The sequence below is a fragment of the Glutamicibacter sp. genome (assembly GCF_032154645.1).
GTDB lineage: Bacteria > Actinomycetota > Actinomycetes > Actinomycetales > Micrococcaceae > Glutamicibacter.
This window is the reverse complement of record NZ_JALDXV010000002.1, coordinates 55,963-111,868: the sequence shown is the minus strand read 5'-3', so window position 1 is coordinate 111,868 and position 55,906 is coordinate 55,963. Positions and strand designations below refer to the sequence as shown.

Here is a 55,906-nt window from a genome sequence, read left to right as displayed (position 1 = left end):
GGCGGCCTTGCGGTCAGTGAAATCTACCAGCGCCACATCTTCCGGCAAGGCAAGAGCGACGAGTTTTCGCGCAGCAAGCTCCTGTATGGGGATTTCTTCGTCAAGCGTGAGAACACCCAAGGATTCGCAAACGGCGCCAATTCGTCCCGCTGCGACATTGAGCGTTCCGCGTGGCGCTGAGAGGTCGAATCGTCCGGCAGAACTTGCGAAAAACCATGACCCCTGTTCGCTACGTCTTCCCGAGTCATTGGTATGAAAGCGCGAGTGACAGCGGAATACTTCATGTCCCCGTGCAAGAGCGAGAATCGTCAGGTTCTCAACCTGAGTCGAAGACAGCTTGGTTGCTGAGACTCTGCGGGCACGAGAACTGTTCATTGGCTCCAGGCTTGCGCCGTGTCCTTGGCTGCGTTGAGGACTTGCTCCATTGGAATTCTGACCTCGGCTTCACCACGCAGAATGTCAATGGGGCGTTGATCCTGCAATGCTGGCTGATTGAGCGTTAGCCAGCGGGCTACCGTCCACTCCGTTGCTGCCACGGGAAGCAGCACCTGCAAGATCCCTTTCAATTCGGGGATGACTTCATGGTTCTTGAACTGAAATTCAGGAAACGCGTTGATTTTCCCGCCCTCAATTTTGACCCTCAGCAAGGTATTGCGACGGATCCTGTCAGTGAGCTGCTGCGGTGTTCGGACGTTCAACGCTTCCATGGCGCTTTGCGTACCGTAGAAAGTTCCAAAGCGTTCATCGTTCGCAAGCCTCTTCTGCGTTTTAGGCATTTGGGCATGGAATTCTTTATGGGCGAGCGATCTAATTTTCGGAAGCGCATCGCGCAGCACTTTAAGATCGAGCTCGCCGTCGGGAAGATCCAAGGCGTGAGCCAAAGTTGCGACCTGTCGTTCTTCTAATGGTTCAGCACTCATGGCGACCCCCTTCGTACGCTTATATTCTATTCCCAATTAATAAGCGTTTCTAGGGAGTATCCGTATCTAGTTGACAATTGCTCCACCGTCGCCGCGGCGAATACTCGCCAAACGCTCGCGCCACAGCTGCAGGTCATCGGCGCTCAGCCGCGTCCACTCATGTACCTCGCGAACGACGCGCAACGGTTGCGTACTGCGGTAGGAGCGGGTGGGGTTGCCAGGGAATTTCTTGTCGGTGACGTTCGGGTCATTCTCAAATTCCCCAATCGGTTCTACCTCATACACATGGGGTGTGCCGTCGAGGCCGGCGATCTCCGCCGCCAACCCGGCGCCGTCGCGCAGTGCGGTGAAGTAGATGTGGTTCATGATCACCTCGGGCCGGTAGTTCGACGCAAATCCTGCGGTCAGTAGGTCGCCTGGTTGCAGGAGCGCCTTGGTGCCGTGGAAAAATGGGCCGTCGTCGAGAACTTCACTCATGGGCCAAGGGTACAACGCTGCTGCGTTGACTGACCGCAATAAAATCATCTTTAATCTTACGAGGTTGCGCGTGCGGCACGTATATTGAGAAGCGAACCCCAATGCCGATCTCAAGGAAATTCACCTATGCCGATCCTGAATAAAGACATGACCCTGTGCATCTCACTGTCGGGGCGGCCGTCGAACATCGGGACGCGTTTCCACAACTACCTCTATGAAGAACTCGGCCTGAACTTCATCTACAAGGCCTTCTCCACCGAGGATCTGCCAGGTGCGATCGCAGGCGTGCGTGCCCTGGGCATTCGCGGCTGCTCGGTGTCCATGCCCTTTAAAGAGGAAGTCATGGACCTGGTGGACGCCATTGAAGAATCCGCCGCCGCGATCGAATCGGTAAACACGATTGTGAACGACAACGGCTTCCTGCGTGCTTCCAATACCGACTTCGAGGCCATCGCCGATCTCATCGCCGGCAATGAGCTGGATCCGGAAGCAACGGTGGCGGTGCGCGGCTCGGGCGGCATGGCTAAGGCGGTAGTGGCGGCTTTCCGCGCAGCGGGTTTTGAGCAGCTGACGGTGTTGGCTCGCAATAGGCAGACCGGCGCGGCGCTGGCTGAAAAATACGGCTACGCGTACAGCGCCAGCGAAGTGGACGCGCAGATTCTGGTCAACGTCACGCCGCTGGGCATGGATGGAGCACAGAGCGAGGTGCAGTCGTTTAGCGACGAGCAGATCGCTACGGCGCAGGTGGTGTTCGACGTCGTCGCGTTCCCGAGCGAAACGCCGCTGATCCTTGCCGCAAGGGCAGAAGGAAAGCGGGTCATCGCCGGGGCGGAGGTCATAGCACTGCAGGCCGCCGCGCAGTTCGAGAAGTACACCGGGCATGCACTCAGCGCGGACCAGGTGGCGCGGGCCTCGGAGTTCTCGCGGCAGTAAGCTCCCATGCACCGGCAAAAACGGCTAGTGCAGACAAGTCGATGATGGGCGTAGCTACTCGGTCCACCAAATGTAGACCTGCAGTTCCGCGCGTGGACCGCTAGTTGCTCATCGCATATAATTGATTAACCAACACTGGTGGGAGTAAAGATGTCAACTCTTGAAACGCGTACTAGTTGGGTTGAAGAAGCCAACCATAGCGTATATCTCGAAGGCTTAACCGTTTCGGCAGAGTATGTCGAAGAGTCGCAGAATTACGTTGCAGGCAAGATTTCTGCTGATGAATTGGTCAGAATTACGCGAGAGCGGTATGGCCTCAAATAGTAATGTGCAAGATCCATATTTAGTCAGCCCTGATGGAGTTCTACGGAACTTGGTCGGGGCTACTTCCTATGCAGAACTTGCAAAGGCCGAAGCTGATCTGGTCAGCGCCAGAACCGTGCAACTTGTCGATCGTAATGTGGTTGCCCATTCTCGAGACGATGTTGAGCTTAGAGCACTTCATCAGCACCCTTTCCAAGATATGTATGACTGGGCAGGCCAGTATCGAACGATCGATATGAAGAAGGATCTGAATGGTGAGTTTTTCGCGCCGGCCCCTCACATTCGGCTTCTCGTCAACAGCTTGATGTTGAGGCTCCAAGAAGGAGGGTCTTTCAAAGACCTTTCCAAAAGTGAATTCGTGACGGAACTTGTTCAGTTCTACGACGAGTTGAACTACATACATCCGTTTCGCGAAGGTAATGGCAGGACTCAAAGGGTTTTCTGGAGCAGAGTTTCGTTTGACGCTGGTTGGATTCTAGATTGGCGTCCAATACATGGTGACGAGCTCAATGAAGCGAGCCGAACTGCACGCGAGAATTCCGAGACAGGACAGTTGCAACGAGCATTATTGAAGTGTATACGCCCTAGATAGGTGGCTGCGCAAAAGGCCCCAGAAAAATTCCGGGGCCTTGCGCGGGTGCGATTAGCTGCGCAGCACGACGGTGACCTGTTCCATCTGCTGGCCGGCAGGGTATTGGCCGTTGAACATCTTCGAACCGGCCTCGGTGAGCACCGCGGAGAAGCGGGTCTTGACCAGGCCCATGGCGTTGGAAACGCTGGTTTCGGTCAGCTCGGCGATTCCCACGCGGTCATCACCGGCGCTGATGGTCAGCAAGATCTTGTCGTCGTTGTTTTCGATGCGCGGTTCGATGAGATCGAGCTTCATCATCCCGCCGTGCCCGGAGAAGGAGACGCGGCCGTTGAACCAGATCTCGTTTTCTGGAACCTCGGCGGCCGGGTGCACGGGGAACGCCAGCGCAGTGCCTGCCTGCCACACGCCGTTGGCGGCCTCGATGCGGCCGTCGGGCAGCGAAGAAATGTATCCGACGAATGAGGACTTCAGGCCCCATTCAAGATGCGGCTGGAACGGATCACCGGATCCCATCATGTCTGTTTCCTCCATAGATCGTGGGGCGCCGAAAAAGTACGAAGCTCCAGTATTTCACAGGCAGGGCACAGGCATGGCGCCCATTCATCTGCCAGCGATTAAATAAGTAGCTGGCAGGAAATCTCCTGCCAGCTACTTGCGCGTGGGCTAGTGAACGAAGCCGTCGGCGACGAGAAGCGCCTGCTCTAGGCGGTCCAGCGCCTCGATGAGCACCTCGTCCGCGATATTCATCGCCGGCACCACGTGCAGGCGGTTGAAGTTCGCGAATGGCAGCAGGCCTGCGGCCTTGGCCGCGGCGATCACCTGGTTCATTTCAGGCGAACTGCCGCCATAGGCTGCCAGCGGTTCGCGGGTTTCCCGGTTCTTGACCAGTTCGATGGCCCAGAACACGCCGGCTCCGCGGACCTCGCCCACCGAGGGGTGCTCGGCGGCGAACTGCGCCAGGCGCGGACCGATAATTTCATCGCCCAGGCGCTTGGCGTTTTCAACCAGCTGTTCCTCTTCCATCGCCTCGATGGTGGCCACCGCCGCCGCGCAGGCCAGCGGGTGGCCCGAGTAGGTCAGCCCGCCGGGGTAGACGCGCTCGCGGAAGGTCTCGAAGATGGCATCGCAGATCGCCACGCCGCCGAGCGGAACATAGCCTGAGTTCACCCCCTTGGCGAAGGTCAGCAGGTCCGGGGTGATGTCCCAGTGGTTCACCGCGAACCATTCGCCGCTGCGGCCAAAGCCCGCCATGACCTCGTCGGCGATGTAGACGATGCCGTACTTGGCCGTCAGCTCGCGCACGCCCGCCATGTAGCCGGCCGGCGGCAGGTAGATGCCCGCGGTGCCGGGGATCGACTCGAGGATCAGCGCGGCGATATTGTCCGGACCCTCCAGGATGATGGTGTCTTCCAGGTGCCTCAGCGCCCGTGTGGTCTCCTCCGCTTCGGTGGTGGAGCCGAAGTAGGAACGGTACGGGTAGGCGGGGAAGAAGTGCACGATCCCGTCGGACCCGGCATCCGAGGCGAAGCGCCGCGGGTCGCCGGTGATGTTCACCGCCAGATGGGTGCCGCCGTGGTAGGAGCGGTAGGCGGAGAGCACCTTGCGCCTGCCGGTATGCAGCCGAGCCATGCGCACCGCATGCTCCACCGCGTCGGCGCCGCCGTTGGTGAAGAAGATCTTGTTCAGGTCCCCGGGGGTGTGCTTGGCGATCAGCCGGGCCGCCTGCGAGCGTGCGTCGTTCACATGCTGCGGGGCGATGGTGGCGATCTTGGCCGCCTGCTCCTGGATGGCGGCGACGACCTTGGGGTGCTGGTGGCCGATGTTCGTGTTGACCAGCTGGCTGGAAAGGTCGATGAGCCTGTTGCCCTCGCCGTCCCACACATAGGAGCCCTCGGTTTTCAGCACCGTCATCGGGGTGAACGCGCCCTGGGCCTGCCAGGAGTGGAAGACGTGCTCGCGGTCCAACGCATAGGCGCGCTGGCCTTCGGCGATCAGCTCGTCGCTGATCTGCGTGATTTCTGTGGTCATGGCCCTAGTCGTTCTGTGGGAAGCCGAGGTTGATGCCGCCGTGGCTTGGGTCCAGCCAGCGCTTGGTCACAACCTTGTTGCGGGTGAAGAACTTGAAGCCCTCCGGGCCGTAGGCGTGCTGGTCGCCGAACAGCGAAGCCTTCCAGCCGCCGAAGGAGTGGTAGCCCACCGGCACGGGGATCGGCACGTTCACGCCGACCATGCCCACCTGGATCTCGTGCTCGAAGCGGCGGGCCGCGCCGCCGTCGTTGGTGAAGATCGCGGTGCCGTTGCCGTACTTGGAGGCGTTGATCAGCTCGATGCCCTCGTTGAAGGAGTTCACGCGCACCACCGAGAGGACCGGGCCGAAGATCTCGTCGGTGTAGATGGACATGTCGGTGGAGACGTGATCGAAGATGGTCGGGTGCAGGAAGAAGCCGTTGCCGTCCGCATCGGTGGTGCCGGTGCGGCCGTCCAGCGCCAGGGTGGCGCCCGCATCGATGCCCGCCTCGATGTAGCCTGCCACCTTGTCGCGGTGCTCGCCGGTGATCAGCGGGCCCATGTCGCAGCCGCGGGTGCCGTCGCCCACGCGCAGCGTGTTGGAGCGTTCGGCGATCTTGGCCACCAGTTCATCGGCGATCGGTTCCAGCGCGACGACCACGGAGATGGCCATGCAGCGCTCACCGGCCGCGCCGAAGCCGGCGTTGACCGCCATGTCAGCCGCCAGATCCAGGTCTGCGTCCGGCAGCACCAGCATGTGGTTCTTGGCTCCGCCGAAGGCCTGCACGCGCTTGCTGTTCGCGGTGCCGGTGGAGTAGACGTACTGGGCGATCGGGGTGGAGCCCACGAAGGACAGCGATGCGACGCGGTCGTCATGCAGCAGGGTGTCCACCGACTCCTTGTCGCCGTGCACCACGTTCAGCACGCCCTCGGGCAGGCCCGCCTCGGCGAAGAGCTCGGCCATCCAGTTGGCGGCCGACGGGTCCTTCTCCGATGGCTTGAGCACCACGGTGTTGCCCGAGGCGATGGCTACCGGGAAGAACCACAGTGGCACCATGGCCGGGAAGTTGAAGGGGGAGATGATCGCGGCCACGCCCACCGGCTGGCGCATCGACTTCACATCCACTCCGGTGGAGGCGTTCTCCGAGAACTCGCCCTTGAGCAGGTACGGGGCGTTGCAGGCCAGTTCGACGACCTCTAGGCCGCGGGCCACCTCGCCCAATGCGTCGTCCAGCACCTTGCCGTGCTCGGCGGTGATGATCGCCGCGAGTTCGCCCTTGCGCTCGGTGAGCAGCTCGCGGAACCTGAACATGATCGCGGTGCGGCGCGCCAGCGAGGTGTCGCGCCAGCCCGGGAAGGCTGCGTGCGCTGCGGCGATGGCGGCTTCGGTAGTGGCCTTGGAGGCCAGCGCCACCTGGCGGGCTACCTCTCCGGTGGCAGGGTTGTAGATGTTGCCGGTGCGGTCGTCGCCCGAGTAGTTGGCGTTGTTGATCCAGTGCTGCAAAGTTGTCATGGCTCCATCGTTGCCCAAAAATATGAGGCAGCCCACGTGCACTGTGTCATGATTTAAGCTGAACTCTTCACAAGGTGTAAAGGTGTGCGATGCTCACGGTGCGCGATGTACTGAATCTGCCGGTAGTCCAGGAGGCAGGACCGCGGCTGCTGTCCGAGGCGGACCTTGGCGTGGAACTGCGCTGGGTGCATGTAACCGAGTCCGAATCCAACGTGGACCTGCTCTTCGGGCGCGAACTGGTGCTCACCACACTGCGCAATGTGGTGGACCTCGACGACTTCCTAGGCTCGCTGCGCGCTGCCGGGGCGGCCGCGGTGATCATCGAGCACCCCACACCGCTGGCCATGCAGGCGCTGGACATCCCGGTGATCCAGCTCGAACGCACCGTGCGCTTCGTAGCGATCACCGAGGTCATCCACCAATTGCTGGTGGGCCAGCAGCTTGAGGCGCTGCAGTTCTCCCGCTCCGTGCACGAGCTGTACACCGAGCTGTCGCTGAGCGAGGCCGACGAGCAGCAGATCGTGATGCGCACCGCGGCGCTGCTGGACGCGCCGGTGGTGTTGGAGGACGTGCGCCACCTGGTGCTCGCCCACGCGCGCGCGCCGCTGGATGACTGGGTGGCGCGCTCGCGCTTCGTCGGCTTCCTGGAGCACACCGGGCGCGCGGCGGGGGCCGAGTCCTGGCTGCAGACGCCCGTGGGGGCCGCCCGCAACCGCTGGGGGAGGCTGATCATCCCCGCCGAATTGCAGGACGACGCGAACGCGGCGCTGGTGCTTGAGCGCGCCGGCCAGGCGCTGACCATCGCCAGGCTTTCGGGGCGCGACCAGCGCGAACTGCTCTACCAGGCACGCACCTCGCTGCTGCACGAACTGCAGGGAGCCCACGGGCACAGCGAGGCGGACGTGGCGGTGCGCGCCCAATCCCTGGGGCTGGACGCCGCCCCCTACTACGTGCCGCTGGTGATCTCGCTGCCCGCCGCCAGCACGCCCACCGACATGCAGCTGGCCGAACGCGCCGCGCTGGAGATCGTCGACCAGCTGGCCGACGGACTGCACCTAGGCCTGCTGTCGGGTTCGCTGAAACCCGGCTTCCTGGCGGTGATCCTGCCGCTGCGGGCCCGCGAGCTGGCCGACGCGGCGCTGCAGGGATTCACCCGGCGGCTTGCCGAACAGATCACCGCACCGCTGGCGGTGGGGGTGGGGGACAGCGGGTCGCTCGGGGAGGCGCTGGCGGGGCTTGAACAGGCGGCGCACGTCGCGCAGATCGTCCCGCACCTGCCCACCCGCGCCCAGCCCTACTACCGCTTTGCCGACCTGCGGCTGCGCGGGGTGCTCTCCGCGATGGGCGCCGACGCGCGGCTGCGCAGCTTCGCGCACACCGAGCTGGCGGGCCTGCTGAACCCGCTCGACGAGCAGGGCCTTGAACTGCTGGGGCGCTACCTGGAACACGGTGGAAACAAATCGGCGCTGGCCAAGGCCGGCTACCTCTCCCGCCCCGCGCTCTACGCGCGGCTTGCCAAGCTGGAGGCGAAGCTGGGGGTCCGCCTTGATTCGGCCGAATCCCGCACCAGCCTGCAGGTGGCGCTGCTCTACTATCAGCTGCACGGCTAGTTGTCCCCAGCTCGCGGCGAGACCGGCGCCCTGCCGCCGTCGCGCGCGCAGGCTTGATGCATGAACAGCGCAGCGGCACTCGTCGACCTGGCCCGGGCGGAAGAACTGCTCACCGGCGCCATGGCCCAGCTCGGCGAGGACACCCCCGCCGGGCACGCCGCCTATGCTGCGCGCCTGATCGAAGAGCTGGGCAAGCAGCTGATCCGTGCGCAGATCCGCATCGCCCATACCGTGCGCGCGGTCGGTGCGCACAAATTGGATCAACCATCGCTGCAGTCCATCGCCGACGCGGGCCTGCACCCCACGCTTGACGCCGCCGCCGCTGCCGCCGGGCACACCACCACCGAGCGCACCCACTACCGCAATGCCGCCGACCTGCTCGCCGGCTGGCTGGCCCTGCCCATCTCCTCGGTGCGCGAACGCATCGCGCAGGGCGACAACCTGATCGGCCAGGTCAACGCCGCCGGTGAACCGCTCAAGCCAGCCCTGGGCGTGCTGGCCAAGGAGTTTTCAAACCGGCAGCTCGACCCGAGGCTGATCCTCGCTGCGGCCCGCAAGATCAAGGGAGCCCGCAAGGATCTGGGTACCGGTGCCTCCGCCCGCGCCGCCTGCCGCGAGCTGCAGCAGCAGGCGCTGAAGTTCATCGCCCAGCAGCCCGCCACGGCCCGCAAGCACATCAATACGCTGGTCGCGCAGGCTGTGGGGGAGAAGCACAGCCCCAAGGGGTTGTTGGATCGGGCGGGAATCTATCGGCTGGGCCAGCGCCGGGGCCTGGAGCACCTGTTGATCAAATGCCTGCCCTCCCAAGCGGAGGCCATGTTCGCGGTATTCCGCGCCATCGACAATCCCAAGACCATCGCCGGCAACCGCGAGCGGTTGGCGCAGCTGCTGTCTGGTCTCGGGGCGGATGCTGCCACCGCATGGGACGATGCCGGCACCATGCCCGAATGGGCCCGCGGCACCGGTAAGTCCAGTGCGGCACAACCCCCTGCGCCGCAGGCGAAACAGCCCATCGAGGACCTGCGCCCCGAGCTGCGCCACCTGCTGGGCCTGCTGACCGCATTGCAGTCCTCGGGCTCCGACCCGCCGGGGCTCAACACCCAGATCGGCGTGATTTTGGACTACGACAAGATGATCGCCGCAGGCAGGGACTTCGCCGTCACCGTCTCCGGCATCCCGGTTCCGGCCGGAGAGGCCAGGGCACTGCTGTGCACCGCGGGGATCTACCCGCTGGTGCTCGGCGGCGCAAGCCAGATTCTTGATTTGGGCCGAACGCAGAGGCTCTACTCCGCGGCGCAGGCCCGCGCTGTGCGCACCGCCTACCGCGGCTGCGGCTACCCTGGATGCACCATGCCCGCCGGGCGCTGCGAACTTGACCATCTGGACAAGTGGGAGCTGGGCGGACGCACCGACATCGACACGGCGGACCTGTACTGCACGGTGCACCACATCGGGCGGCACTGCGGGCTGTTCCGCGCGGTGAAGGTGCCGGGTTCGCGGCCTATGGTGCTGCTGCCGCCGGAGCTCGACAGTGAACAGAAGCTGCAGTTCAACACGTACTTCTTCGGCCCCGCCGAGGCGTTGAAGCTGCAGCGGCAGGCAGCCGACGCCACCGCGCGCTGGAAGGCCGGGACGCTGCAGGTTCAGTTCGCCCAGGCCTAGCCGGCTGCGAGCTCCCGGGCCACGGCGGCCCAGCTGATGGCGGTGAGCTGGGCCAGCTGCTCCTCGTCCACGGCGCTGCCCATGGCACGGCGTCTAAAGGCCACGAACAGCGGAGCCATGAACACCAGGGCCGTGCCCTGGGCGGAAGCCGCGTCGGCGCAGACCCGGGACTCGCACAGCGCCGCGGCCAGGGGAGCCGAGCCGGGCAGGGCCTCGGGAAGCAGCCTGCTGGCGAGCAGCGGATCATTGTCGGTGGCCTCGAAGACCGGGCGCATCAGCGTGGCCGCGCCGCTCCAATGGGACAGCGCCCGCTGGATCCATCGCCGCAGTTCGTCCACCTGCGGGTCGCCGAACAACACCGCCAGCTCGCGGAAATCGGCCGCGAAGCTCTCCTGAGCCCTGACGATCAGCTCGCTGAGCAGTTCGGTCTTGCCGCCGAAGTGCAGGTAGAAGGTGGCGCGGCTGGTTCCTGCGGCGGCGGCGACGTCGTCGATGCGCGATTTCGCGTAGCCGTTGGCGGCGAAAACCTGTGCCGCCGCGTCGATCAGCAGCTGCCTGGTGGCTGCCTTCTGGCGGCTGCGCAGGGTGGGCTGCGGTGCAAATTTCGAGTAATCGGCCATGGCCCAATGGTAGACATAAAAGCAATTTCGTCCAGTCACTGACCTGTTAGTTGGGTGGATTGACCGGGCATATGGCCGATGATTTCCTTGAGGCAACGCACATTGTGGCTCAGCTCACATTCTCGAAAGGTTGCCATGTCCTACGCCTACGACCCGCAGATCCAGCCCGTGCTCGACTACCTGCCGACAATTGCCCTGGCAGATATCGACGGCACCCGCAGCATGCTTGCCGCCGCGTCCGAGCAGTTCCCGCCCTATGCGCCGGGCGAAGGAATCATGCAGGAAACCCTGCACGCCAGCTACAACGGAACGCAGGTTCAGCTTCTGGTCATCCGCCCAGCCCAGCGCGCGCAGCAGCCAGCGCCGGCGGTGCTCTGGTTCCATGGCGGCGGATTCGTGCTGGGCGACGCCCACGAGTCGCTGCCGTTCCTGGAACAGGTGGTGCGCGCCACCGGCGCGGTGGGCATCTCCGTGCAGTACGAGCTCTCCCCGGAGGCCAGCTACCCGACCGCCGTCAACCAGGGCGTGGCCGCGGCCCACTGGGTAGCCGAACAGCATCGGGAGCTGGGCATCGACCCGCTGCGCATCGCCCTGGGTGGGCAGAGCGCGGGCGGCGCCTATGCGGCGGGGCTGGCACTGAAACTGCGCGATGAGCAGGGCCCGGCCATCTGCCAGCTGGTGCTCGACGTGCCCGTCACCGATGACGCGGTGGCCACCGAATCCGTGCGCAGCTACACCGACACGCCGATGTGGAACACCGACAACGCCCGCCGTAGCTGGCAGGCATATCTGGCAGGTGCACCGGCCGACCCCTACGCGGCCCCCGCCCGGGCTGCGGACCTGTCCGGAATGCCGCCGACGTTCATCGCGGTGAACCAGTTCGATCCGCTGCGCGACGAGGGGCTGGAATTCGCCCGCCGTCTGGCCCAGGCCAACGTGCCCACCGAGGCGCACCTCTACGCCGGGACCTTCCACGCCTCCGCGGCGCTGGCCCCGCAGGCGGACGTGTCGGTGCGCCAGCTGCAGGATCTAACCGCCGCCTTCGCACGGGGGTTCGCAGCCAACATCTTGGAGGAGGCAAAATGATCGACGTCATCGTCATCGGCGGCGGATTCGCCGGAATCTACGCGGTGCACAGCCTCAAGGCCCGCGGCCTGAGCGTGCAGGGGTTTGAGACCGGCGACGACGTCGGCGGCACCTGGTACTGGAACCGCTACCCGGGCGCCCGCTGCGACGTGGAGTCACTGGACTACCAGTACGGCTTCGACGCGCAGGTCAACGAGGGGTGGGAGTGGTCCGAACGCTATGCCACACAGCCCGAAATACTGCGCTATGCCCGGTGGGCTGCGGACAAACTCGACGTGCGCGGCAGCTTCAAGTTCAACACCACTGTGCTCAGCGCGGAGTTCGTAGAGGACCACTGGCGCATCAAAACCGACGCGGGCGAAGTCTTCACCGCCAGCTACGTGATCGCTGCCTCCGGATCGATCTCCGCTGCCTCGGTCCCGCCCTTCGAAGGGGCCGAAGATTTCCAGGGGCTCAGCCTGCATCCGGGCCGCTGGCCTGCCGGCGGGGTGGATTTGAGCGGCCAGCGCGTGGCGGTGATCGGCGTCGGCTCCTCCGGGGTGCAGCTGATCCCCGAGGTGGCGGCGCAGTGCGCGCAGCTGACCGTCTACCAGCGCACCCCCGCCTACACGCTGCCGGCGCGCAACCGCCCGCTCTATGAGGACGAGCTGATCCGGGCGCGGGCCACCGCCGCACAGCTGGTCGAGGCGCGCAAGGCATCGCAGGCGGGCATGAGTTCCGGCTACACCACGCAGAAGCTCATGGAAACCGCGGAGCCGGAGCGCACCCGGCGGCTGGATGGTGCGTGGAAGCTGGGTGGCAACCTGTTCCTGACCACCTTCATCGACGCCACCTACGACGCCGAGGCGAACGAGGAGCTGGCAAGCTATGTGCGCCAGCGCATCGCGCAGACGGTGACGGACCCCGACCTGGCCCAGAAGATGACCCCGCGCGACTACCCGATCGGCGCCAAGCGCATCGTCACCGACACGAATTTCCTGTCCACCTTCAACCGGGAGCACGTGGACCTGGTCGACGTGCGCCGGGACCCGATCGAGGCGATCACCGCGCAGGGCATCCGCACCCGGGACGGTCACCGGGAGTACGACGTGATCATCTACGCCACCGGCTACGACAACCTCACCGGGGCGCTGACCCGCGTGGACTACCGCGGGGTGGGCGGGCGCAGCCTGCGCGAGCACTGGGCCGAGGGGGCGCGCACCTATCTGGGGCTGATGGCGGCGGGATTCCCGAACCTGTTCATGATCACCGGCCCGCAGTCTCCCTCGGTGCTGGTGAACATGATCGCCGCCATCGAACAGCACGTGGACTGGGCGGTGCAGGCCATCGCCGATCTCGGAGCCGGGGCGAGCATCGAACCGCGGGCGGAACTTGAGGATGAATGGGCCGCCGAGGTGGAGACGGCGCTGTCCTACACCCTCTACTCCAAGGCCAGGTCCTGGTATCGCGGGCAGAACATCGAGGGCAAACCCACCCGCACCCTGGTCTACGCCGGGGGACTTGCGAACTACCGGCAGCGCTGCGCCGACGAAGCAGCGCAGGGCTACCCGGGATTCATCGTCCGCGTGCCGCAGCGAACAGGAGAATAAAGGATCATGAGACTTGCAGGAAAACGCGCCCTGATCACCGGGGCCGCCAAGGGGATGGGCGCCGCCCACGCCCGCGCCTTCATTCAAAACGGGGCCCAGGTGCTGCTCGCGGATGTGGACGACGACGCCGGCGCCGCACTGGCAGAAGAACTGAGCGCCAGCTACATCCACCTGGACGTCACCAGCGCCGCAGACTGGGAAGCGGCCGTCGCCCGCGCCGCCAGCGAGTTCGGCGGGCTTGACGTGCTGGTGAACAACGCGGGCATCTTCGCCCAGGCCCCGCTGGAGGACACCACCGACGAAACCTGGCAACGGGTACTGAATATCAACCTGACCAGTGCATTCCTGGGGATGCGCGCGGCGGTCGGGGAGCTGAAGAAGTCGGGGAACGCCTCGATCATCAACGTCTCCTCCACCGCCGGGCTGGAGGGCTACCCGGGCCAGCACGCCTACGCCGCCTCCAAATGGGGGCTGCGCGGGATCACCAAGACCGCGGCGCTGGAGCTGGCTCAGTTCGGGGTGCGCGTGAACTCGCTGCACCCCGGAGCCATCGCCACCCCGCTGATCACCGCCTTCCGCGAGGTCACCGAGGAAGACCTGAGCGGCAATACGCTTGAGCGCTTTGCCCGCCCGGAGGAGGTCACCGGGCTGATGCTGTTCCTTGCCAGCGACGAGTCCAGCTTCTGCACCGGGGCCGAATACGTGGTGGACGGCGGCATCACCGCCGGCACCCGCTACTAGCTTCCGTAGGGCCGGCGCACGTCTTCCCTGGGGGCATCGGACCATGGCGCAATCCATGGGCCGGTGCCCTCGGACACGTCGCGCACACCGGTCTCCAGCCAGGTGAACTCACCGTTCAGCAGCTGCTGCGCCAGGTGTTCGTGGCTGTGCTCCCACAGGTGTTCGAAGTGCTGTTCGCAGCGTGCGGTGGCCTGCTCGCAGAACGCCTGCGCCAGCTGCTGCGCCGAGTCCGCCTCCGGGGCCCGGTGGTCGATGAGTGAGGAGGTCTTCGCGATCACCGAGGACATGGCAAACAACTCCGCGCCGATGTCAACGATGTGCCCCAGAAACACCTGCTGCTTCTCCAGCCCCGCCTGCCAGCGGGCCATCCCGGCGAAGGTCTGCCGGGCCAGCTTGCGGCTGGTGCGCTCGACATAACGCAGGTGCTTGGCCAGCGGCCCGTGCTCGGAAAAGGTGGTGGGCAGCGTGCCGGCGCCCACCGCGAGCTTGGGCAGCCAGCGGGCGTAGAAGCCCGACGCGTCCAGCGCCGCCTTGGCCTTCTCCTGGCGCGTCGAATCCGCCTGGGCCAGCGCCCCGGCCGCCTGCAGGTGCGCGTCCACCGCCTCGCGGGCGATGAGCAGGTGCATGATCTCGGTGGAGCCCTCGAAGATGCGGTTGATGCGCAGGTCGCGCAGCAGCTGCTCGACGGGGACCGCGCGCTCGCCGCGGGCGGCCTGGCTGGCGGCGGTTTCATAGCCGCGCCCGCCGCGGATCTGCAGCAGCTCGTCGGCGATCTTGCAGGAGACCTCCGAAGAGTAGAGCTTGGCCAGCGCCGCCTCGATGCGCACATCCTTCATGCCGGCATCTGCCAGCAGCGCGCTGACCTCGAACACCGCTTCCAGCGCGTAGGTGCTGGCGGCGATGTAGGCCAGCTTGGCGGCCACCGCCTGGTGTTCGCCGATCGGATGCCCCCACTGCACGCGCGCCGCGGACCATTCGCGGGCGATCTTCGTCGCCCATTTACCGGCCCCGGCGCACATCGCGGGGATGGACAGCCGCCCGGTGTTCAGCGTGCTCAGCGCAATCTTCAGCCCCGCGCCCTCGGTGCCCAGCCGGTTGGCCACCGGCACGCGCACCGAGGAAAAGCGGGTGACGCCGTTTTCAATGCCGCGCAGCCCCATGAAGGAGTTGCGGTTTTCCACGGTGATGCCCTCGGTGTCCGCCTCGATGATGAAGGCGCTGATCCCGCCCCGGCCCGCCGGCTGCTCGCCGCAGGCCTCGTGGGGCCCAACCGCGGCCATGACCACCAGCAGTTCGGCGACGACGCCGTTGGTGGTCCACAGCTTCGCGCCGTCGATCTGATAGTAGCTGCCGTCCTCGCTGAGCACCGCCTTGGTGCCCAGCCGGGCGGGGTCCGAGCCCACGTCGTTCTCCGTGAGCAAAAAGGCGCTGATCGCCCCGGCGGCGCAGCGCGGCAGGTACTCGCGCTTTTGTTCTTCGCTGCCGAAGGACTTCACCGGCTCGGGCACGCCGATGGACTGGTGGGCGGAGAGCAGCGCGCCCAGCGCCGGGCACACCGAGCCCACGCGCATCAGCGCCCGACCGTAGTCCAGCAGGCTCAGCCCCACCCCGCCGTACTCGGTGGGGATCTTCATGCCGAATGCGCCGATCTCACGCAGGGCGGCGATGTATTCGTCGGGGATGCGGGCCTCGCGCTCTACACGGGCGGCATCGAAGCCGTCGAGCACCGCGTCGAGCTTCGTCAAGAATTCCGTGCCGCGTTCGGCGTGCAGTTCCTGGGGCAGCGGTTCGATGAGCGAGAAGTCGACCTCGCCCATGTAGATGCCCTTGGCGAAGCTGGGCCGCAGCCAGCTGGTTTCGCGAGATTCTTCGGCCACTTGCCGGGCCGCAGCGGCATTGATGTCCATGGCAAACCCCTTTGTTGCTGGTGTCTGCCCAGCCTAGTCCCCGCGGCGCGCTTCGGCTAGGGAGCTAGCGCACCGCGTGCAGGTGGGTGCGGGCGTTGGACCCGCCGCCGGCCAGCAGTACGAAGGCCTGCCCGAAGGTCAGCTCGTGCAGCAGCTGCGCATTCAGGCCCAGCCGGTGGGCGATGCGGGTGGTGCCCAGGTGGTTCTCCACGCGCAGCGCGGGGAAGACGATGGAGAAGACCCGGGAGGTGGCGCGCACCACGGGCCCGGGAGGCTCCAGCGCGAGTTCCTGCATGAGCCTGCAATAGCCCTGTTCGTCGATCAGCTGCGCCTCGCGGGTGCGGCCCAGGATGACTGCCGCCGGGACGCCGAACATGGTCTGCAGATCCAGCAGCTGCCCGAGCCTCAGCGAGGCCCCCACGCGCAGCTGCAGGGAGAGTTCGGGCAGCAGGAGACTGGCGGCGAAGACGTCGGCCTCGTGTTCGGCGGCGCAGCCCTCGCCCTCTTCCAACGCGGAGTGCAGCAGCAGGTGCGCCAGCTCGTGGGCCAGCCGGTAGCGGGAGCCGGCCTCGTCGCCCGGGGACAGGAAGATGAAGCCCTGGCCGTCCTCCCAGAAGCTGAGCGTGACCGGCCCGGAGAGCACCCGCACCCCGTGGGATTCAAGCACGTAGAGCAGGTCCGGGATCGGCCCGCAGCCCAGGTTCCAGTCAAGCCGCAGCCGGTCGGCCGCCTGGTGCGCGTCGAGCCCGGTGTAGTCGGGGACCTGCGTGTCGGGCAGGGTAAAGCAGCCGGTGATCAGCGAATAGAGTTCGACGCCGCAGCGGGCCAGGGCCGCGGCGGAGGACTTTTGGACGCCGCCCAGCCGGCGCGGGGTGCGGTAGAAGATGCGCCGGGCCTCGATTGCACTGGCGGGGGCGAGGCTGAAGAAGCCGGGCAGGAATCCGGTGGCGGAAGCCAGCTCGGCGGCCAGTGCCTGCGGGGCGCCGTGCAGCTCGTAGTCGGCGATGGTTTCCGGGGCGAGGGCGAGCAGGCGGGCAAGCGCGATGATGCTCAGGCCCGCATGTTCGCGGGCCAGGGTGATACGGGTCGGTTCCAGCATGACATCCTGCTTCCAGCGGCTTAGTGCTCACAGTAGTGTCACGGGGATTAAAGCACCAATCGGCGCGGGTAACACCCGCGCCGATTGACTTAGATCTTGTTGGCGGCCTCGCTCAGCACGCCGCGCAGGATCGATTCGATCTGATCGAACTCGCCCTGCCCGATGGTGATCGGCGGGGCGAGCTGGATGACCGGGTCGCCGCGGTCATCCGCCCTGCAGTACAGCCCCGCCTCCCACAGCGCGGGGGTGAGGTAGTCGCGCAGCAGCCGCTCCGATTCCTCGTCGTTGAAGGTTTCCTTGGTGGTCTTGTCCTTCACCAGCTCGATGCCGTAGAAGTAGCCGGCCCCGCGCACATCGCCGACGATGTCCAGGTCCTTGAGCTTCTCCAGCGTGGACTTGAAGGCATCGGCGTTGCGGTGCACGTTGCCGTTCAGGTCCTCGCGCTCGAAGATGTCAAGGTTTGCCATCGCCACCGCGGCGGCCACCGGATGTCCGCCGAAGGTGTAGCCGTGGTAGAAGGTGGTATCTCCCTTGGTGAACGGCTCGAAGAGCTTCTCGGAGGCGATCATCACGCCCAGCGGCACGTAGCCGCTGGTCAGTGCCTTGGCTGAGGTGATGATGTCGGGGGTATAGCCGAAGTCGTTGCAGGCGAACATGTCACCGATGCGGCCGAAGGCGCAGATGGTCTCGTCGGAGACCAGCAGCACGTCGTATTCGTCGCAGATCTCGCGCACGCGCTCGAAGTAGCCAGGGGGAGGTGGGAAGCAGCCGCCGGAATTCTGCACCGGCTCCAGGAAGACCGCGGCCACCGACTCGGCGCCCTCGAACTCGATGGCCTCGCGGATGCGTTCGGCGGCCCACAGGCCGAAGTCCTTCTCATTGTCAGCGAACATCTCCGGTGCACGGTAGAAGTTGGTGTTCGGCACGCGGAAGGTGCCGGGCACCAGGGGCTCGAAGGGAGTCTTCATCCCGGGCAGCGAGGTGATGGCCAGCGCGCCCTGTGGGGTGCCGTGGTAGGCCAGCGCGCGGGAAATGACCTTGGTCTTGCCCGGCTGGCCCTTGAGCTTGAAGTACTGCTTGGCGAGCTTGAACGCCGATTCCACCGCTTCGCCGCCGCCGGTGGTGAAGAAGACGCGGTTCAGGTCTCCCGGGGCGTAGCCTGCGAGGCGTTCGGCAAGGTCGATGGCCGGTTCGTGGGCGTAGGACCACAACGGCATGAAGGCGAGCTTTTCGGCCTGCTTGGCCATGACCTCTGCCAGTTCCGCGCGCCCGTGGCCGGCGTTGACGACAAAGAGGCCCGCCAGTCCGTCGATGTAGCCGCGGCCCGCGTCGTCGTAGATCATGTGGCCTTCACCCCGGGAGATGATCGGCACCTTGCCGCCGTTGATCAGGCCTGAATGCCGCGCCATGTGCATCCACAGGTGGTCGCGTGCTGCTTGCTGTCGGTCGGTGCCGCGTGGAGTATTCATCGTGTTCCCCAGTTGTATTCCTGTTTTTTCAACGATAGATAGGTGAAGGTTGTGGTGCTTTGCACCCCTTCGATGCCGCGAATTGCGCTGATCACCCGAAGGAGGTCTTCGTCGCTGATGCAGATCACCTCGGCCAGGATGTCTGCCTGGCCCGCGGTGACCACGCAGTAGTCGACCTCCGGTAGTTGTGCGACGCGGTCCGCGGTGGAGCTGATGTCGCTGTTGGCGACGATGCCGATCATGGCCTGCCGGGTGAATCCCAATTCCATTGGATTGGTCACCGCAACGATCTGCATCACCTGTGCGTCGCACAGCTTCTGCACCCGTTGTCGGGTCGCAGCTTCACTGAGCCCCACCGCCTTGCCGATCGCCGCATAGGAGCGGCGGCCGTCTTCCTGGAGCTGCTCGATGATCTCCTTCGAGACCTCATCGATGGCCTGTGACTGCGGAGCTGACAGGGTCATGTTCAACCTCCCTCGTGAACGTAGCTAAGACACTACAGCCACTAAATCAGTTGCGAAAGGGGTATCGAAGAAAGTTTTCCAGCGTTACTGCAAAGTATTTGCGAGGAATCTTTTGTCTAGACCTTGTCATGGAGAAGTTGGGCTGAAATGATATACCGCATTGATGTGTCAGCCGTCACACAGAAGGCGGCCTGGATAAGGATGTACCCATGTCGAACTCGCGAAAAATGCCACAAGATCCAACCCTTCGTGCCCTGGTGCAGGCCATGAACTCACGCAGCTTCTCCCGCCGCGGCGTGCTGGGGGCCGCCGGCGCGCTGGGGCTCACCGGCCTGCTGGCCGCCTGCGGCACCGGAGGCGGGTCGCAGTCGGCCGCCACCTCCGCCGCCCCGGCGGTCACCGATCTGTCCGAGAGCCAGAAGACCGTGAACTGGGCCAACTGGACGCTCTACCTCGACTACGACGACAAGACCAAGAAGTACCCGACGCTGGAAGAGTTCACCAAGAGCAGCGGCATCAAGGCGAACTACTCCGAGGACATCGACGGCAACGACTCCTACTACGGCAAGGTCCAGGCGCAACTGAAGGCGGGCCAGGACATCGGCCAGGACATCTTCACGCTGACCGACTGGATGGCAGGGCGCATGATCCGCCAGGGCTATACCCAGGCCCTGGACCTAGCGAACATCCCGAATTCAAAGAACCTGCTGCCGGCGCTGCAGAACGTCGACTTCGACCCGGGGCGCGAGCATTCGCTGACCTGGCAGTCGGGCTATGCGGGCATCGCCTGGAACAAGTCGAAGCTGCCCAAGGGGCTGAAGTCCGTCGCCGACCTGTGGCAGCCCGAACTCAAGGGGCGCATCACGGTGCTCGACGAAATGCGCGACACCATGGGCCTGCTCATGCTGCAAAACGGCGTGGACATCGCCGGGGCGTGGGGCGAGACCGAATTCTCCGCCGCGGCCGATGTGCTGCGCACCAACATCGACAACGGCCAGATCCGCCAGGTGAAGGGCAACTCCTATAAGGAGGACTTCATCTCGGGCGACGCCATCGCCGGCATCGTGTGGTCCGGCGACATCGTGCAGATGAACTTCGAGAACGACGACCAGTGGGAATTCATCCTGCCCGAGGCGGGCGGCACCCTGTGGAGCGACAACATGATGGTTCCGGTCGCCGCCACGCACAAGGCGAACGCCGAGAAGCTGATGGACTTCTACTACCAGCCTCAGATCGCCGCCCAGGTCGCCGCCTATGTGAACTACATCTGCCCGGTGGTCGGGGCCAAGGAGGAGATGGAGAAGATCGACCCGTCGCTGGTGGACAACCCGCTGATCTTCCCCACCGATCAGGACCTGGCGCGGGCCAAGGTCTTCCGCGCGCTGGATGCCGACGAAGAAACCACCTACAGCGCCGAGTTCCAAAGCGCCATCGGCGCCTAGCGGGAAAGGGACGGGGATAATGAGCATCAACCTTGAACAATCACCGGCGCCAAGCACCACCCGCGGCGCGGACCTGCAGCTGGCATCGGTCACCAAACGCTTCGCGGACTTCGTCGCCGTCAAGGACCTGGACCTGCTGGTTCCCTCGGGCAGCTTCTTTGCGCTGCTGGGACCCTCGGGCTGCGGCAAGTCCACCACCCTGCGGATGATCGCCGGCCTGGATGCGCCCAGCGAGGGCAGCATTTCCATCGGCGGCCAGGACGTCACCGCGCTGCCCACCCACCGCCGCCCGGTCAACACCGTCTTCCAGTCCTATGCGTTGTTCCCGCACATGAGCGTGCTGGAGAATGTGGCCTTTGGGCTGAAGCGCAAGAAGGACAAGGACGCGCTGGCCAAGGCGAAGGCAGGGCTTGAGATGGTGCAGCTCTCGCACCTTGCCAACCGCAAGCCGGCCCAGCTCTCCGGCGGCCAGCAGCAGCGCGTGGCACTGGCCCGCGCGCTGGTCAACCGCCCGCAGGTGCTGCTGCTCGACGAGCCGCTGGGCGCGCTGGATATGAAGCTGCGCCGCCAGATGCAGTACGAGTTGAAGACCATCCAGACCGAGGTGGGCCTGACCTTCATCCACGTGACCCACGACCAGGAAGAGGCCATGACCATGGCCGACACCGTCGCGGTGATGAACGAGGGGCGCATCGAGCAGATGGGCGCCCCAAGGGATCTGTACGAGCTGCCGCGCACAGCCTTCGTCGCCAACTTCCTGGGCAAGTCGAACCTGATGCGCGGCGCGGTGATCGGCACCAGCGCCGGCATGCTGGAGGTGGACGTGGCGGGGCATCGGGTGCTGCTGCCCGCGGCCCGTGCGGTGCAGACAAGCGGCCAGGTGGTGGTGGGCGTGCGCCCGGAGAAGATCTCGATCAGCCGGACCAGCGCGCAGGCGTCGCACAATGAACTCTCCGGCGTGGTGATCGACGTGTCATTCACCGGCAGCACCACCGAGTACCTGGTGGAGGTCCCGTCGGTGGGCACCATCGGCACCTTCTCGCAGAACCGCGGGCAGGATCCGGCGGCCGTTGGGCAGACCGTGTACCTTCGCTGGGATGCCGAGTACTCCTTTGGGCTGGCAGGCGATGAACGCATCGACGCGGGGGTCGAGCAATGAGCCAGACGATGACCCGCAAGGGCCTGAGCGACCTGCGCAGCAAGGAGGAGATCAAGGCCGAGAAGCGCAAGGGCCGCACCGGGATCTACCTGGTGGCCCCGGGCCTGCTGGTGCTGCTGCTGTTCTTCGCGGCCCCCGTGGTGGTGCTGCTGGCGATGAGCCTGTTCGTCAAGCCGCCGGGCGCTGAGATCGGCGTGTTCGTTCCCGGCCTTGAATTCAGCAACTATTCAACGGTGCTGGCCGCCTACTGGCCCGAGCTGCTGCGTTCCTTCGGGTTCGCGCTGATCGCCACGATCCTGGCGCTGCTCATCGGCTTCCCGATGGCCTACCTGGTGGCGGTGCGGCTGCGCGAGAAGCCGCTGCTGCAGGGGATCCTGCTGGTGCTGCTGATCGCACCATTCTTTTCAAGCTTCATCCTGCGCACCCAGGCCTGGAAGCAGATCCTGGCCGACGAGGGGCTGATCGCCCAGTCGCTGAAGTTCCTTTCAATCCTGCCCGCCGACGGGCACCTAACCGCCACACCCATCGCGGTGGTCGCGGGCCTGACCTACAACTTCCTGCCGTTCATGGTGCTGCCGATCTACGCGAACCTAGGAAGGCTAGACACCAGGCTGCTGGAGGCATCATCGGACCTCTACGCCAGCCCGAGCACCTCCTTCTTCAAGATCACCCTGCCGATGACGGCGCCCGGTGTGTTCGCCGGCGTGCTGCTCACCTTCATCCCCGCCGCCGGCGACTACGTCAATGCCGCGCTGCTGGGCAACAACCGCAACACCACGATGATCGGCCAGGTCATCGACTCGCGGTTCTTCCGGATCATCGACTACCCCGGGGCGGCGGCGCTCAGCTTCATCCTGATGCTGTCGATCCTGATCCTGGTGACCGTCTATATCCGCCGCTTTGGCACGAAGGAGCTGATGTAAATGAAGCTGGGACGCTGGTTTGTTCCCGTGGTCGGCGGGTTCGCCTTCATCTACCTGCTGGTGCCGATCATCTACATCTTCGTCTTCTCCTTTAACGACGCGGGCCGCACGAACCTTGAATGGCGCGGCTTCACCCTGCAGAACTGGCTGAACCCCTGCGGGGCCCCGGCCGTGTGCGAATCGCTGGTGAACTCGTTGAAGATCGGTGTGGTGTCGACGCTGTTCGCCACGGCCCTGGGCACCCTCATCGCCCTGGGGTTGGTGCGCTACAGCTTCCGTTTCCGCAAGATGACTGACGTGCTGATCATCCTGCCGCTGGCCACCCCAGAGGTGGTGCTCGGCGCATCGCTGCTCGCACAGTTCCTCAACCTCGGATGGGACCTGGGCTACTGGACGATCGTGATCGCCCATACGGTGTTCTGCATGTCATTTGTGATCGTCACCGTCAGGGCGAGGGTATCCTCGCTGGATCCGCGGCTTGAGGAAGCCGCCGCCGATCTCTATGCCTCGCCGAAGGCTGCCTTCTGGAAGATCACCTTCCCGCTGCTGCTGCCAGGCATCGTCGCGGCCGCGCTGCTCAGCTTTGCGATGAGTTTCGACGACTTCATCATTACGAACTTCAACTCGGGCAACTACCAAACCTTCCCGAAGTTCATCTACGTGGCCGCGACCCGCGGCATTCCGGCCCAAGCCAACGTCATCGGTTCGGCGATGTTCATCATCGCGCTGCTGATCGTCGTGATCGGGCAGGTGACTGCCTACCGGAGAAAGAAGCGGATGGAGCTTGCATCCTAGGTCCACCATCCCACGCGGATCCGCGGCGCAGCGACGCGGCGCGGAATAATGTCCCCAATCGAAAAAGTGATGATACATTGCATAACATAATGCATGCGGGGGACTGAATACTTCAGTATTTTCGCACCGCGGCCGCTGTTGGCCGCGGCGCGAATCTGCCGCAGGCGGCAACTTTGGGGGATTGCGAACTTAACACTGAACATTCAGTGCCGGTCAGCTGGCGCGTGGAGCATTGATGGGACATTTCATGAGCGAGAAGCCTGTATGGCTTTCAGAATCCGAACGTCAAGCCTGGCTGGGCCTCAACGCGGTGTTGACGCTGCTGCCTGCCGCGTTGGATTCGGACTTGCAAACCTTGGAAGGTATCACCCTCTTCGACTACCACATGCTGGCGATGCTCTCCGAAGCTCAGGAACGGCAGCTGTCGATGACCCAGCTCGCCTCGCTGACCAGCGCCTCGCTGTCGAGGCTGTCGCATGTGGTGAAGAAGCTGGAGACCCGCGGCTGGGTGGTGCGCGAGCAGTCCCCGGAAGATGCGCGTGTGAAAATCGCTACATTAACTGATGCTGGAATGGCGGCGGTAGTGAAAATGGCCCCGCATCATGTGGCATCGGTGCGCGGCCTGCTCTTCGATCCGCTGGATGACAAGGATGTTTCAGACCTTGCGCGGATTACCCGGAAGATCACCGCCGGCCTGGACCAGGACAATTGGATTCTGGACTGCTAGTTTCCAGATTTGGAACACAGCCAAATTCTCGATAAGCTTATCTGGCGTTAATCGCGCATGCCCTGAAGCCTTTTCGAGGATGTCTGGGCGTGTGTGAATAGCCCGTAATACCGAATATCGCGGCCAACTGAGTACGGGGAAAATGCTCGACCGGTTGCGAAGTTCACCGTCTTACATACTTTAAGGCTCTTCGGTTGGTTCTCACCCAGCCTGGTTTCTTCCTTGTGTGCAGTAATAACGGTGTTTCACTGGTCGGCGGGACTCATAACGCAGATGTGGTGCCGATATTCGGTGTCACGCGCGAGTACCGCCGCATATTTACTACTAACTAACTAAGGAGTGATCATGGCAGCTGTTTGCCAGGTAACCGGTACTACTCCGGCCTTCGGACATAGCATCTCCCACTCGCACCGCCGCAACAAGCGTCGTTTCGATCCGAACATCCAGAAGAAGACCTACTACGTGCCATCGCTGCGTCGTAAGGTAACCCTGACCCTGTCGGTCAAGGGCATCAAGATCATCGATGCCCGCGGTATCGACGCTGTTGTTGCAGACCTGATTGCGAAGGGTGTGAAGCTCTAAAAATGGCAAAGAAGGATAAGGACGTACGTCCGATCATCAAGCTGAAGTCCACTGCTGGCACCGGTTTCACCTACGTGACCCGCAAGAACCGTCGTAACGACCCAGACCGCATGGTTCTGAAGAAGTACGATCCAGTAGTCCGCAAGCACGTAGAATTCCGAGAGGAGCGCTAAGACATGGCCAAGAAGTCCAAGATCGCAAAGAACGAACAGCGCAAGGTCATCGTCGAGCGTTACGCTGAAAAGCGCCTCGAACTGAAGAAGACCCTGATTGATCCAAACGCAACCGACGAGGCTCGCGAAGCAGCCCGCGTCGGCCTGCAGAAGCTGCCACGCAACGCTTCTCCAGTACGCGTTCGCAACCGCGACTCGATCGATGGTCGCCCACGCGGCACCTTCCAGAAGTTCGGTATCTCCCGTGTTCGCTTCCGCGACATGGCACACCGTGGTGAGCTTCCGGGCATCACCAAGTCTTCCTGGTAAGACCTGCAAGTCTTTAGACTTAAGCGAAAGCCGCCTTCCTTGTGAAGGCGGCTTTCGCCGTTTAACGCCGCCACCAGCGCTTCTTTTTCTGTTCGGGTTCCGGCGGTGCCGAGGGCTGCGCGCGGCGGCGCTCCTGCCAGGCCAGCACCTCGGCGGTGGCATCGCGCAGGGCGGTGATCACCGGAGGCCCGCCCAGCAGCTGGCGGCGCGCCTCGACGATCCGCTGGTTGAAATCTTCAATATGCTCACGCACGGCCCGCTGCGTGGGCAGCGCATCCAGCGTTTGGGCCATATGCTCGTCTTCCACACGCAGCGTGAGCGCCGGGGGACCGAGGCCCGAAATTTTCTCCCGGTGCATCATCGACTTCAGCCACCAGTCGGGATCCGTGCTGCCGGTGATGTGGTCAATGTTCTTGCCGGCCAGCGCGAGATTGTCGAACTCACCGCGGGCAAACGCCTCGTCCAGCGCCGAGTTGGCCACCTCCCAGGCCTCGTCCTCCGCATGGATCTGCAGCGGCGTGCGAGGCTTCTGCACCGGGGCCATGCCGGTAGCCTCGGCATATTCGTCCACGGGCAGCGGCGGCTGCGACTCGGTCAGCTTTTCAAGCTTGTAACGAGCCGCATTCAGGGCAGCTTCGTCCTTGTTCATACATTCATCGTTTCACCGCTCTTGCTCGTGGGCAAGGCCTTGGTGAACGCCAGATCGCGTAGCTTGGAAGTGTCGCCAGAAGGGTCAAAGAGCGGCTGGTAACCTCGCGCCAGATACAGCGCCAGGGCCTCCGGCTGGTAGGGACCGGTGCTGAGGTAAATGCTGTTGTAACCCTGTGCACTGGCTTCATCCTCCAGCACTGTCAGCGTTGCGGTGGCCAAACCACGGCGACGGAAATCCTGATGAGTCCAGATGCGTTTGATCTCAGCGGTGTGTTCGTCGTAACGGCGGTAGGCGCCGCCGGCGATAGTCTGGCCTTCCCATTGAAGGATTACGAATATCCCATGTGGCGGCTGGAATTCGTGGGCCGGGAAACTTGCCATCTCACGCACTCCACCGTCGCCATACCGTTCGGTGTAGTCGATGGTCAGAGCTTCTAACAGCGGAGCGAGGCGTGGATCTGAGACAGGGACCACCAAGTGGCTAACGGCGTCGAGGGAAAACTGCATGTTCCTATTCTAGGAGCCACATGACAGGTCAGCCCCAAGGTTGCTGTAGTAGCGTGGACGCCATGAATGTGCGCTATGGCTCGCTGGAGCAATTGGGATTTGGGCAGCCGGAATTGGATATTCATGCCAATGCCAGTCGCTGGAATGGATTGGGGGCGGGCAAGACTGCCGTGATCACCGGGGCCAATGCGGGGCTAGGGTTCTTCACTTCCCTGGGGCTCGCCGCCGCCGGCGCCCACGTGGTGCTCGCCTGTCGCAACCAGGCGCGCGCTCAGAAGGCCATGGAGCAGATTCTTGCCCGGGTTCCCTCGGCCAGCCTGGAGTTCATGCAGTTCGACGCGGACTCCACCATCTCAGCCATGGCCTTGGCTGCCGAACTGCGCACACGCACCATCGACGTGCTCGTTGCCAACGCCGGGATGATCCACACCCCTGCGGAACGTCAACCGGGGCTGTTCGGCTACGAGGCGGTGATGAGCACCAACGTGATCGGCCACGCGCGGCTCATCGGCGAGCTGGTGGAGCAGTTCAGGTCGCATCCGCTGCGGCTGATCGGCCTGGGGTCGATGTCCACGCTGATGCTGCGCGCAGACCCGCAGAACCTGAAGCTGGAGCACGGCTACAACCCCTACCGTGCCTACGCGCAGTCAAAGGCGGCGCTGCAGGCACTGACCATCGCGCTGGATCACCGATTGCGCCAGCTGTCCTGGCCGTCGCGGTCGATTGCGGTGCATCCAGGTTATTCGGTCTCCGGGTTGAGCCCGAACATCGAGGGCATCAACGAACCCGACTTCGCCAAGCGGCTGGGCGGCCGCCTGCAGGCCGGTTTCGCGCAGGGCAAACACCAAGGGGCCGTGGCCATCGTCGAGGCGGCGTTGAACCCGGGAATCCAGGGGTGCGCTCCCGGAGCCTACCTCGGCCCGCAGTACACCTCCAAGGGCCGAATTACGCTGGCCAGCCCGGCAAAAGTCACCCGCGGCAAGGCCCTGCAGGATGAGGTATTCAAGCTCTTCACGGCGGCGAACGAAGGTCTTGATCCCTTCGCCTGAAGCGGGGTTCCGTGAACTTTCACACGGCATCTAGCCGGAGAAAAAGCCTAAAAAGCCCGGAATGATGCACTTTATGTCGGCCAAAGCTGGTATGTTCGTCACTGATAAGTCCGCGCGACCGTGCGGCGTTCGAGGTCTGTTCCGGGCCTTGGATCACTAGTCCAGGAGGACATACATTGGCTATGAACCGTAGCGAACTTGTTGCTGCTGTTGCAGCGAAGACCGAAAACTCCCAGGTTGCCGTCAACGGTGTGCTGGATGCCCTTTTCGACGTTTTCGTTGAGAACATCTCGCAGGGCGAGAAGGTTTCGATCCCAGGCTGGCTGGCAGTGGAGCGCACCGATCGTGCTGCTCGTACCGGCCGCAACCCACAGACCGGTGAGGCTATCCAGATTCCTGCTGGTCACTCGGTGAAGCTGACCGCTGGTTCGAAGCTGAAGGCTGCTGTCGCCAAGAAGTAAGCTTGCCAGCCCGCCGTCCCATACCGGGGCGGCGGGCTGTTTTAACCCCAAAATCACTACCTTTTGGCGCAAAAAATTGAGAATAGTTGAAAAATTCCCGGAGATTCCGCTGTTTTTGAGCGAATCGCGCCTCAAGGTTTGGTATGTTCGTCACTGATAAGTCCGCGCGACCGTGCGGCGTTCGAGGTCTGTTCCGGGCCTTGGATCACTAGTCCAGGAGGACATACATTGGCTATGAACCGTAGCGAACTTGTTGCTGCTGTTGCAGCGAAGACCGAAAACTCCCAGGTTGCCGTCAACGGTGTGCTGGATGCCCTTTTCGACGTTTTCGTTGAGAACATCTCGCAGGGCGAGAAGGTTTCGATCCCAGGCTGGCTGGCAGTGGAGCGCACCGATCGTGCTGCTCGTACCGGCCGCAACCCACAGACCGGTGAGGCTATCCAGATTCCTGCTGGTCACTCGGTGAAGCTGACCGCTGGTTCGAAGCTGAAGGCTGCTGTCGCCAAGAAGTAAGCTTGCTTGAACACCGGGCCCGATCTCTTGAGAGATCGGGCCCGTTGTTTTGAGCGATTCTTCTACTTCGCGTAGAATCGGGCGTGGCCGTGCACGAGCACGGACGCCATCCATCGTCGAACGGTAAATCCACGTGCAGAAGAACCCAGCGATCCGCGTCATCCGCGGTTGGCTTGCGGCCTGCGTGTGCACCTGGACCGCCTTTGCAGCACACGCGCATATGGCGCCGACGACGATGTCTCTTGCTGTGATGGTACTGATCACCTGCGTGTCGGCGGTCATTGCGATGGCAATGCTGGGACGCAGATTCTCGCTGTGGGCCACCAGCGCTGTGGTGCTGATCAGCCAGGGGCTGTACCACCTGTCCATGTCGGTCATGGGCCACGGGCATTCCGGGGCGCTGAGCTCCATGGAGCACGCGGGGCACAACCCTCCGGTGGACCTGTCGGGGCAGATCAGCTCCCAGTACGCGAACGTGCAAAGCGAGTCGATGCTCTGGGCGCACGTGCTGGCCGCCGTGGTCAGCGTTGCCGTGCTCTACGGGGCCGAGCGGCTGCTGGGCCTGTTGCGTTCGATCATCACGGTGGGCGCGGCCCGCGCCATCCTGCTGTTCATCCGTGTTCCCGCTCCGGCGGTGCGCGAGCTTCCCGGATACTTCCCGCTGCGTTTTCAACTCAAGCTGGCGCAGCTGGAACGCCTCCCGGTGCTCCGCGGCCCGCCGTCCTTCGTTCTTTCGGCCTAAACACTCAAAGAACGACGCCGAGACCGGCGTAGAAAAGGAAACACCATGAAGATCCGCACCATGACCCAGCGCATGATCGCAGGAGCAAGCATCGCACTCTTGGCAAGCTTCTCAGCCGTGGCGGCCAACGCCCACGACGTGCTCACCGGCTCGAACCCGGAGAACGGCGCAACGGTCAAAACCGCTCCCAAGGAGCTGACCATGACCTTCTCCGCCGAGCTGCAGAAGCTGCCCGGGGCCGACTCCACCGTTGCAGCGCTGAGCGTTGACGGGCAGAAGCTCGACACCACCGCCACCACCAAGGGCAACACCGTCACCGTGGTACCAGAAGACAAGCTGGCCAACGGCGACTACACCCTTGCGGTGCGCGTGATCTCTTCGGACGGCCACCCGGTGGAAGAATCCATTGCCTTCACCGTGGACGCACCCAAGGCCAGCGCCTCTGCCTCGCCAAGCGCCTCGCCGTCGCCGACCGCCAGCGCGTCGGCCAGCGACGCCCCTGCCGCCGAAACCCCTGCGAACCAGCCGGTGCAGGAGATGGGCTCCGGCGTGAGCCCGATGCTCTGGATCATCATCGGCGTGGTAGTTGCCGGCGGCCTGGTGGCCGTGCTGGTGAACTTCGCCCGCAACAACAAGAAGTAGATTCCCCTTTCCCGCCGGTGCCCTGGGTGCATCCGTGCACCCAAAAACTGGCATCGGCACATGCCACGTGAAAGCTTGAGTAACCAATGAAATCCACGAAAACCACCGCTGCGCTGCTGGGACTAGGACTACTGCTCACCGGCTGCTCCGCCGCACAGGCGCCAGCCGCTCAGGAAAAGAACCAAGAGCAGAACCAGGCACAGGCGCTGCAGGCCAGCGACACCTGGGCCAAAGCCGCCAAGGACGGCATGAGCGCGGGCTTCGGCACGCTGCACAATGCTGGAACCCAAACCATCGAGATCACCGGTGTGAGCGACGCGGCCGGCAACGAGATCCAGCTGCATGAAACCACCGGCACCGGGGCGGACGCCACCATGAAGCAGATGGAAGGTGCGCTGAAGATCGAGCCCGGTCAGGACGCAACCCTTGAACCCGGGGGATCGCACCTGATGTTCATGGACTTGAAGCAGCCCCTGACTACGGCCCAGAGCACGAGCCTGACCTTCACCTTCTCCGACGGCTCCACCGCCGACGTGGACTTTGAGATCCGCAACTTCACCGGAGCCAACGAGAACTACGAGCACGGCATGGACCACTCGAAGATGAAGCACGATGGCTAGCTCACCCAGCAGGCGCAGCGTCATCGGCGGTTCGGCCATGGCGGCCCTGGGCGGAATGCTTGCAGGCTTCGGCGCGGCGCCCGCCGCCGCAGGGGAGGAGCCAGGCGGAGACCAGGACGGTGGCCGGGAGTTCTACGGCCGCTACCAGGGCGGCATTCTCGATGCCGCACAGGTGCATGCTGCCTTCGTCGGCTGGGACCTGCGCTTTGCCAAGGGCAACAAGAAGGAACAGCTGCGGGCGCTGCTGCGGATGCTCACCGACGACGCGCAGCGGCTGGTTTCCGGCCGCGGCGTGCTGGCGGACACCGAAGCTGAAATGGCGGCTGATCCTGCGCAGCTGACGCTGACCGTCGGGTTGGGCCAGCGCCTGCTCGATCAGGTCGGCGTCGCACCGGACGCGGTGGGGCAGATGCCGAAGTTCGCCGGGGACAAGGTTGAAAAGCGGTACGGGCAGAGTGATCTACTGGTGCAGTTCTGCAGTCAGGACCCCACGGTGCTGGCCCATGCTGTGCGCGCGGTGAGCAAGAACCTGCGCGGGCTGACCGAGCGGGTGTTTATCCAGCGCGGCTTCATCCAGCCCCAGGCGCAGCACTTCAGAAACCTGTTCGGGCAGCTCGACGGGATCAACAACCCCGTTCAGGACACCAGGGAGCTGGCGGTTTTCGGCACGCAGGAGAACCCCAGCTGGATCCGCAACGGCACGACGCTGGCGCTGCGCCGCTTCGAAATGAACCTAGAAACCTGGGATGAGCTGGCCACCTCCGGGCGGGACTTCGCGCTGGGCCGACGCCAGAAGGACGGTTCGCCGCTGTCCGGAAGCAGCGTGGAAGACCCCGTGGACCTGGACGCGGTCAACGAGCTGGGGCTGCCGAAGATCGGCGCCAACGCGCACGTCGCCCTGGCGAGACCTGCCAGCGGCGATGAGGTGATCCACCGGCGTGGATACAACTTCATCGACGGCGAGGTCTCGGGTCTGCTCTTTGCCAGCTACCAGCGCGATGCCCGCACCAGTTTCATCCCGGTGCAGCAGCGGCTTGCCGCGGCCGACGCGTTGAACCAGTGGCTCACCCCCACCGGTTCGGCGCTCTACGCGGTGCTGCCGGGGATCGAACAGGGCATGTATCTGGGCCAGCAGCTGCTGGACTAAGAGGTTCGGCGGTGTGAGATGCACCGCCGAACCCACCCTAAAACGCACACCGGTGTCCAAGGCCGGGCAGCCGAATGAGAAGATGGAAGGGCTATGGCCAGTCAAAGAGCATCGCGCGAGCTAGCGCCCCCAGTCACCCGTTTCATCCTGCCCGGAATCCTCACCATGGTGCTGGTATTCCTGGCGGCGGTCATGTTCACCGGAATCACCGCGCCGACCCTGTTGGCAGATCCCGGGGCGTTCGTGCGCTGGGCGCTGCCGATCTCGCGGGCCATCCACCACACGGCGATGTCGATGACCATCGGTGCGCTGCTCTTCGCGGCCTTCATCCTGCCGCGCGCCTCCAAGGTCCTGCGCCACGAGGCCGGTTCGAGGGAGCAGGAGGTCCCTGACCACCCGTCCTTCACCCGGGCGATGAACATCGCCGCCGGGGCCGGCGTGGTGTGGACCCTTGCCGCCGCCACCGTGCTGCTGCTGACCTTCTGGGATCTTGCAGGCACGCCGATCAACCTGAAGCCCGAGTATTCGGTGGCGATCCTGGACTACATCATCGGGATCACCACCGGACGCGCCTGGGCCTGGATGGTGGTGATCGCTGCGATCACCGCCTCGCTGGCGCTGGCGGTGCGCTCCAAGACCGCCGTGGGCATGACGGCGCTGTTCTCCTTCTTCGGTATCGTCCCGCTGGCATTTATCGGCCATGCCTCGGGCGGCGACGACCACTTCGCCGCGGTGAACTCCATCGCCCTGCACCTGCTCTCGGTGGTGATCTGGCTCGGCGGCATCATGGTGCTGGCGCTGCTGGCCCCGACCCTCGGCGTCGAAGCGCCCGGGCGCGAGCGTGGACGCGTGCTGGCAGGCGTGGTGCTCAAGCGCTTCTCCGCGCTGGCCACCGTCGCGGTGTTCATGATGATCGGCTCCGGCATCGCCTCGGCGGTGATCCGTGTGACCGAATGGGGGCAGCTGCTCACCCCCTACGGCGCGCTGCTGGTCGCCAAGCTGGTGCTGACCCTGGCCCTTGGGCTGCTGGGCCTTGCCCACCGCCGCTGGGTCATCCCGAAGCTGCTGAACGGCGAATTCTCCGCGCTGAAGGCCGCCTGGCGGATCGTGCTGGGCGAAGTGATGCTGATGGCGGCGGTGATGTCGCTGGCCACCGTGCTGGCCCGCACCGCCCCGCCGACCTCAGACGAGGCCCCCGCCACCACGACCCCCGCCCGCCTGCTCACCGGCTACGACCTGCCGCCGGCTCCTACCTCCTCCAGCTGGTTCACCGTGTGGCGGATGGACTGGATCTGGGTGGCGGTGTGCCTGATCGGCCTCGGGTTCTACCTCTGGGCCTTCATCAAGCTGCGCCGCCGCGGGGACAAGCCCAGCGTGCTGCGCCTTGCCAGCTGGATCACCGGCCTGGTGGCGCTGTTCTACGTGACCAGCGGCGCGGTGGCGGTCTACGGCAAGGTGCAGTTCTCCACGCACATGGTCGACCACATGTCGCTGACCATGATCGTGCCGATCTTCCTGGTGCTCGGCACCCCGATCACCCTGGCGCTGCAGGTGCTGCCATCGCGCACCGACGGCACCCGCGGCCCGCGCGAATGGATCCTCTACCTGGTGCATTCGCGCTACTCGAAGATCATCACGCACCCGATCTTCGCCGCGGTGAACTTCGCCGGCTCGATCGTGATCTTCTACTTCACCCCGATCCTCGAACCGGCGATGATCTACCACGCGGGCCATGAGCTGATGAACCTACACTTCCTGCTCACCGGCTACCTGTTTGCGCTCTCGCTGATCGACGCCGACCCGATCCCCAAGCGCTACCCATACCCGATCCGCCTGGTGGTGCTGCTGGCCACCGTGGCATTCCACGCCTTCTTCGGCGTGGCGCTGATGAGCACCACCGTGCTGCTGGCCCCGGACTACTTCGGCAACATGGGCCGCACCTGGGGCGGGTCTGCCATCGAGGACCAGGAGCTGGGCGCCGGCATCATGTGGGCCATCGGCGAGGTGCCGACCCTGGTGCTGGCCATCGCCGTGGCGGTCTCCTGGCTGCGCCAGGACAAGAAGGACACCAAGCGCTACGACCGCCAGGCCGACCGCGACGGGGATGCGGAGCTGGCCGCCTACAACGAAATGTTCGCCCGCTACAAGAAAATGGACGACCCACGTGCCTAAGAAAATTGCTGCCCTCGCCCTGGTCTCGGTGCTGGCGCTGGCCTCCTGCTCAGCTGCCTCAAATGAGATGCCTCAGGATTCCACCCACCAGAAGGCCGCCAGCGCAGAACCCAGCGCACCGGCCGAGACCGAGCCGATGAGCACCGAGGAGGTGGCCACCACCGCCGGGGCGGTGATGGCGGCCAAGCTCGGCTTCCCCAACTCGGCCAAGATCACCGGCGATGATTTGAAGTCGCTGGCCAAGAAGCCCGAGGACACGCTCAAGGACATCGTGGTGCTGCCCGATACCTGCGCCGCCCCGGTTCAGGATCTGAACTGGTCGCCAGTGCAGCTTGGCACCGACAGCGCCCGCACCGACTTCACTAATGAAGCGCAGAACATCACCGGCTCCATCGAGGTGGCGAAGCTAGAGGACGATGCGGACCGGGATGCGGTGGGTGCCCACAACAAGAACGTCGCCGCGATCCTGGATGGTTGCAAGAGCGTGAAGATCAACGGCCTTGACTACTCCGAGGACCTGAAGTTCTCCGATCCCAAGGTGGACGGCGTGGAGTCTGCGCTGTACTACACGCGCAACGGCCAATACCCGCAGGATTCGCTGGTGCTCATCGCCTCCACGGACGACCATGCGGCGATGGTCTCCTTCGTCTCCGCCGAGCCGATCAACGACGCCAAGTTCAACGAGGTTGCCACCAGCATCCTGGACGCCGCGCTGACCCAGGTGAAGTAGCGCGGAATAGGCGCGCCGTGCCGCTGGTTGCACCCTAGGTGAGCAGGATCTCGGCCCGCTGGGCTCAACCTTGCTTAACACCGTTGCGCTCACGGCCGGGCCGTGGCGGATAATTGAACCTAAGCCACACCCTCGGCAACTGCGAAAGGATGCCCATGAGCGCCACTTCCGATTCCCTGCGAGCCAACTACAAGGTGCGCGCCAGCGAACTGCTGGGCCGCAACTGGCTGAATACCGGCGGTGAACAGCTGGACCTGGAAGCGCTGCGCGGCAAGATCGTCATCCTGGACTTCTGGACCTTCTGCTGCATCAACTGCCTGCACGTGCTGGACGAACTGCGCCCGCTCGAAGCGCAGTACTCCGACGTGCTGGTCACCGTGGGAGTGCATTCGCCGAAGTTCGAACACGAGGCTGACCCGGAGGCGCTGGCCGCCGCGGTGGAACGCTACGAAATCCACCACCCGGTGCTCGACGACCCGGAGCTGGTGACCTGGCAGGCCTACGGCGCCCGCGCCTGGCCGACCCTGGTGGTGCTGGATCCACAGGGCTACATCGTCGCCCACCTTTCGGGTGAGGGCCACGCCCAGGGCCTGGGCTCGCTGATCGAAGAATTGATCGCAGAGCATGAAGCCAAGGGCACCCTGCACCGCGGCGACGGACCCTACGTCGCCCCCGAGGCGCGCGAAGGCGACCTGCGCTTCCCTGGCAAGGCCATCGCACTGTCCAACGGCAACTTCCTGATCGGCGATTCGGGCCACCACCGCCTGGTGGAGGTCTCCGCCGACCTGAGCCTGCTGCGCACCATCGGCGCAGGGGTCAAGGGCTACGCCGACGGCGATGCCGACACCGCACAGTTCAACGAGCTGCAGGGCCTGACCGCGCTGCCCGAAGAACTGGCCGCCGCCGTGGGCTACGACGTGATCGTCGCCGACACCGTGAACCACCGCCTGCGCTCGGTGAACCTGAGCACCGGCCACGTCGGCACCATCGCCGGCAACGGCGTGCAGCGCCTGCTGGATGCCGACACGGCCCGCAGCGCCGACGCCCTCACAGCGCTCGGGTCCGACGCGCTGAACATTTCACTGTCCTCCCCATGGGATGTGCTCTACCACCCTTCGGGCAAGGTCATCATCGCGATGGCAGGCACCCACCAGATCTTCGCCTTCAACCCGGTGACTTCCGAGGTGGAGATCTTCGCGGGCTCCGGGTTGGAAGGGCTGGCCGATGGCAAGCCGGAAGACGCGTGGTTCGCCCAGTCCTCGGGCCTGGCCCTGGACGGGCAGGACGTGTGGGTTGCCGATTCGGAAACCAGCGCCCTGCGCCGCATCGAGATCGCCGAGGGTACCGCGGTGGCGGTGCACACCGCCGTGGGCGAGGGCCTGTTCGATTTCGGGTTCCGCGACGGAGACGCAGCCCAGGCGCGCCTGCAGCACCCGCTGGGCGTTGCCGTCCTGCCCGATGGCTCCATCGCGATCGCCGACTCCTACAACGGGGCGGTGCGCCGCTTCGACCCTTCGAGCAACACCGTCTCCACCTTGGCCAAGGGGCTGAAGGAGCCCGCCGACGTGCTCATCGACTCCACCGTTGAGGGCGATCCGGTGCTGCTGGTCGTGGAGACCAACACCCATCAGCTCATCCGCATCCCAATTCCCGCCGAGGCACTGGTCGTGGACGAGGGCGCCAGCCAGACCCAGCGCCCGAAGACCAAGGTCAAGGCGGGCAGCCACGAGATCGTGGTGCGTTTCGCCGCTCCGAAGGGGCAGAAGCTCGATGACCGCTGGGGCGATCCAACCCAGCTGAAGATCTCCGCCAGCCCGGCCGAACTGATCCTCGAGGGTGACGGCACCTCGACCGGTTTGACCCGCACCCTGAAGCTGAACCCGGAGATCGCCGACGGCGTGCTGCACATTACCGCCCGCGCCGCCGCCTGCGACGGCGAGCCTGGCGGCGAGATCCCCGACCACGCGGCCTGCCACCTGTACCAGCAGGACTGGGGCATCCCGGTGGTGCTCGACGCCGAGGGTGAGGACGAACTGCAGCTTGATCTGCGCGGCGTGAACTAACTGCCGCAACACCAAGGGCGCGTCGGTTTCCGGCGCGCCTTTGGCGTACCCCGGTGCGGGAGATCGAAACACGGTGCCCGACCTAGGGAGCTCTTTGAAATTTCAGATCATGGTCTGCGACATAGATTCAGATGGTCATACTTGTGGATTGTTGCCTGATGCTCCAATAGATAAAATAAAAATATGAATCCGTTAGTGCCCAGCGCATACGAACTGATAGCTTTTTATGTCTTCCCAGTTATTCTGCTGGCCGGGCTCACTTTCTTCGTCTGGAGGTTGGTGAAGGCTGGAAATTCTAAACGTCAAGGCGGCGAGACAAAAGCAAACTGTCTGCCTTCTGACAGCTCGCAAGTTGATTCCTAAATGCCGTAGAAACGATAGACGGGACCGCAGGGCCTCGTCGTTGCGGTCGTGGCTTTTGTTCGTTAGATGCCGGAAAGTTCAACTAGCGTCAAAGCTCATTAACACTCAAGGCGCGTCGGATTTCCGGCGCGCCTTTCCTCTGCCCAAAAACAACATTGTGTCCTGAAATATGAGGAAACCTCAGCAAAATCTAATTCATGTTGGTTAGACTGGTCTGCAGGAGGCGCCGGAGGGATCCGGCATTTTACTGATGGCATCGAAAATGTTCCGGGCACTGGAAATTCCCAACTACCGACTCTGGCTGGTGGGGGCGCTGGTCTCCAATATCGGAACCTGGATGCAGCGCGTGGCCCAGGACTGGCTGGTGCTTACCGTACTTACGGACAACGACGGCACCGCCACCGGTATCACCACCGGCCTGCAATTCCTCCCGATCTTGCTGCTGGGCCCCTATGCTGGGCTGATTGCCGACCGCTTCAACAAGCGCAAACTGCTGATATTCACCCAGGGCTTCATGGGGCTGTGCGCCATCGTGCTGGGCTTGTTGGTGGTCACCGACACCGCTGAACTCTGGCACGTCTATGTGCTCGCCGCCCTGCTGGGCATCGGCGCCGCCTTCGATGCCCCGGCGCGCCAGGCCTTCGTCTCGGAGGTGGTTCCGGGAACGCACCTGACCAATGCGGTGGCGTTGAACAGCGCCAACTTCAACCTTGCACGGCTTGCTGGCCCGGGCGTAGCGGGCGCGGTGATCGCCGCCTTCGGCACAGGCCCCGCATTCCTGATCAACGGGGCCTCGTTCATCGCGGTGATCTCATCGCTGCTCTTCATGCACAAGGACCAGCTGCAGCCTGCCAAACCGGTGGAACGCGAACGCGGGCAGGTGCGCGAGGGACTGCGCTATGTGAAGAACCGGCGGGATCTGCTGCTGATCTTCTTCCTCGCCTTTGTGATCGGCACCTTCGGACTGAACTTCCAGATGACCAACGCGATCATGGCCACCGAGGCCTTCGGCGTGGGACCCGGGGAATTTGGCATCCTAGGCAGCATCATGGCGGTGGGCACCTTCGGCGGGGCGCTGCTTGCGGCCAGGCGTTCACGCCCGCGCTGGCGCTATGTGATCGGCGGCGGCATCGCCTTTGGCATCTGCGCTTTGGCCAGCGCATGGATGCCCAATTACATTGCCTTCGGCTTCATGCTCATCCCCGTGGGACTGTGCTCGCTGACCTTCTTGAACAGCTGCAACACCATGGTGCAGACCTCCGTGCCGCCGCAGTTCAGGGCGCGCGTGCTGGCGCTGTACCTGATGGTGGTCATGGGCGGCACCCCGATCGGTTCGCCGTTCATCGGCTGGCTGGCCGAGGAGATCGGCGTGCGCTGGGCGGTGTCGGTGGGGGCGCTGCTGTCATTGGGCGCCAGTATCGCTGCGTTGATCGCCTGGCAGAAGTTCAGGCACGACGCGGTGCCTCTGCGGGAGCAGATGCGCGAAATGCTGCACCTGCGCTAGCGGGCCACCTGCTCGCCGCCGGTGACGGGAACCACCGAGACATCGGTGGTGCTGGTGGTCAACTGCGCGGTGAAGGAGAACTTGTCGGTGACCTTCTTCTTGTCCTTCGCCCCGGTGCGCAGGTCCTGCTCCACCAGGTTCACGCTGGCGGTGACATCCAAGGGGGAGAGCACCCAGTCACCGTTGTAGTAGCTGACGTCGATTCTCGGGTATTTGTCGATCGACCAGTTGATGGTCGATGAATCAACGCGCGCGGTGGTGTTATAGGCGAAGGGGCAGCCCGAAGGCATCAGCACCTGCTGCTTGGTGCAGTCATCCAGGTACTTCTTGACCTTGGTGTTGATCGACTTGATGAAGGCCTTGGTCGGCTGCGTCTTCAGTGCGATGCGCACCGGGTCTTCCGAAGGGCCGGTGACCACTACGCCGCGGGTGTCGGCCGCGAAGTTCTTGGTGCTGAAGCTTGCATCGATCACCGAGGGGTAGAACACCGGCAGAGTGCTCACGCCTGCCTTGAGCGGAATCTGCTGCTCGTTAACGGTGACCTCGTTGACGGTGTTGGCCTTGACGCGCACCGTCGGCAGGGTGGAGGGCACGAAGGCCCAGGTGTCAAAGAACAGCCAGGTTTTGCCGGTGTGGCGCAGCGTGTACTTGGACTCCTGATCTACGCCGTCGGCCTTGTAATGAGCGGTCACGATGCGCAGGTTCTCATCATTCGGGTCCACCTGCGAGTCATCGGCGGTGAAATCGCTGATGCCGTCCTGGGTGTGGGCCAGCGCCTCGGAATCCAGGGCTACCGCATCTCCCTTGGGCACGGTGGCGTTCATCAATCCCAGCGCCTGCGCGCCCTCGCCGGCGGCAAGATGCTTCTGCAGGTCGGTGACCATATGCTCGGGGGAGAACAGCACACGATTGGCCGCCAGGGCGCCGCCGATGAGCAGTGCAAGGAGCAGGACGGCGGCAATGGCCCAGCGCAGCGCAAGGCGCGATGCGGCGGTTGGCGTGTGGCGATCAGTGTTCATCACCCTCTAGGCTATCGGTTTTCACCGCCGAGATTGAAACCGGGGAGGTGAGAACCGTCTCTTAGCGGCGCCGGCGGCGTTTGGTACCGAACATGCCGCGCAGTATTTCCCGCCCGAGCATATTTGCCGCGTCCAGCGCAAAATCCATCAGATCGCTGCCCTGCGAGGCGGGCTGTTCGCGGCGCTGTCGGGGAGCGGGCGCCGGTTCAGGGGCGGGTGCTTCCACCGGACGGGACAGCGGGGGATCGCTGGGCGGCACGGTGGTTGGCCTGCCCAGGATCGACTCGGCGATGCGCCGCGCCTCCTCGTCGATCTCAGCGCTGGAGGAGCCGCCGCCGGGCGCAGGCTGGGCTGCCGGTGCGGGCGGCGTTGCGGCGGCTGCGGGAGCGGTGAGCAGTTCCCTGGCCGATTCACGGTCTGCCGCCTGGGAGTAGCGTGCGGCGAGTGGGGAAGCGGCGATGATCCCGGCGCACACCTGAGGGTCGGCCGGTCCGATCCGCGATCCAGGAGAGGTCAGCTTGGTCCAGGCCGCTGCGGTGGGCACGCCCTTCTCGCCGAGCACGGTAATTACCGCCTCGCCGACCCCGGCACCGGTCAGGGCCTGATTCAGGTCCAGCTCCCCGGCGGGGAAGGTGCCAATGACCTCCTTCAGCGCCGCGGCGTCCTTCGGGATGAACACGCGCACCGCATGCTGGATCCGGGTGCCCAGCTGGGCCAGTACCTCGTCCGGCAGGTCGGCGGGGGATTGGGAGATGAAAAACAACCCCACGCCCTTGGAACGGATCAGCCGCACCGTGGAGATGATCGCCTCGGTGAATGCCTTGGAGGCACCCTTGAACAGCAGGTGTGCCTCGTCCAGAAAGAACACCAGCTTTGGCTTGTCCAGGTCGCCGGCCTCGGGAAGCTCGTCGAACAAATCCGCCAGCAGCCACATCAGGAAGGTGGAGAACAGCAGCGGCTGGCGGTTCAAGCTGGGCAGCTCAAGGATTGATATGACCCCGGCCCCGTTGACGCGCAGCAGGTCGGCGGTGTCGAACTCGGGCACCCCGAAGAACGGGTCCATGCCCTGGGCCTGCAGGATCGTGACACCGCGCAGGATCACCGAGGCGCTGGCGGTGGAGACTCCGCCCAGGGACTTCAGGTCCTCCTTGCCGTCGTCGCTGAGCAGGAAATCGATGACGGCCTTCAGGTCCGACAGGTCATCCAGGGGCAGCTTCCGTGAATCTGCATAGTGGAAGACCAGCTGCAGCACCTGTTCCTGGGTGTCGTTGAGCTCAAGCACCCGCGAGAGCAGGAGCGGCCCGAAGGAGTCGACGGTGGCGCGCACCGGGATGCCGTCCTTACCCTCACCGAGGGTCAGGAATTCGACGGTGTTGCTGCGAGCGGTGAATTGATGCCCGATGGCCTTCAGCCGCTCGTCGAGCTTTTCGCTGGGCTGCGCCGGCTGGGCCAGGCCGGAGAGGTCGCCCTTGATATCGGCCAGGAACACCGGAACCCCGGCGGCGGCCAGCTGCTCGGCCATGACCTGCAGGGTGACCGTCTTGCCGGTGCCGGTGGCGCCTGCCACGAGCCCGTGGCGGTTGAGCATCGCCAGCGGCACGCGGATCTGCGCCTCGGGGCAAACCCGCCCGTCAACGATGCCTGCACCAAGCTCAAGGCAGGGCGTGGAAAAGGTGTACCCAGCAATGAGGCTGGTGAGCAGTGCTGATTCCATGGCAATAGCCTAAGCGCGGCACCCTGGCTTGCGATAGGGGTCTAGAAGGGATGCAGCAGGCGCTGCACGAACGCCTGAGTGCGCGGGCTACTCGGGGTGGTGAGCACCTGGGCCGCCGGCCCGGTTTCCACCACCACGCCGCCGTCCATGAACACCACGGTATCCGCCACGTCGCGGGCGAAGGCCAGCTCATGGGTCACCAGCACCATCGACCAGCCTTCCTGGGCCAGCTCCTTGATGACTACCAGCACCTCGCCGACCAGCTCGGGGTCCAGCGCGCTGGTGGGCTCGTCGAAGAGCAACAGGTCAGGCTTGAGCATTAGCGCGCGGACGATGCCCACGCGCTGCTGCTGGCCGCCGGAGAGCGAATTCGGGTAGGCATCGGCCTTGGCGGCCAGTCCCACGCGCTCCAGCAGCTTCTTCGCCTGCTCCATAACCTCGCCGCGCTTGCGCTTCTGCACCTCTAGCGGTCCGATCATCACATTCTGCAGCACGGTCAGGTGCGGGAAGAGGTGATGCCCTTGGAACACCATGGCCGACCGCCGGCGCAGCACCTGCGCCTGCTTCGGCGTGGTGGCCTCGGAGAAGGCCACCACCGGACCGCCGTCAAAGGCCACCGTTCCCGCCTGCGGAATTTCCAGTCCATTCAGGCAGCGCAGCGCGGTGGTCTTTCCGGATCCGGACGGGCCGATCAGCGCCACGACCTCGCCGGCGTGGACGGTGAAGTCGATGCCCTTGAGCACCTCGTTTTCACCGAAGGATTTGTGCAGGGCCGAAACCTGAAGCAGGTTACTTGGCGACATATTTTTCAAGCCTTCCTTCAAGGGCGTTCTGCAGTGCCGACAAAGCCAGGCAGATAACCCAGTACAACGCGGCGGCTTCGAGGTAGATCAGCATGAATTCGTAGGTGCTCGCGGTGATTTCCTGCGCCTTGCGGAACATTTCGGTGACGAGGATCAGCGAAGCCAGCGAGGTGTCCTTCACCAGCGAAATGAAGGAGTTGGACAGCGGCGGCACCGAAACGCGGGCCGCCTGCGGCAGGATGATGCGGAACAGTGTGCGTGCCCTGGACATGCCCACCGTATAGCCCGCCTCCCATTGGCCCGCCGGTACGGAGAGGATCGCGGCGCGGATGATCTCCGCCGCGTAGCCGCCGATGTTCAGGCTGAAGGCGATGATCGCGCTGGGCCACGGATTGATGGTGATGCCCACCGAGGGCATGCCGTAAAAGATCACGAACAGCTGCACCAGCAGGGGAGTGCCGCGGATGATCGAGATGTAGACGCGCGCAATGCCGGAGATCAGCTTGTTGCTGCTCATACGCATTAAGGCGATGAGCAGGGCGATCACCAAACCGATCGCGAAGCTCACCACTGCCAGCGGGATGCTCGCGGTGATGGCGCCCTTGGCCAGCGGCCAGAGCGAATCAATAAATAACTGCCAATTCGAATCCATAATTACCTTTGTGCACACAATGAAACTGGCACCACGCGTTGTACGTGTGGTGCCAGTTTACGCACTTGCAATCAATGCGCTACTTGGAAATATCTTCGCCGAAGTACTTCTCGGAGATCTTTGCCAGCTCGCCGTCAGCGCGCAGCTGCTCAAGCGCATCGTTGATGGCCTTCTGCAAATCGGTGGAGTCCTTGCGCAGCGCCACGCCGGATTCGGACTTTTCATCTGCCTCGGCGGCAATCTTGATGCTGTCATCCGGGTTGGTCTTCTGCGAATCCAGGAAGGTCAGCTTGTCGTTGATGGTCGCATCTACGCGTCCCTGCTTCAACAGGGTGATCGCCTGAGCCCAGCCTTCGACAGGTTCGACGTTTGCGCCGACCTTTTTGGCTTCCTCGTAGTAGTTGCTGGTCAGCGACTGTGCGGTGGTCTTGCCCTTCAGTGAGTCGAAGGAGGTGATGTCGGTGTTGTCGCTCTTGGTGACTACCACGCCGGTGGAGACCGAGTAGGGCTCGGAGAACAGGTACTTCTCCTCGCGGTCGGGGTTGATGCCCACCTCGTTGGCGATGACGTCGAAGCGCCCTGCCTCAAGGCCCGCGAAGATGGCGTCCCACTGGGTTTCCTGGAACTTGACCTCGACGCCCATCTTTTCGCCCACTGCCTTGATGACGTCGACGTCGTAGCCGGTCAGGTCTGCGCCCTCGTGGTAGGAGAAGGGACGGTAGGTGCCTTCGGTGCCGACCGTCAGTACACCGGAGTCCTTGACCTTCTGCAGTGAAGAGGTGGATTCGGAGGACTTTGATTCTGCGTCGCTGCCCGAGCCGCCGCAGGCGCTGAGCGTCAGTGCAAGGACGGCGGTGGTTGCCAACAGGGAAATGGTGCGCTTCACGGTGACCTCATTCGGTGATCAGTGGTGGATCTACAGGGTGCAACTCACTGCCGCGCCCAAGTATTCCAATAACTTTGTCACGATCTTAGACCCAGCTGAGAAGCTGATTACCGAAGATGTCACGGGAGGAAACAGTTGTGTCGTTGGACACCGACTAGATGCCGAGCAGGAAGGCGATGCCCATCATCAGCGGGATGGCGCAGACGGTTGTCAGCAGCACCGTGTCCTTGGCGATGACGACGCCCTGTTCATAGCGGGAGGCCGTGACAAAGATGTTCTGGGCCGTGGGAAGACCTGCCATGATGACGCAGGCGGCCAGCAGCTGCCCGGACAGGCCGAAGACGAAATAGCCGAACAGCCAGGCGATCAACGGCTGGAGGACGAGCTTCGCCGCGGTGCCCAGCAGCACGTCAGCCCGGCGGCCGGACGCCGAATCCAGCGGCTTGGAACCCACCAGGGAGATGCCGAAGGCAAGGAGCATCGCGGGGATCGAGGCACCGGCGATCAGGTTGATCGGCTCCATGGCGAGCTTGGGCACCTCAAACCCTGTCAGCGCCACCACCAAGCCAAGCAGTGAGCCGATGATCATCGGGTTCTTCAGCGTCGTGAGCACCAGGGCAAAGAAGGTGGTGCGGTGCTTGGCGGTGGTGGCATCGAGCAGCGCAAGGTTCACCGGCTGGTAGAGCGCCAGCTGGAACAGGATGATCGGCGCCGCATAGGCCATGTCGCCCAGCACGTAGAGGGCGATGGGCAGCCCGAGGTTCGCCGAGTTCACCGTCGAGGCGGCCATGGCGGCCATGATGCGCTCGGCAGGTTCGCGCTGCAGCCACCGGGCGGTGGACAGGTGGTAGATGCCGGCGGTGAGGAAAGCCGAAATTCCAGCCACCCAGAGCAGCGGGCCGAGCACCGAGACGGGATCGGATTCTGCCAGCGTGGTGAACAGCAGGGCCGGGCTGGCGACGAAGAAGGTGACGCGGTTGAGCACATAGCGGGCCTGGTCGCCCAGCACGCCGGTGCGTCCGACGAAATAGCCCACGGCGATGACCACCCAGATGATGGAGAAGCCTTCCAGTACACCGCCCATACTGCTCCTAGCCTCGGGAATGAAAAATGCCGGGGCACCAATCGGTGCTCCGGCAATTCGTGCGAGCGGGCGACGGGAATCGAACCCGCGTATCGAGCTTGGGAAGCTAGCGCTCTACCATTGAGCTACGCCCGCAGTTGGCCGGATTTTCATCTAGCCACGAATGAAACAGTAGACCAGCGTCTGGCAATACGCAAAATCACTGACTTCTGGTTTTAGTCTTCAGACCCTGGCTTCTGGTTCAGCAGCTGTTCCTTGAGGATCGCCACCCCGTCGGCGGGGATCTCAAAGCTGAGCTCGTCGCCCGGGTTGACCACAAAGCCGGTGCCCTCCAGCGCTCGCACGATCGAGGCGCCCTGCACCTTGACGCCGTAGCCAGCCTGGTCAATGTAGCTGGTAGGGATGCGTTCAAGTGAGGTGAACACCGCCACCATGGGAGCACCGGCAGGATTTGTCAGCAGCAGAGGCTGCGCATTCTTGTTCTCACCGGTGACCTCTTCACGGGAAAGGAAGAAGACCTCCGCGCTCATGAATGCGCCCATCAGTGATCCGGCCAGTTCAGGCTTGTTCATTGCAGCCTGAAGCATCATTTCAAAGTGGGTTTTGGGCTTCGCACGCTCGTGATCCATCGGTGTTTCGATGATCATGTCAGGAGAGTTGATCGGTTCCTGATCCTCGCGGGGGGCGTCGTTGTTCTCGGTGCTCATACACCCAAGCATGTCGTGATCTGTGTCAGCGCGCAAACGCCCGAATAAGCCAAATTCGGTTATACGGCCTAAACTGGCTTTGAGCAACCACAAAGAGAATCAAGGAACGAGCATGCCTGAATTCCGTTATGAGGACATTCTTCCCATTGGCGAAGACACCACCCCTTATCGCAAAATTTCCTCCGAAGGCGTCGAAGTTGTCGCCGGTCCGGACGGCAAGAACTTCCTCAAGGTAGCACCGGAAGCGCTCGAGCAGCTTGCTGAAACCGCCCTGCACGACATCTCGCACTACCTGCGCCCGGCCCACCTGCAGCAGCTGCGCAACATCCTCGACGACGAGGAAGCCAGCCCGAACGACAAGTTCGTCGCCCTAGACCTGCTGAAGAACGCCAACATCGCCGCCGGCGGCATCCTGCCGATGTGCCAGGACACCGGCACCGCGATCGTGATGGGCAAGCGCGGCCAGCGCGTGCTCACCGAAGTGCAGGACGAGATCTCGCTTTCGCGCGGCATCTACAACGCCTACACCACCCTGAACCTGCGCTACTCGCAGCTGGCACCGATCACCACCTGGGAAGAAAAGGCCACCGGCAACAACCTTCCGGCGCAGATCGACCTCTACGCCAACACCAAGGACGGGGCAGACACCAGCTACAAGTTCCTGTTCATGGCCAAGGGCGGCGGCAGCGCCAACAAGTCCTTCCTGTACCAGGAGACCAAGGCGATCCTCAATGAGAACGCCATGCTGAAGTTCCTGGACGAGAAGCTGCGCTCGTTGGGCACCGCTGCCTGCCCTCCGTACCACCTGTCCATCGTCATCGGCGGCACTAGCGCGGAGATGGCGCTGAAGACCGCCAAGTACGGTTCGGCCAAGTACCTGGATTCGCTGCCTACCGAGGGTGCGATGACCGGCCGCGGCTTCCGCGACACCGAACTTGAAGAGAAGGTCTTGGAGCTGACCCGCCACTTCGGCATCGGCGCCCAGTTCGGCGGCAAGTACTTCTGCCACGACGTGCGCGTGGTCCGCCTGCCGCGCCACGGCGCCTCGCTGCCGGTGGCCATCGCCGTCTCCTGCTCGGCCGACCGCCAGATGCTGGCGAAGATCACCGAAGAAGGCCTGTTCGTTGAGCAGCTGGAGACCGATCCAGCCCGCTTCATGCCGGACGAGAACCACCCTGCCGTTGCCGCCCACGACGATGAGACCGACGGCGTCACCGGCACCGGCGGCTCCTCGGTGGTGAAGATCGACCTGAACAAGCCGATGGATGAGATCCTGGCCGAGCTGACCAAGTTCCCGGTCAAGACCCGCCTGTCGCTGACCGGCCCGCTGGTGGTAGCCCGCGACATCGCCCACGCCAAGATCAAGGAACGCCTTGACGCCGGCGAGGAGATGCCGAAGTACCTCAAGGACCACCCGGTCTACTACGCGGGTCCCGCCAAGACCCCCGAGGGCATGCCTTCGGGTTCCTTCGGTCCGACCACTGCGGGCCGCATGGACTCCTACGTTGACCAGTTCCAGGCCGCCGGCGGCTCGATGGTCATGCTGGCCAAGGGCAACCGTTCGCAGCAGGTCACCGACGCCTGCGACGCCCACGGCGGCTTCTACCTCGGCTCGATCGGCGGTCCGGCCGCGCGTCTGGCTCAGGACTGCATCAAGAAGGTAGAGGTCATCGAGTACGAAGAGCTCGGCATGGAAGCCATCTGGAAGATCGAGGTTGAGGACTTCCCTGCCTTCATCGTCGTGGATGACAAGGGCAACGACTTCTTCGCATCGACCATGAAGCCGACCTTCACCGGCATCCCGGTCCGCGCCAAGTAGGCTCGAACACGACTCGCCGTCCCCGCACCGGGGGCGGCGAGTTTTCGTTTATCCGGTTTTCGCCTAGTTGACGCGCATTTTGCACAAAGTACGCCATCTATTTACCCGCACCAGAGTCAAGGATCGTTCCGGCGGGGGAGTAGACTCGGACGAAATCCGCAAGGCACACGGTGCCCGAACGGCGCCGAACTGCCAGGAGGCTGAACAATGACACGACTGTTCGTCGTCAATGCACTGCTGGGAATCCCTGGAATCATGTACTTCTGGCTGCTGTATTCCTACGTTGCCCAGGGCACCGTGCCATTGTCGATGGGCGGCTCAGACCTCGGGAATCGGATGGAATCCTATTTCTCATCGAACCAGGTGCTCGGCCCGCCGATCGCCGTGGGCGCGATCGTCTGGATCCTTGTCAACGTCTACCTGGTCAATCGGCGCAAACGCAACGGCGACTGCCAAAATGCCAGCGGCAAGACGGCCCACTGGGTGACGGCCTTTGCCTCAACCCTGCTGCCGGCGGTGCTCTTCGGCGCCGTGGCGTTCATGTAATTAAGGAATGAACCCGAAGCTCCAGTCGCGGTAGGGCGGCAAGAAGCGCAGCACGTCCAGGTCCTCCTGCTTCAGCACCCCCGAGCCCGGCGTGGCCGTTCCCTGGTCGCTCTCGGATTCAGGCTTCTTCTGCTCCACCGCTGGAACATTTTTGGGTTCCTGGGACTTCTTTGGTTCCTTGACCGCTTCATCCTTGAGCATCGAGTAGTACTCTTCGTAGGTTTCGGCGCCGCTGTCGGCCATGGCCTGGGCCTGTTCCTTGCCGATGTAGCGCACATGCCACGGCTCGTACTTGTAACCGGTGATCTTCTCCATGCCCTGCGGATAGCGGACGATCAGGCCGTAGTCCACGGCATGCTTGGCGATCCACTGGCCGGCCGGGGTTCGGCCGAAGGCTTCCTTCAGCTCGGCCTGGCTGTTGGTGTAGCCCAGGTCGGCGGCAAGCCCCAGCTGATGTTCGCTGGTACCCGGGCGGGCGGAGATGCGCTCGGCATAGGCGGTGCCGTACTTCGCCTGGTACTGGTTGAACAACGAGTACTGACGCTGGTAAGAGCGGAAGGCGCTGAGCACCTTGATGCTGTGTCCAGCCTTGCGGGCATCCGCCACGAGGTCCTCCACCGCATCCGCGGCTTCGGGACGCAGCTGGTAGGAGGTGCCGGCCACCGACACCAACTCCTTGGGCGTGTAGTCCTCGGGGGAGAGCTTGGTGCTCGGGTTGATCAGTGCGAGCAGGCTCGATGCGTCGTCAAGGTCACCGGCCTCGACCTGGGGCAGGTCCTCGGGTGCGGCGAAGCTGGCTGCGGCGGTTGAAAAAACCAGCAGGCCCGAAACGATACAGCTGGTGATGGCAGATGCCAGACGCATAAATATAATTCCTTGGTGGTGCGGTGAACGCAGAATTGATCCGCACCTAGGATATCTGGATTCGCTGGGGAAAAGTTGGGAATCTGCGTCACATGAAGACGGTTCGCCGCCGGCATTCAGGCGACGTACTGGCGTACTGGTTAACGGATTAGGCGGCATTCACGCTAAATTGAAAGGCGTGTTGTATTCAGATGGTGACATACGTCGTGAAATAGCCTCCGGTGAGATCGGGCTGAGCCCCTTTGAACCGGAGATGGTCCAGCCCGCCTCCGTGGACGTGAGAATCGACCGCTTCTTCCGGTTGTTCGACAACCACAAGTACGCACATATCGATCCTTCCCTGGAGCAGGACGAGCTGACCCGTTTGGTCGAGGTGGATCCGGACGAGCCGTTTATCCTGCACCCTGGGGAATTCGTCCTGGGCTCCACCTATGAGGTGGTGACCCTCGGAAACTCGGTGGCCGCACGCCTTGAGGGCAAGAGCTCGCTGGGCCGCCTGGGCCTGTTGACCCACTCCACCGCTGGCTTCATCGACCCCGGCTTCTCCGGCCATGTCACCCTGGAGCTGTCGAATATGGCAACGCTGCCGATCAAGCTCTGGCCGGGCTCGAAGATCGGCCAGTTGTGCTTTTTCAAGCTCACCAGCGAAACCGAGCACCCCTACGGTTCCGGCCCCTACGGCAACCGCTATCAGGGCCAGCGCGGTCCGACCGCCTCGCGCAGCCACCTGAACTTCCACCGCACGATCATCGACAGCTAAATTTTGCGTCATACACAAAGGACCACCCGGCAAATAATTTTGCCGGGTGGTCCTTTGTGATGACGGGAAGACTAGCCCACGAACGGGTTCTGAGGACCGGAAGGGCGTGGGTCGTTAGGAGAAATTGGGTCCGGGAAGGTTGACTCGGTGCCCGGTGCATTGCCGCCGGAGAGGCGAACCAGCTCGGCGGTGTTCTGCGCGGTGCGGATCTGTGCAATCAGCGACTCGAGGCCTGCGCGGATCAGCGCCAGGTAGATCAGCACGAACAGCGGACCGAGGATCAGCAGGGTCAGGATGCCGAACAGCGCGCTGTCGTTGAAGGCAATGACAACGAATGAAATGTAGCCGATGATCAGTAGGACCATCATCAGGATGTAGATGATCTTGATGATGGACGGGGTGACGAATTTGGTGAAGCTAAAATCAAAAAGTGCCTTCATGGCCCTTCGCTTTCTCTTGGGTGCGGGATGATATCGACGACATTACCCTAACTGCTGGGGAAACGATTTGTCGATGGCTACACAAGTTGGCGGGTTCAAGCCATATTGACCTGCTGCGGGGTGCGGATCGGCAAGAGCAGGAACAGGCCCAACAGAAGCACGAGCAAGATGCCCAGGATTCCATAGCGCTGGGCCTGACCGCTGGCAACCAGGGGAGTGGCAATCGCAATGGACAGTGAAAACAGCGCAGGGGCCAAGAATGATACTGCACGTCCGGTGGTCGCATAGAGGCCGAAGAGCTCACCTTCGCGGCCTTCGGGAATCAGGCGGGCGAGGTAGGAGCGCGCCGCAGCCTGGGCGGGTCCGACGAACAGGCACAGCATCAGCCCGAAGATCCAGAAGCCCGAGGCCGCCGGAGAGAAGAACACCCCTGTCCCGGCGATCAGCAGGCCGATCAGCGAACCGACGATGACCGCCTTCGGTCCCACCCAGTCGTCAAAGCGGCCGCCGATCACCGCGCCGATGGCTGCGACGACATTGCCCACGATCGCAAAGATGATCACCTCGCTGAGCGCAAAGCCGAAGGTGCCGGCGGCGATCACCCCGCCGAAGGTAAAGATGGCGGCGAGCCCGTCGCGGAATACCGCAGAGGAGAGCAGGAAGAAGATCAGGTTGCGGTCCTCGCTCCACAGGGCGCGGATCCGCCGGAAGAGCACCGCATAGGAGCTTTTCAGCGGGATCTTCTCCGCGCTGATCGCGGTGGATTCGGGGATGATGAAGAACAGCGGCAGGGCGAAGAACAGGCACCACAACGCCGAGAAGATCGCCACGAGGCGGATGTTCAAACCGTTTTCGCTCGATGCTCCCGGCCAGTCGACGATCGGCTGCACGAAACCGAAGAGCACCAGCGCCAGGGCCAGGATGCCGCCGACATACCCCATGCCCCAGCCGAAGCCTGAAACCTTGCCGACGGTGGCGGGGGTGGAGATTTGGTTGAGCACCGCGTTGTAGTTCACCCCCGCAAATTCGCTGGCCACGCTCATGGCGGCGATCAGCAGGGCGCCGAACCACAGGTAGCGGGGGTCGGGGAAGACGAAGTAGCAGGCCCCACAGATGAGCACCAGCAGCAGCGTATTGACGATGATCCACAGCTTGCGCCGTCCGGCGGCGTCCGATCGCAGTCCGGTGACGGGCACCAACACGGCAATGCAGACGCCGGCTATGGCCAGCGCCTGGGAGAGCACCAGCGATGCGTGGTCCTTGTCGCCGAACAGCTCGCTGGTCAGGTAGACGGTGAACACGAAGGTGATCATGACCGCGTTGATCGCCGCCTGGCCCCAGTCCCAACTGGCCCAGGCCCACGTGTATTTATTGAGCCATTTCTCACGCGGGGGCTCGGTGATCGGAAGCTGATTCATTGCCATGCTCGCATAGTACCCGTTTGCGGTAATCAAGAGATGAATTGGACCAAGGCAGCTGCGCTGCGAGGCCGAGTGCGGTGGGCAATTATGACACGACTTGAGCTCTGACATGACCCGATTGGGCCCATGACTGATAAAATTACAGGTGCCGGCTATTTTTGGTCGTCGGACTCTGCCCCATTTTCAGTCGACAGAGGAGACGCGTGCTAATCATTCTCACTGCACTCTTTGCCACGGCCCTGCTGTGCCCATTCTTATTCCGGGCCTTCAAACGCAACGCCTTCTACCTGGTCGCCGTGGTGCCGGCAGCGGGATTCATCTGGCTGCTCTTCCAGCTGCCCACGGTGCTTGCCTCCGACCCGACGCTCGCCTCCGGCGCACCAAACGCTCCGCCCTCGCTGCAGATCGACTGGATCAGCGGGCTGAACATCGGGCTGAACTTCCGCATGGACATCCTCTCGGCGTCCATCCTGCTGCTGATCCTCGGCGTTGGCGCCCTGGTGCTGTTCTACTGCGCCCGGTACTTCAAGAACGACGACCCGCAGATCGGCAGCTTCGCCGCCAAGATGGTCGCCTTCGCCGGCGCCATGACCGGCCTGGTGACCGCGGACGACGTGATCATCATGTTCATCTTCTGGGAAATCACCAGCGTGCTTTCCTACCTGCTCATCGGCTTCAGCCAGGCGCTGATCACCGCGCGCCGCTCCGCGATGAACGCGCTGATCGTCACCACCCTGGGCGGCCTGGTGATGTTGGCGGGCATCCTGATGCTCGGCTCGGCCTCGGGCAGCTACCAACTTTCTGAAATCCTCGCAGCCTCCGAGAAGCTGCTTGCCCTGGGCACCTACACCGACATTGCGATCGCACTGATCATCGTCGGCGCCCTGTCCAAGTCGGCGCTGGTTCCCTTCCACTTCTGGCTGCCCGGCGCGATGGCCGCCCCGACCCCCGTCTCCGCCTACCTGCACGCGGCGGCCATGGTCAAGGCAGGCGTCTACCTGATCGCCCGCCTGGCCCCAGGCTTTGCCGAGACGGCATTCTGGGTGCCGATGACGGTGGGCATCGGCGTGATCACCATGCTGATCGGCGGCTACCGGGCGCTGAAGCAGTACGACCTGAAGCTGATCCTTGCCTTCGGCACGGTCTCCCAGCTGGGCTTCATCATCGCGATCTTCGGCTTCGGCACCCCGGAGGCGGCCTTCGCGGCCCTGGCCATGACCCTGGCCCACGGCCTGTTCAAGGCAACGCTGTTCCTGTCGGTGGGCATCATCGACCACAACACCGGTACGCGCGATATCCGCAAACTCTCAGGGCTGCGCCGCGCCATGCCGATCCTCACCGCCACCTCCGGCATTGCGGCGGCGTCCATGGCCGGCCTGCCGCTGACCCTTGGCTTCGTGGCCAAGGAGGCGGTCTACGAATCTTTGCTGCACCTTGAATCCTGGTGGGGGCCGATGGCGCTGGTGGGCATCGTGGCGGGAGCCGCGCTGACCATGGCCTATTCGCTGCGCTTCTTCTTCGGGGCCTTCGGCGTGAAGAAGTACAAGGTGCCGCCGCTGACCTGCAAGCCGCCGACGCTGATCTTCCTGGCCCCGCTGCTGGTGCTCAGCGCGCTGACGCTGGTGCTGGGAATCTACCCGCACCCGGTAGAGGTGCTGGTCAAGAACTGGTCGCAGGCCCAGGGTGGACCGGGATCCATGCACCTGGCGGCATTTGCCGGCTTCAACGCGGCGCTGGGGCTGAGCGCGATTTCGGTAACCTTGGGCGTGGGCTTCTACCTGATCCGCCGTGCCACCGACACCGGCGCCCCGCTGCGCCGCATGGTGATCTCCGCCGAGGAGCTCTACCGCATGAGCGTGAACGCGCTGGACATCGCCGCCATTTGGATCACCGGCCGCACCCAGCGTGGTTCGCTGTCCTTCTACCTCGGCGTGATCCTCTGCGTGGTGCTGGTGGTGCCGCTGGGCATTGCGCTCACGGTGCAGACCCCCTGGCCCACCAACTGGGTTATCGCTGACCATCCGGCCCAGCTGGTGATCGGCGCGATCATCATCGCCGGGGCAGTCATCGCGATCACCGCACCCAAGCGCTTCATGGCGGTGCTCATGGTTGCCGTCACCGGCTACGGCATGGTGGCGATCTTCGCCCTGCAGGGCGCGCCGGACCTGGCGCTGACCCAGCTGCTGGTGGAAACCATCGTGCTGGTCTCCTTCGTGCTGGCGCTGCGCGCACTGCCGCAGCGGCTGTGGGTGGGCCTGACCAAGATCCACTGGGGCAGGGCGGCGCTGGCTCTCGCCCTGGCCGTGATGGTCGTATACATCGCCATCGCCATGATGGCCGCGCGCACCGAGCCGAGCATCTCGCTGCAGTGGCCGGACCTGGCCTACTACGAGGGCTACGGCAAGAATGTGGTCAACGTGGCGCTGGTGGACCTGCGCGTCTGGGATACCTTCGGCGAAATCACCGTGCTCGCCGCGGCGGCCACGGGTGTGGCATCGCTGATCTTCGCCGGCCGCGGCTTCGGCACCAGGGTGCGCGCCACGGACGTCGCCCCGGGCAGCATCGACTCCGGTTCGGAGGCCATGGGCAGCAAGGAAGAGAAGGAAGTGGAGTTGCGCATGGCGCGCCGCTTTGCCTCCAGCTCCAACCAGGACTGGCTCATGGCGGGCAACACGCTGGTGGCCGAACGCCGCTCGATCATCTTCGAGGTGGTCACGAGGCTGATGTTCCACTCGGTGCTGATCCTTTCGGTGTACACGTTGCTGGCCGGGCACAACAGCCCCGGCGGCGGTTTTGCCGGCGGCCTGATCGCGGGCCTGGCGCTGACCATCCGCTACCTTGCCGGCGGGCGCGTGGAACTGTCCGAATCAATGCGCATCGCCCCGGGCCTGCTGATCGGCGGCGGCATCGCACTGGCGGGACTGGCGGGCATCGTGCCGCTGTTTGCCGGGGATGAAATCTTCACCATGTACGCCTGGGAATTCTGGCTCCCGATCTTCGGCGAACACAAGTTCGTCACCTCCACGATCTTCGACATCGGCGTGTACCTGGTGGTGCTCGGCCTGGTGCAGGACGTGCTGCGCTCGCTGGGCAGCGAGATCGACCTGCTCTCCGAGGGCCGCAGCCCGATCGAACAACATGACCCCATCCACGCCTCAAGAACAGGAGTTGGACGATGAGCGTCAACATCACCTTCCTGGTCATCACCGGGGCGCTGCTTGCCACCGGGTTCTACCTGGTGCTTGAACGCACGCTGACCCGGGTGCTGCTGGGCATCATGCTGATCGGCAACGGCATCAACCTGCTGATCCTCACCACCGGCGGACGGCGCGGCATCGCCCCGCTGTTCCAAAGCGACGTGCCGGCCGAGGAGTATTCCGACCCGCTGCCCCAGGCGCTGGTGCTCACCGCCATCGTCATCACCTTTGCGGTGACCGCCTTCCTGCTCGCAATGATCTACCGCTCCTGGACGCTGACCAGCGCCGATGTGCTCAAGGACGACACCGAAGACATCAAGGTGTCCCAGTCCACCGCCTACGACGAGGAAGAAGACTCGCCGGTGGCGGAAGACACCACTGAATTCGTCGACGAAGAAGGCCGCCCAGTGCGCGAGGGGGAAGAGTGAATTTTCTAGACCTTGCACCGCTGGCTGTCGTCCTGCCGATCATCGGCGCCGGCGCCGCCTTCCTAGCCCGCCGCAACATCAGGCTGCAACGCCTGATCACCATCGGCATCCTGTGCCTGACCCTGCTGCTGGAGGCGGGCATGCTCGCTGCGGTATGGGGCGGGGAATCCTATGCGATCCACATCGGCGGCTGGAGTTCGCCCTGGGGCATCTCCCTGATGGTCGACGGGTTCAGCTCCTTCATGCTGCTGATCTCCACCCTGGTCTCCCTGGCGGTGCTCTTCTACGCCACCAGCCAGGGCCTGGCCGACGGAGACGAACCCGGGCCGGTCTCGGTGTTCCACCCCGCCTACCTGATCCTGCTGGCCGGTGTGTCCAACGCCTTCCTGGCCGCCGACCTGTTCAACCTCTACGTGGGCTTTGAAATCCTGCTCACCGCCAGCTATGTGCTGCTGACCCTGGGAGCCACCGCGGAGCGCATCCGCGCCGGCACCACCTATGTGGTGGTCTCGGTGGTCTCCTCGGTGATCTTCCTGATGGGCATCGCCATGACCTATGCCGCCACCGGCACGGTGAACATGGCCGACCTGGCGGTGAAGCTGCCGGAACTGGACCAGGGGCCGCAGCTGATCCTGCACGTGCTGCTGCTGATCGGCTTCGGCATCAAGGCGGCGGTCTTTCCGCTCTCGCTGTGGCTTCCCGACTCCTACCCGACGGCCCCGGCCCCGGTCACCGCGGTGTTCGCCGGCCTGCTGACCAAGGTGGGCGTGTACGCGATCGTGCGCACCGAAACCCTGCTCTTCCCCGGGGGCTTGGTCAATGCCGGCCTACTGGTGGTCGCCGCGCTGACCATGGTCGTCGGTATCCTCGGTGCGCTGGCGCAGACGGACTTCAAACGTATGCTCTCCTTCACGTTGACCAGCCACATCGGCTACCTGATCTTCGGCGTGGCGGTGGGCGGGCCGTTGGCCATCGCCGCAACCATCTACTATGTGGGCCACCACATCATCGTGCAGACCTCGCTGTTCATGGTGGCAGGCCTGATTGAACGCAGGGCCGGAAGTGCGAACGTGACAAGGCTCGGCTCTTTGGCCAAGCTCTCTCCGGCGCTGGCGCTGCTGTTCTTCATTCCAGCGATCAACCTGGGCGGCATCCCGCCGTTCTCCGGGTTCCTGGGCAAGTTCGGCTTGCTGCACGCCGCGGCCCAGGACGCCGATCCGCTGACCTGGTTCGTGATCGCCGCCGGCCTGCTGACCAGCCTGCTGACGCTGTTGGCGAT

The 55,906-nt window shown here is 63.9% G+C and carries 56 protein-coding genes and 1 tRNA gene (2 of these 57 running past the window's edge); 33 read left to right on the top strand and 24 right to left on the bottom strand.

Annotated elements, in window-relative coordinates; genetic code table 11:
- From RUH64_RS02430 to arr, 3 genes are all read right to left on the bottom strand, one after another.
- Positions 1–375, bottom strand: partial view of a hypothetical protein gene (locus RUH64_RS02430; protein ID WP_313811024.1) — the 5' portion only. The gene continues 288 nt to the left of window position 1, outside the view; 375 of the gene's 663 nt are visible here — the first part of the coding sequence; the start codon lies at positions 373–375; the stop codon falls past the left edge of the window.
- Positions 372–920: a hypothetical protein gene (locus tag RUH64_RS02425; RefSeq protein ID WP_313811023.1), complete on the bottom strand. Its 549-nt coding sequence runs from the start codon at positions 918–920 to the stop codon at positions 372–374. The genes RUH64_RS02430 and RUH64_RS02425 overlap by 4 nt, the downstream gene beginning before the upstream one ends.
- Positions 921–986: 66 nt before the next feature.
- Complete coding sequence (gene arr / locus RUH64_RS02420) at positions 987–1,397, bottom strand: NAD(+)--rifampin ADP-ribosyltransferase (protein ID WP_313811022.1); 411 nt, start codon at positions 1,395–1,397, stop codon at positions 987–989.
- Between the two features lie 126 nt (positions 1,398–1,523).
- On the opposite strand from arr, the gene RUH64_RS02415 reads away from it, so the two are divergent.
- The 3 genes from RUH64_RS02415 (at position 1,524) to RUH64_RS02405 (ending at position 3,246) form a co-directional block, all read left to right on the top strand.
- Positions 1,524–2,330, top strand: coding sequence for a shikimate 5-dehydrogenase (locus RUH64_RS02415; protein WP_313811021.1), 807 nt, complete (start codon positions 1,524–1,526; stop codon positions 2,328–2,330).
- A 150-nt stretch (positions 2,331–2,480) separates the two neighbouring features.
- A complete protein-coding gene (locus RUH64_RS02410) occupies positions 2,481–2,654 on the top strand; it encodes a hypothetical protein (RefSeq protein WP_313811020.1) in 174 nt (57 codons plus the stop codon).
- Positions 2,611–3,246 (top strand): Fic family protein, encoded by a 636-nt coding sequence (locus RUH64_RS02405; protein ID WP_313811019.1) that lies wholly within the window; start codon positions 2,611–2,613, stop codon positions 3,244–3,246. The genes RUH64_RS02410 and RUH64_RS02405 overlap by 44 nt, the downstream gene beginning before the upstream one ends.
- A 51-nt stretch (positions 3,247–3,297) precedes the next feature.
- Here the strand turns inward: RUH64_RS02405 and RUH64_RS02400 are convergent, their stop codons facing one another.
- The 3 genes from RUH64_RS02400 to RUH64_RS02390 form a co-directional block, all read right to left on the bottom strand.
- Entirely contained in the window at positions 3,298–3,762 is a 465-nt protein-coding gene (locus RUH64_RS02400) for an HtaA domain-containing protein (RefSeq protein WP_313811018.1), read from the bottom strand.
- A gap of 147 nt (positions 3,763–3,909) precedes the next feature.
- Positions 3,910–5,274, bottom strand: coding sequence for an aspartate aminotransferase family protein (locus tag RUH64_RS02395; RefSeq protein WP_313811017.1), 1,365 nt, complete (start codon positions 5,272–5,274; stop codon positions 3,910–3,912).
- 4 nt (positions 5,275–5,278) lie between these two features.
- Positions 5,279–6,766: a CoA-acylating methylmalonate-semialdehyde dehydrogenase gene (locus RUH64_RS02390; protein WP_313811015.1), complete on the bottom strand. Its 1,488-nt coding sequence runs from the start codon at positions 6,764–6,766 to the stop codon at positions 5,279–5,281.
- 89 nt (positions 6,767–6,855) lie between these two features.
- On the opposite strand from RUH64_RS02390, the gene RUH64_RS02385 reads away from it, so the two are divergent.
- Together RUH64_RS02385 and RUH64_RS02380 are read left to right on the top strand one after the other, a co-directional pair.
- A complete protein-coding gene (locus tag RUH64_RS02385) occupies positions 6,856–8,376 on the top strand; it encodes a PucR family transcriptional regulator (RefSeq protein ID WP_313811013.1) in 1,521 nt (506 codons plus the stop codon).
- Between the two features lie 60 nt (positions 8,377–8,436).
- Positions 8,437–10,038: an HNH endonuclease gene (locus RUH64_RS02380; protein WP_313811011.1), complete on the top strand. Its 1,602-nt coding sequence runs from the start codon at positions 8,437–8,439 to the stop codon at positions 10,036–10,038.
- Here the strand turns inward: RUH64_RS02380 and RUH64_RS02375 are convergent.
- Entirely contained in the window at positions 10,035–10,658 is a 624-nt protein-coding gene (locus tag RUH64_RS02375; protein WP_313811009.1) for a TetR family transcriptional regulator, read from the bottom strand. The genes RUH64_RS02380 and RUH64_RS02375 overlap by 4 nt on opposite strands.
- Before the next feature lie 135 nt (positions 10,659–10,793).
- Here RUH64_RS02375 and RUH64_RS02370 point away from each other — a divergent pair, with 135 nt between their 5' ends.
- Genes RUH64_RS02370 through RUH64_RS02360 form a run of 3 tightly spaced genes read left to right on the top strand, consistent with a single transcriptional unit; the run spans position 10,794 to position 14,074 of the window.
- Positions 10,794–11,744, top strand: coding sequence for an alpha/beta hydrolase (locus tag RUH64_RS02370; protein WP_313811007.1), 951 nt, complete (start codon positions 10,794–10,796; stop codon positions 11,742–11,744).
- The gene (locus tag RUH64_RS02365) at positions 11,741–13,333 is read left to right on the top strand and encodes an NAD(P)/FAD-dependent oxidoreductase (RefSeq protein WP_313811006.1); all 1,593 of its coding nucleotides are present in this window, start codon (positions 11,741–11,743) and stop codon (positions 13,331–13,333) included. Before RUH64_RS02370 ends, RUH64_RS02365 begins: the two co-directional genes overlap by 4 nt.
- Positions 13,334–13,339: 6 nt before the next feature.
- A complete protein-coding gene (locus RUH64_RS02360; protein WP_313811005.1) occupies positions 13,340–14,074 on the top strand; it encodes an SDR family oxidoreductase in 735 nt (244 codons plus the stop codon).
- Here the strand turns inward: RUH64_RS02360 and RUH64_RS02355 are convergent.
- The 4 genes from RUH64_RS02355 to RUH64_RS02340 form a co-directional block, all read right to left on the bottom strand.
- Positions 14,071–15,981, bottom strand: coding sequence for an acyl-CoA dehydrogenase family protein (locus tag RUH64_RS02355; RefSeq protein ID WP_313811004.1), 1,911 nt, complete (start codon positions 15,979–15,981; stop codon positions 14,071–14,073). The genes RUH64_RS02360 and RUH64_RS02355 overlap by 4 nt on opposite strands.
- Before the next feature lie 64 nt (positions 15,982–16,045).
- The gene (locus tag RUH64_RS02350; protein ID WP_313811002.1) at positions 16,046–17,080 is read right to left on the bottom strand and encodes an ImmA/IrrE family metallo-endopeptidase; all 1,035 of its coding nucleotides are present in this window, start codon (positions 17,078–17,080) and stop codon (positions 16,046–16,048) included.
- Between the two features lie 89 nt (positions 17,081–17,169).
- Positions 17,170–18,549, bottom strand: a complete 1,380-nt coding sequence (locus RUH64_RS02345) for an aspartate aminotransferase family protein (protein WP_313811000.1) — start codon at positions 18,547–18,549, stop codon at positions 17,170–17,172.
- Entirely contained in the window at positions 18,546–19,013 is a 468-nt protein-coding gene (locus tag RUH64_RS02340) for an Lrp/AsnC family transcriptional regulator (RefSeq protein WP_313810998.1), read from the bottom strand. The genes RUH64_RS02345 and RUH64_RS02340 overlap by 4 nt, the downstream gene beginning before the upstream one ends.
- Before the next feature lie 209 nt (positions 19,014–19,222).
- Here RUH64_RS02340 and RUH64_RS02335 point away from each other — a divergent pair, with 209 nt between their 5' ends.
- The 8 genes from RUH64_RS02335 to rpsN all read left to right on the top strand — a co-directional run bounded on the left by RUH64_RS02335 (position 19,223) and on the right by rpsN (position 25,123).
- Positions 19,223–20,455, top strand: a complete 1,233-nt coding sequence (locus tag RUH64_RS02335) for an extracellular solute-binding protein (RefSeq protein WP_313810997.1) — start codon at positions 19,223–19,225, stop codon at positions 20,453–20,455.
- 19 nt (positions 20,456–20,474) lie between these two features.
- On the top strand, positions 20,475–21,614 hold the full coding sequence (locus RUH64_RS02330; protein WP_313810996.1) for an ABC transporter ATP-binding protein: 1,140 nt from the start codon (positions 20,475–20,477) through the stop codon (positions 21,612–21,614).
- A gap of 8 nt (positions 21,615–21,622) precedes the next feature.
- Entirely contained in the window at positions 21,623–22,537 is a 915-nt protein-coding gene (locus RUH64_RS02325; protein WP_396275977.1) for an ABC transporter permease, read from the top strand.
- The gene (locus RUH64_RS02320) at positions 22,538–23,332 is read left to right on the top strand and encodes an ABC transporter permease (protein WP_313810994.1); all 795 of its coding nucleotides are present in this window, start codon (positions 22,538–22,540) and stop codon (positions 23,330–23,332) included.
- Between the two features lie 247 nt (positions 23,333–23,579).
- Complete coding sequence (locus RUH64_RS02315; RefSeq protein WP_313810992.1) at positions 23,580–24,059, top strand: MarR family transcriptional regulator; 480 nt, start codon at positions 23,580–23,582, stop codon at positions 24,057–24,059.
- Positions 24,060–24,404: 345 nt separating this feature from the next.
- A complete protein-coding gene (gene rpmB / locus RUH64_RS02310; RefSeq protein WP_313810991.1) occupies positions 24,405–24,641 on the top strand; it encodes a 50S ribosomal protein L28 in 237 nt (78 codons plus the stop codon).
- 2 nt (positions 24,642–24,643) lie between these two features.
- On the top strand, positions 24,644–24,814 hold the full coding sequence (rpmG, locus tag RUH64_RS02305; protein WP_022874359.1) for a 50S ribosomal protein L33: 171 nt from the start codon (positions 24,644–24,646) through the stop codon (positions 24,812–24,814).
- Positions 24,815–24,817: 3 nt separating this feature from the next.
- The gene (gene rpsN / locus RUH64_RS02300) at positions 24,818–25,123 is read left to right on the top strand and encodes a 30S ribosomal protein S14 (RefSeq protein WP_141362063.1); all 306 of its coding nucleotides are present in this window, start codon (positions 24,818–24,820) and stop codon (positions 25,121–25,123) included.
- Positions 25,124–25,184: 61 nt separating this feature from the next.
- Here the strand turns inward: rpsN and RUH64_RS02295 are convergent, their stop codons facing one another.
- Entirely contained in the window at positions 25,185–25,772 is a 588-nt protein-coding gene (locus tag RUH64_RS02295; RefSeq protein ID WP_313810982.1) for a DUF1992 domain-containing protein, read from the bottom strand.
- The gene (locus tag RUH64_RS02290) at positions 25,769–26,281 is read right to left on the bottom strand and encodes a GNAT family N-acetyltransferase (RefSeq protein ID WP_313810980.1); all 513 of its coding nucleotides are present in this window, start codon (positions 26,279–26,281) and stop codon (positions 25,769–25,771) included. The genes RUH64_RS02295 and RUH64_RS02290 overlap by 4 nt, the downstream gene beginning before the upstream one ends.
- Positions 26,282–26,343: 62 nt before the next feature.
- Between RUH64_RS02290 and RUH64_RS02285 the strand changes: the two genes are divergently transcribed.
- The 11 genes from RUH64_RS02285 (at position 26,344) to RUH64_RS02235 (ending at position 38,287) form a co-directional block, all read left to right on the top strand.
- Positions 26,344–27,330, top strand: a complete 987-nt coding sequence (locus RUH64_RS02285; RefSeq protein ID WP_313811412.1) for an SDR family NAD(P)-dependent oxidoreductase — start codon at positions 26,344–26,346, stop codon at positions 27,328–27,330.
- A 176-nt stretch (positions 27,331–27,506) separates the two neighbouring features.
- Complete coding sequence (locus RUH64_RS02280) at positions 27,507–27,791, top strand: HU family DNA-binding protein (RefSeq protein WP_141362091.1); 285 nt, start codon at positions 27,507–27,509, stop codon at positions 27,789–27,791.
- 228 nt (positions 27,792–28,019) lie between these two features.
- Positions 28,020–28,304 (top strand): HU family DNA-binding protein, encoded by a 285-nt coding sequence (locus RUH64_RS02275; protein WP_141362091.1) that lies wholly within the window; start codon positions 28,020–28,022, stop codon positions 28,302–28,304.
- A 133-nt stretch (positions 28,305–28,437) separates the two neighbouring features.
- A complete protein-coding gene (locus tag RUH64_RS02270) occupies positions 28,438–29,046 on the top strand; it encodes a hypothetical protein (RefSeq protein ID WP_313810979.1) in 609 nt (202 codons plus the stop codon).
- 45 nt (positions 29,047–29,091) lie between these two features.
- Positions 29,092–29,688, top strand: a complete 597-nt coding sequence (locus RUH64_RS02265; protein WP_313810977.1) for a copper resistance protein CopC — start codon at positions 29,092–29,094, stop codon at positions 29,686–29,688.
- 86 nt (positions 29,689–29,774) lie between these two features.
- Entirely contained in the window at positions 29,775–30,308 is a 534-nt protein-coding gene (locus tag RUH64_RS02260) for a copper chaperone PCu(A)C (protein ID WP_313810976.1), read from the top strand.
- Positions 30,301–31,455 (top strand): Dyp-type peroxidase, encoded by a 1,155-nt coding sequence (locus tag RUH64_RS02255; RefSeq protein ID WP_313810975.1) that lies wholly within the window; start codon positions 30,301–30,303, stop codon positions 31,453–31,455. The genes RUH64_RS02260 and RUH64_RS02255 overlap by 8 nt, the downstream gene beginning before the upstream one ends.
- A 93-nt stretch (positions 31,456–31,548) precedes the next feature.
- Positions 31,549–33,627, top strand: coding sequence for a cytochrome c oxidase assembly protein (locus RUH64_RS02250; protein ID WP_313810974.1), 2,079 nt, complete (start codon positions 31,549–31,551; stop codon positions 33,625–33,627).
- Complete coding sequence (locus tag RUH64_RS02245) at positions 33,620–34,357, top strand: hypothetical protein (protein WP_313810973.1); 738 nt, start codon at positions 33,620–33,622, stop codon at positions 34,355–34,357. The genes RUH64_RS02250 and RUH64_RS02245 overlap by 8 nt, the downstream gene beginning before the upstream one ends.
- 155 nt (positions 34,358–34,512) lie before the next feature.
- A complete protein-coding gene (locus RUH64_RS02240) occupies positions 34,513–36,420 on the top strand; it encodes an NHL domain-containing thioredoxin family protein (RefSeq protein WP_313810971.1) in 1,908 nt (635 codons plus the stop codon).
- A gap of 613 nt (positions 36,421–37,033) precedes the next feature.
- Complete coding sequence (locus tag RUH64_RS02235) at positions 37,034–38,287, top strand: MFS transporter (protein WP_313810969.1); 1,254 nt, start codon at positions 37,034–37,036, stop codon at positions 38,285–38,287.
- Here RUH64_RS02235 and RUH64_RS02230 read toward each other — a convergent pair.
- The 8 genes from RUH64_RS02230 to RUH64_RS02195 all read right to left on the bottom strand — a co-directional run bounded on the left by RUH64_RS02230 (position 38,284) and on the right by RUH64_RS02195 (position 45,152).
- Complete coding sequence (locus RUH64_RS02230) at positions 38,284–39,306, bottom strand: hypothetical protein (RefSeq protein ID WP_313810968.1); 1,023 nt, start codon at positions 39,304–39,306, stop codon at positions 38,284–38,286. The genes RUH64_RS02235 and RUH64_RS02230 overlap by 4 nt on opposite strands.
- 61 nt (positions 39,307–39,367) lie before the next feature.
- Entirely contained in the window at positions 39,368–41,020 is a 1,653-nt protein-coding gene (locus tag RUH64_RS02225) for a helicase HerA-like domain-containing protein (RefSeq protein WP_313810967.1), read from the bottom strand.
- A gap of 41 nt (positions 41,021–41,061) precedes the next feature.
- Positions 41,062–41,823 (bottom strand): amino acid ABC transporter ATP-binding protein, encoded by a 762-nt coding sequence (locus RUH64_RS02220; RefSeq protein ID WP_313810966.1) that lies wholly within the window; start codon positions 41,821–41,823, stop codon positions 41,062–41,064.
- Entirely contained in the window at positions 41,810–42,475 is a 666-nt protein-coding gene (locus RUH64_RS02215) for an ABC transporter permease subunit (RefSeq protein WP_313810964.1), read from the bottom strand. Before RUH64_RS02215 ends, RUH64_RS02220 begins: the two co-directional genes overlap by 14 nt.
- Positions 42,476–42,554: 79 nt before the next feature.
- Positions 42,555–43,361, bottom strand: coding sequence for an amino acid ABC transporter substrate-binding protein (locus tag RUH64_RS02210; RefSeq protein ID WP_313810963.1), 807 nt, complete (start codon positions 43,359–43,361; stop codon positions 42,555–42,557).
- A gap of 154 nt (positions 43,362–43,515) precedes the next feature.
- Entirely contained in the window at positions 43,516–44,445 is a 930-nt protein-coding gene (locus RUH64_RS02205) for an AEC family transporter (protein ID WP_313810961.1), read from the bottom strand.
- A gap of 64 nt (positions 44,446–44,509) precedes the next feature.
- Positions 44,510–44,580: transfer RNA gene (locus RUH64_RS02200), tRNA-Gly, on the bottom strand.
- An 80-nt stretch (positions 44,581–44,660) separates the two neighbouring features.
- Positions 44,661–45,152 carry an SseB family protein gene (locus RUH64_RS02195; RefSeq protein ID WP_313810960.1) on the bottom strand — a complete coding sequence of 164 codons (492 nt, stop codon included), beginning with the start codon at positions 45,150–45,152 and terminating at the stop codon, positions 44,661–44,663.
- Positions 45,153–45,264: 112 nt separating this feature from the next.
- Between RUH64_RS02195 and RUH64_RS02190 the strand changes: the two genes are divergently transcribed.
- A complete protein-coding gene (locus RUH64_RS02190; protein WP_313810959.1) occupies positions 45,265–46,971 on the top strand; it encodes a fumarate hydratase in 1,707 nt (568 codons plus the stop codon).
- A 207-nt stretch (positions 46,972–47,178) separates the two neighbouring features.
- Positions 47,179–47,517: a hypothetical protein gene (locus RUH64_RS02185; RefSeq protein ID WP_313810958.1), complete on the top strand. Its 339-nt coding sequence runs from the start codon at positions 47,179–47,181 to the stop codon at positions 47,515–47,517.
- Here the strand turns inward: RUH64_RS02185 and RUH64_RS02180 are convergent, their stop codons facing one another.
- On the bottom strand, positions 47,518–48,381 hold the full coding sequence (locus RUH64_RS02180; RefSeq protein ID WP_313810956.1) for a M15 family metallopeptidase: 864 nt from the start codon (positions 48,379–48,381) through the stop codon (positions 47,518–47,520).
- 178 nt (positions 48,382–48,559) lie between these two features.
- Between RUH64_RS02180 and dcd the strand changes: the two genes are divergently transcribed.
- Positions 48,560–49,141, top strand: coding sequence for a dCTP deaminase (dcd, locus tag RUH64_RS02175; protein ID WP_313810955.1), 582 nt, complete (start codon positions 48,560–48,562; stop codon positions 49,139–49,141).
- 71 nt (positions 49,142–49,212) lie between these two features.
- Here the strand turns inward: dcd and RUH64_RS02170 are convergent, their stop codons facing one another.
- Positions 49,213–49,581 (bottom strand): DUF4282 domain-containing protein, encoded by a 369-nt coding sequence (locus tag RUH64_RS02170; protein ID WP_313810954.1) that lies wholly within the window; start codon positions 49,579–49,581, stop codon positions 49,213–49,215.
- Between the two features lie 95 nt (positions 49,582–49,676).
- Positions 49,677–50,999, bottom strand: a complete 1,323-nt coding sequence (locus RUH64_RS02165; RefSeq protein ID WP_313811411.1) for an MFS transporter — start codon at positions 50,997–50,999, stop codon at positions 49,677–49,679.
- Between the two features lie 206 nt (positions 51,000–51,205).
- Between RUH64_RS02165 and RUH64_RS02160 the strand changes: the two genes are divergently transcribed.
- The 3 genes in view from RUH64_RS02160 to RUH64_RS02150 are tightly spaced (each overlapping or abutting the next) and all read left to right on the top strand, a layout consistent with a single transcriptional unit that may run on beyond the window.
- A complete protein-coding gene (locus tag RUH64_RS02160) occupies positions 51,206–54,181 on the top strand; it encodes a Na+/H+ antiporter subunit A (RefSeq protein ID WP_313810951.1) in 2,976 nt (991 codons plus the stop codon).
- Entirely contained in the window at positions 54,178–54,627 is a 450-nt protein-coding gene (locus RUH64_RS02155; protein WP_313810947.1) for a Na(+)/H(+) antiporter subunit C, read from the top strand. Before RUH64_RS02160 ends, RUH64_RS02155 begins: the two co-directional genes overlap by 4 nt.
- Positions 54,624–55,906, top strand: the 5' portion of a protein-coding gene (locus RUH64_RS02150) for a Na+/H+ antiporter subunit D (protein ID WP_313810946.1). It continues 319 nt past the right edge of the window; only the first 1,283 of its 1,602 coding nucleotides appear in the window; it begins with the start codon at positions 54,624–54,626; the stop codon falls past the right edge of the window. The genes RUH64_RS02155 and RUH64_RS02150 overlap by 4 nt, the downstream gene beginning before the upstream one ends.

Bases quoted from the DNA above. Each gene is read 5' to 3' on its own strand.
- RUH64_RS02390 (WP_313811015.1), bottom strand. From the start codon at position 6,766: ATGACAACTTTGCAGCACTGGATCAACAACGCCAACTACTCGGGCGAC.
- rpmG (WP_022874359.1), top strand. From the start codon at position 24,644: ATGGCAAAGAAGGATAAGGACGTACGTCCGATCATCAAGCTGAAGTCC.
- RUH64_RS02320 (WP_313810994.1), top strand. From the start codon at position 22,538: ATGAAGCTGGGACGCTGGTTTGTTCCCGTGGTCGGCGGGTTCGCCTTC.
- RUH64_RS02290 (WP_313810980.1), bottom strand. From the start codon at position 26,281: ATGCAGTTTTCCCTCGACGCCGTTAGCCACTTGGTGGTCCCTGTCTCA.
- RUH64_RS02215 (WP_313810964.1), bottom strand. From the start codon at position 42,475: ATGGATTCGAATTGGCAGTTATTTATTGATTCGCTCTGGCCGCTGGCC.
- RUH64_RS02155 (WP_313810947.1), top strand. From the start codon at position 54,178: ATGAGCGTCAACATCACCTTCCTGGTCATCACCGGGGCGCTGCTTGCC.
- RUH64_RS02235 (WP_313810969.1), top strand. From the start codon at position 37,034: ATGGCATCGAAAATGTTCCGGGCACTGGAAATTCCCAACTACCGACTC.
- RUH64_RS02255 (WP_313810975.1), top strand. From the start codon at position 30,301: ATGGCTAGCTCACCCAGCAGGCGCAGCGTCATCGGCGGTTCGGCCATG.
- RUH64_RS02260 (WP_313810976.1), top strand. From the start codon at position 29,775: ATGAAATCCACGAAAACCACCGCTGCGCTGCTGGGACTAGGACTACTG.
- RUH64_RS02190 (WP_313810959.1), top strand. From the start codon at position 45,265: ATGCCTGAATTCCGTTATGAGGACATTCTTCCCATTGGCGAAGACACC.
- RUH64_RS02195 (WP_313810960.1), bottom strand. From the start codon at position 45,152: ATGAGCACCGAGAACAACGACGCCCCCCGCGAGGATCAGGAACCGATC.
- RUH64_RS02250 (WP_313810974.1), top strand. From the start codon at position 31,549: ATGGCCAGTCAAAGAGCATCGCGCGAGCTAGCGCCCCCAGTCACCCGT.
- RUH64_RS02345 (WP_313811000.1), bottom strand. From the start codon at position 18,549: ATGAATACTCCACGCGGCACCGACCGACAGCAAGCAGCACGCGACCAC.
- RUH64_RS02340 (WP_313810998.1), bottom strand. From the start codon at position 19,013: ATGACCCTGTCAGCTCCGCAGTCACAGGCCATCGATGAGGTCTCGAAG.
- RUH64_RS02350 (WP_313811002.1), bottom strand. From the start codon at position 17,080: ATGCTGGAACCGACCCGTATCACCCTGGCCCGCGAACATGCGGGCCTG.
- RUH64_RS02330 (WP_313810996.1), top strand. From the start codon at position 20,475: ATGAGCATCAACCTTGAACAATCACCGGCGCCAAGCACCACCCGCGGC.
- RUH64_RS02230 (WP_313810968.1), bottom strand. From the start codon at position 39,306: ATGAACACTGATCGCCACACGCCAACCGCCGCATCGCGCCTTGCGCTG.
- RUH64_RS02355 (WP_313811004.1), bottom strand. From the start codon at position 15,981: ATGGACATCAATGCCGCTGCGGCCCGGCAAGTGGCCGAAGAATCTCGC.
- arr (WP_313811022.1), bottom strand. From the start codon at position 1,397: ATGAGTGAAGTTCTCGACGACGGCCCATTTTTCCACGGCACCAAGGCG.
- RUH64_RS02205 (WP_313810961.1), bottom strand. From the start codon at position 44,445: ATGGGCGGTGTACTGGAAGGCTTCTCCATCATCTGGGTGGTCATCGCC.
- RUH64_RS02410 (WP_313811020.1), top strand. From the start codon at position 2,481: ATGTCAACTCTTGAAACGCGTACTAGTTGGGTTGAAGAAGCCAACCAT.
- rpsN (WP_141362063.1), top strand. From the start codon at position 24,818: ATGGCCAAGAAGTCCAAGATCGCAAAGAACGAACAGCGCAAGGTCATC.
- RUH64_RS02385 (WP_313811013.1), top strand. From the start codon at position 6,856: ATGCTCACGGTGCGCGATGTACTGAATCTGCCGGTAGTCCAGGAGGCA.
- RUH64_RS02285 (WP_313811412.1), top strand. From the start codon at position 26,344: ATGAATGTGCGCTATGGCTCGCTGGAGCAATTGGGATTTGGGCAGCCG.
- RUH64_RS02335 (WP_313810997.1), top strand. From the start codon at position 19,223: ATGTCGAACTCGCGAAAAATGCCACAAGATCCAACCCTTCGTGCCCTG.
- RUH64_RS02240 (WP_313810971.1), top strand. From the start codon at position 34,513: ATGAGCGCCACTTCCGATTCCCTGCGAGCCAACTACAAGGTGCGCGCC.
- RUH64_RS02325 (WP_396275977.1), top strand. From the start codon at position 21,623: ATGACCCGCAAGGGCCTGAGCGACCTGCGCAGCAAGGAGGAGATCAAG.
- RUH64_RS02315 (WP_313810992.1), top strand. From the start codon at position 23,580: ATGAGCGAGAAGCCTGTATGGCTTTCAGAATCCGAACGTCAAGCCTGG.
- RUH64_RS02170 (WP_313810954.1), bottom strand. From the start codon at position 49,581: ATGAAGGCACTTTTTGATTTTAGCTTCACCAAATTCGTCACCCCGTCC.
- RUH64_RS02375 (WP_313811009.1), bottom strand. From the start codon at position 10,658: ATGGCCGATTACTCGAAATTTGCACCGCAGCCCACCCTGCGCAGCCGC.
- RUH64_RS02365 (WP_313811006.1), top strand. From the start codon at position 11,741: ATGATCGACGTCATCGTCATCGGCGGCGGATTCGCCGGAATCTACGCG.
- RUH64_RS02370 (WP_313811007.1), top strand. From the start codon at position 10,794: ATGTCCTACGCCTACGACCCGCAGATCCAGCCCGTGCTCGACTACCTG.
- RUH64_RS02220 (WP_313810966.1), bottom strand. From the start codon at position 41,823: ATGTCGCCAAGTAACCTGCTTCAGGTTTCGGCCCTGCACAAATCCTTC.
- RUH64_RS02295 (WP_313810982.1), bottom strand. From the start codon at position 25,772: ATGAACAAGGACGAAGCTGCCCTGAATGCGGCTCGTTACAAGCTTGAA.
- rpmB (WP_313810991.1), top strand. From the start codon at position 24,405: ATGGCAGCTGTTTGCCAGGTAACCGGTACTACTCCGGCCTTCGGACAT.
- RUH64_RS02380 (WP_313811011.1), top strand. From the start codon at position 8,437: ATGAACAGCGCAGCGGCACTCGTCGACCTGGCCCGGGCGGAAGAACTG.
- RUH64_RS02415 (WP_313811021.1), top strand. From the start codon at position 1,524: ATGCCGATCCTGAATAAAGACATGACCCTGTGCATCTCACTGTCGGGG.
- RUH64_RS02405 (WP_313811019.1), top strand. From the start codon at position 2,611: ATGAATTGGTCAGAATTACGCGAGAGCGGTATGGCCTCAAATAGTAAT.
- RUH64_RS02425 (WP_313811023.1), bottom strand. From the start codon at position 920: ATGAGTGCTGAACCATTAGAAGAACGACAGGTCGCAACTTTGGCTCAC.
- RUH64_RS02180 (WP_313810956.1), bottom strand. From the start codon at position 48,381: ATGCGTCTGGCATCTGCCATCACCAGCTGTATCGTTTCGGGCCTGCTG.
- RUH64_RS02225 (WP_313810967.1), bottom strand. From the start codon at position 41,020: ATGGAATCAGCACTGCTCACCAGCCTCATTGCTGGGTACACCTTTTCC.
- RUH64_RS02400 (WP_313811018.1), bottom strand. From the start codon at position 3,762: ATGATGGGATCCGGTGATCCGTTCCAGCCGCATCTTGAATGGGGCCTG.
- RUH64_RS02360 (WP_313811005.1), top strand. From the start codon at position 13,340: ATGAGACTTGCAGGAAAACGCGCCCTGATCACCGGGGCCGCCAAGGGG.
- RUH64_RS02165 (WP_313811411.1), bottom strand. From the start codon at position 50,999: ATGAATCAGCTTCCGATCACCGAGCCCCCGCGTGAGAAATGGCTCAAT.
- RUH64_RS02395 (WP_313811017.1), bottom strand. From the start codon at position 5,274: ATGACCACAGAAATCACGCAGATCAGCGACGAGCTGATCGCCGAAGGC.
- RUH64_RS02265 (WP_313810977.1), top strand. From the start codon at position 29,092: ATGAAGATCCGCACCATGACCCAGCGCATGATCGCAGGAGCAAGCATC.
- RUH64_RS02185 (WP_313810958.1), top strand. From the start codon at position 47,179: ATGACACGACTGTTCGTCGTCAATGCACTGCTGGGAATCCCTGGAATC.